The following is a 57,671-nucleotide window of genomic DNA, read 5'->3' on the forward strand; positions in this document are numbered from 1 at the left end:
GGATGCAAAAGTACTACGAGTTTTTGGAATAGCAAAGCCTATACACTACTTTTTTCGAAAAAAGTTTCAAATCGGGGATTTTTGGGGAGAAAACGATGAGGGTCACAGAGGGGCGGATGAGCTTCACAAAACCATAAAGTATTGATTATGTACACATTAACAAACCAGACAAGATTTCTGAAGCTTCTAGACTTTTTTATTGAAACTTTTCTAGGGAAATGCTACTATAATAATAGAAGCAAGCTTTGGCTTCCTTATTGCGTTTGAAGATACAATAAGGATGTCAGCTCATAGCCTTATTGCGTCAGCTCACAGGCTTATTGTGGTCTAAGGCAAAACCTTACCCCTAGACATATTATAGAATAGATAATCACTATATTCATTTTCATATTTAGAAAAGACAAGCCGTTAAAAGTGTTTGCCTCTTAAAAAATTTAATCCTATCTTTGCAAACTAAATAAGATAATATACCTTTATGGAAAATTTATATAAACTCAAGAAAGGTCTTGACCTAAAGCTTGAGGGAGTAGCTCCGAAGGCACTTCGTGAAATTTCTTCTGTAACTGAGTATGCTGTTGCTCCACAAGACTTTTATGGAATGACGCCACGCTTAGTGGTTAAAGAAGGAGATCACATTGTCGCTGGAGAACCGCTATTTACCGACAAGCAAACGGGGAAGATTCAAATTGTTTCGCCTGTAAGCGGAATTGTAAAAGAAATTGAGCGTGGTGATCGCCGAAAAATTCGACTCATTCGAATCACTCCTGATGTACATCAAGACGCAAAAGAATGGCCTATTTTAGGAATTGAAAAAATTACCAGAGAAGACATTTTAGAACGACTTCTTCAATCTGGGTTATTTGCTTTTTTCAAGCAACGCCCCTACGACGTCATTGCATCTCCTACAGATTTACCTAAAGGCATCTTTGTATCAACTTTTAATAAGATGCCTTTAGCAGCTGATTTTTCTTATGTTGTAAGCGGGCAAGAAGAAGAATTCAAATTGGGGATTAGTGTACTTAGTAAATTGGCAAAAGTCTATGTTAGTATTAGTCCAGGACAAGTCAATACAAGCTTTATCCCCCTCCATAGTGCAGAAGTAAATATTTTTCAAGGACCAAACCCCGCAGGCAATGTCGGAGTCCAGATTAATCATATTTCGCCCATCAACAAGGGAGAAGTTGCATGGACTATTGGAGCTGAGGAAGTAATCTTTATTGGTAGATTATTTAAGACGGGTAGGATTGATTTGACTCGAAACATAGCCATTGCAGGAAGCGAAGTGTGTAACCCCACCTACATTAAGACAAAGATAGGTGCTGCGATTAAAGATATCATAGGCAATAATTTAAAAAGTCAAGAACATACGCGCATAATCAATGGCAATCCTCTTGTTGGTACATGCACCAATTTAGGAGGTTTTTTGGGTGCCCATACTACAGAAATCTGTGCTATTCCTGAAGGAGATGACGTACATGAGGTTTTTGGATGGATTGCACCACGTCTAAATGATTTTTCGACAAGTAGAAGTTACTGTAGTTGGCTATTCCGTAAGAAAAGTTATGCTCCAGATTGTCGCATAAAAGGAGGTCAACGTCACATGATAATGAGTGCAGAATACGAACGCGTATTCCCCATGGATATCTATCCAAGCTATCTAATCAAGGCCATAATCACTGGCAATATAGATCGCCAGGAAGAACTGGGAATTTATGAAGTTGCACCAGAAGACTTTGCTGTAGCAGAATTTATAGACTCCTCAAAACTTGAGTTACAACGTATTGTACGCGAAGGTCTTGACCTTCTCAGAAAAGAAAATGCATAGAAATAATGTTACAAGATTTTTTTAATAAGGTAAGACCTCATTTCGAAGAAAATGGAAAACTTCACGCTTTTCATTCTGTATTCGAAGGTTTTGAGACATTTGTTCTCGTGCCAAATACCACATCAAAGACGGGGGTAAGTATTCACGACGCTATTGATTCAAAGAGGATCATGTCTTTCGTGGTTATTGCACTTCTACCTGCCTTGTTCTTTGGAATGTATAATATTGGTTACCAAAATGCCTTAGCAGCAGGAAAACTAGGCGAAGCCTCTGTTTCGTCCATGTTCCTTTATGGCTTTGCTATAATGCTCCCCAAAATTATTGTAAGTTATGCAGTAGGTTTGGGCATTGAGTTTGCTGTAGCTCAATGGAAAAAAGAAGAAATTAATGAAGGGTTCTTGGTTACAGGATTGCTAATTCCACTTATTCTTCCTGTTGGTACGCCATTATGGATGATGACTGTAGCCATTGCTTTTTCCGTTATTTTTGCAAAGGAAATTTTTGGAGGTACAGGCATGAATATCTTCAATCCTGCACTTATTGCTCGAGCCTTTCTATTCTTTGCATACCCTAGTAAAATGACAGGGGATCAAGTTTGGCTTTCCACCGAAAATTTTTGTGGATTAGGCTATGCTTTACCCGATGGTTCAACTATGGCTACACCACTAGGAGAGGCAGCTGCTAATTCCGTATCAAACACAAGCTTTATAGATATGGTAATTGGATTAATCCCAGGCTCTATTGGAGAGACTAGTGTTATTGCAATTGCCATAGGTGGCATAATTCTTCTGTGGACTCAAATAGCCTCGTGGAAAACTATGTTAAGTGTCTTTGCCGGCGGAGCCATTGTGGCCTTTTTGTTTAATGTAGCAGGAATAGAGAACAATACTGTAGCAAATATTCCTTGGTACGAACATCTCGCTTTGGGCGGATTCTGCTTCGGTGCAGTATTCATGGCAACAGATCCTGTAACTTCTGCACGTACCGAAACAGGCAAGTATTATTATGGCTTCCTAATTGGTGCATTAGCTATTACCATCCGTGTTCTGAATCCTGGCTATCCAGAAGGCATGATGCTTGCAATCCTATTCATGAATATGTTTGCTCCGCTTATCGATTATATTGTTGTTCAGCGTAATATCACAAAGCGCGCAAATCGCTTGAAGAAATAAAAGAAGATCGCTATGAAACTAAATACTAATAGTAACGCTTATACCATCACGTATGCAACGGTAGTTGTCGTGATTGTGGCATTTCTCCTTGCTTTTGCTTACGCAGGCTTGAAAGAACGCTCCGATTCAAACGAACGTATCGACAAAAAACAGCAGATTTTGGCAGCTTTGAACATCCGTAATGTTGATAAAGTTCAGACTGAGGATAGATACAAAGAAGTTGTTATGGCCGATGAAATTGTAAATGCCAGAGGACAGATCTTAAAGCAGGGGGCTCAAAAAGACCAAGATGGCTTCAAAGTAGATCGCAAGAGCATGTCTTCTGAATGCCTACCTGTTTATGTCTGCAGAGTCGGAAACGAGACAAAGTACGTCATTCCCATGGTAGGTAAAGGCCTATGGGGCTCTATTTGGGGATTCGTAGCACTAAATGCCGATGGACAAACAATTTATGGTGCATACTTCTCACACGAGAGCGAAACAGCAGGACTCGGATCTCTCATCAAGGAAGAACCCTTCCAAAAAGAATTCCAGGGAAAGAAAGCCTACCTCAACGGAACACCTGCACTCAAGGTAGTAAAGTCAGGCACAGTTAAAGATGCCAATACAGAATGTGATGGTATCACTGGGGCTACTCTTACCTCCAAAGGTGTAAATGACATGATTCATGAATATCTCAAAAACTATCAGGCATATCTTGCCTCTTTAAAATAAATAATTGGAGTATGAGTTTCTTATCAGAAAAAAATAAGCAAGCCTTTGTAACTCCTCTAAACTTGAACAATCCTATTTTAGTTCAGGTTTTAGGTATATGCTCTGCTTTGGCTGTAACAACACAGCTTGAACCAGCCATTGTAATGGGACTTTCCGTTACTATTATAACGGCATTTAGTAACTTTATTATTTCATTGATTCGTAAAACAATCCCAACACGCATTCGTATTATCATCCAGCTTGTCGTAGTTGCAGCGCTTGTAACAATTGTCAGCATGATACTCAAAGCTTTTGCTTACGATGTTAGCGTACAATTGAGCGTATATGTTGGTCTGATTATTACAAATTGTATTCTTATGGGGCGACTTGAAGCATTTGCTATGACTAATGGCCCCATTGCTAGCTTTCTTGACGGTATTGGTAGCGGATTAGGCTATGCATGGATTCTTGTTGTAGTGGGAGGTATACGCGAATTTTTCGGTAATGGTAGCCTTATGGGCTTTAAAATTATACCACAAAGTTTCTACGATGCAGGATATGTAAATAATGGAATGATGACAATGCCAGCCATGGCTCTGATTCTTTTAGGCTGTGTCATTTGGGTGCATCGACTAATCGTTAAAGATGTTGACAATAATTAAATAAGCAGTTATGGAACACACATTAAGTTTATTCGTTCGCTCGATTTTTGTCGACAATATGATTTTTGCTTCTTTTTTGGGTATGTGTTCATACCTTGCAGTGAGCAAAAATGTGAAAACCTCCTTCGGTTTAGGAGTTGCGGTAACGTTTGTCCTCTTAGTAACCGTCCCTATCGACTATTTACTTCAGACAAAAGTTCTCTCTGAAGATGGCATCTTTGGAATGGACCTCTCCTATCTCTCATTCATTCTTTTCATTGCAGTCATTGCAGGTATTACCCAACTTGTCGAAATGATTGTTGAAAGATTCTCTCCGAGCCTTTATGCTGCATTAGGAATTTTTCTTCCGCTGATTGCTGTAAACTGTGCAATCATGGGAGCTAGTCTTTTCATGCAACAGCGCATAAATATGGATTCAAATAGCTCACAATTTATTGGTAATGTTTGGGATGCTATAATTTATGCCTTCTCCTCTGGTATCGGATGGCTTTTAGCAATTGTTGCACTTGCAGCCATTCGTGAAAAGATGGCTTACACGGACGTTCCTAAGCCACTACAAGGCCTCGGTATAACCTTCATTACCGTAGGTTTGATGGCCATGGCTTTTATGTGCTTCTCTGGACTCAATATCTAAATAAGTAAGAAGACAAAATAATGGATATACAATTTATCATAAACAGTATTGGTGTTTTCTTAGGAATCATCATCGTATTGGTTGTCATATTGCTAGTTGCCAAGCGCTATTTGCTTCCCAGTGGCAATGTTACTATCACAGTAAACGACAAGGATAAAATCTCAGTTCCTCAAGGATCTAGCTTACTCTCCACTCTCGGTGATGCAGGTGTACACCTCTCTTCAGCATGTGGTGGTAAAGGTAGCTGTGGCCAGTGCAAATGTCAGGTTGTCAATGGAGGAGGAGAAACCATTGATGTAGAAAAAGCACATTTTTCTCGTAAGCAAATTAAAGAACATTATCGCCTAGCTTGCCAAGTAAAAGTAAAGGGAGATATGGGTGTAAAAGTCCCCGACTCGGTTCTTGGAGTTAAGGAATATGAGTGCACAGTAGTTAGCAATAAAAACGTTGCAAGTTTCATAAAAGAATTTATTGTAGCTCTCCCCGAAGGTGAACATATGGACTTTATTCCAGGTTCTTATGCTCAAATCAACATCCCCAAGTATAAAATGGACTACAATGTTGACATTGACAAAGAAAGCATTGGTGAACAATATATCGGTACTTGGGAACGATTTGGTATTTTCAATTTGAAGTGCGAAAACAAGCAAGAAACCGTTCGTGCTTACTCCATGGCCAACTATCCTGCAGAGGGTGACCGCTTTATGCTGACAGTGCGTATTGCAACTCCTCCCTTTAAACCTAAAGATCAAGGTGGCGGTATGATGGACGTTATGCCAGGTATTGCTTCTTCTTACATATTCTCCCTAAAACCAGGAGATAAAGTTATTATGAGTGGTCCTTATGGTGATTTCCATCCACGCTTCGAGACAAAGAACGAGATGATTTGGGTTGGCGGTGGCGCAGGTATGGCTCCACTTCGCGCACAGATTATGCACATGACTAAGACGCTCCACACCATGGACCGCAAGATGTCATTTTTCTATGGCGCTCGCTCGCTTAGCGAAGTGTTCTACTTACAGGACTTTCTCGAGTTGCAGAAAGAATTCCCCAACTTCAAGTTCTTCCTTGCACTCGATCGCCCCGACCCTGCTGCGGATGAAGCAGGTGTAGAATACACTGCAGGTTTTGTGCACCAAGTGATGTGGGAAAAATATCTCAAGAACCATGAAGCCCCTGAAGATATAGAATATTACATGTGTGGTCCTGGCCCCATGTCAAATGCCGTTATAAAACTACTCGACAGTCTAGGCGTTGAGCCAGAAAATATTATGTACGACAACTTTGGCGGGTAAGCTGAAAGTATACACAATAGATAAATCAATAGGCAGTGAATCTTTTTGACTTACTGCCTATTTTGTTTCTTGCCAAAAATAAAACAAATATGCTTCTTTGAAAGCTAATATAAGTATCTGCAAAACATTAACGTATTTATTCTTCCCCAGAATTTATATAAACAGAATACATAATCTACAAATCTACAGCTACACGAATCGATAAACTTCTAATTTTCCAATAAGCATAAATAACGCAATCCTGAACTATACTCTATACCAAATCAACTTAAAAAAGATTAAAGAAACGACCATAACAACCTCCTCTAAACTCAACATTAGGAGATGTCGAGCAATATATATTTTAGAAAACAGAACTCTCAACCTTTTTCAGTACAGAGCAGACTGTAGAAGAATGTCACACTCTCTACAGAAAATTGGAATTTCTCGCTGAGAAACTCAAAAAAATAATAAGGCACTTTTCAAAAACAATAAGAGTATCAGTTGACATCTTTATCGTGTCAACTGACAGAATAAGGAAAATAAAGATTCGTTACTATCTTCGTAAAGTTATGTAATAGTAATTTCATTCACGTCAATTCTACCCCAAAGTTGAAACCTGTATCCCCAAAAGATAATCTCCTCCTCTCTTACGTAGAATGTTTTGTAATACTCTGCAACATTATCGCCCGCAAAAAACTCATTGTCAAATAAAAGAAAAAGATACAGTCTATCACTAAGATTATTTTCTTACGTTTTGAATAAAAGAATCAGAGATGGGAAGGGCTATACAAATCAAAAAATAATAAGATTCTTTTCTTTTCCATTCGTTTATAATATTTTTGTACCTAAATAGTCTAACTAATCTCAATCACAAATGGAATATAATCAAACTACACAAGAAGGACAGTTTCCACCAGCACCGGAAACTAACACATTAAATACAGCTAAACAAGTCCCTCCTTTTCAGAACCAGCAACCCCCACTACCCTCCCCTCCTAAAAAAAAGAATACGGGTATCATTATTGCTGCAATTGTAGTCGTTATTCTCTTGATTGTTGGTTGTGGAGCCTACTATTACATATCTTCTACAGCCTCAACTGAACAAGAGCAGAGAGCCTATGAGGCTCTAGAGAAAAGCAATAGTAGTGCGGATTTCCAAGCCTTCCTAGATCGCTACCCAAATAGCAGGTATGCTGATGATGTTAGAGAGAGAATGAATGAATTTAAGCAGATGGAAAACAACTGGTTGCAGATTCAGAACTCTAGCAACACTGCCGATTTTATCTCGTTTAAAGATAAATTCTCCAATTCATTTTACAGCAATCTGTGCGATCAGAAAATAGACTCGCTTGATTGGGTGAGAGCGCAGTCGTTGGGCACAGCTGAAGCCTATAACGCCTATATGGAACAACACCCGCAAGGACGCTATTTCTCTGAAGCAAGCATTGCACAAGGTCAAAAGCAAGATCAAGAAATAACAGACGACGAATATGCTGGTATTACGCAAACAATTGAAATATTCTATGATGCTTTTGGAGACAATGATGAAAATCGCATTGCAGGATGCATCACACCAATAATGGATCAATTTCTTTCAAAGAAAAATGCCACAAAGGCCGATGTCATGAATCTAATCTCCAAGATGTTCAATGAGCATATTGAGGAATGTTCTTTTAATGTAAACAATAACTATAACATTGTGAAGAATGGAAATAGCTATAATGTTACATTCTCCGTTGATCAGCACATCACTCGCGACAATGAGGGTAAAACATTCGGATCATATCAAGTACAGGTAAAGATGGATCGAAACTTTATGATTCAATCCCTAACAATGAAAGAAATCTCACAACGATAATAAAAGACTTATGATAACAATTAATTCATACGAAGAATTTGCTGCTCTAAAAGGCAAAGAAATTGGAACGAGCGAATGGCTCGAAGTTAATCAAGAACGCATCAATCAATTTGCTGATGCCACTCTTGATCACCAGTGGATTCATGTTGATGCAGAACGCGCTAAAGAAGGTCCTTTTGGCCAAACTATCGTACATGGCTACCTAACATTGAGTTTACTTCCACATATGTGGGGTGAAATCATTACAGTAAACAACATCAAGATGATGGTTAACTACGGAATGGATAAAATGAAGTTTGGACAGGCTGTACTATCTGGTTCCAGCCTCCGCCTAGTTGCCTCTCTCCACGACATTCAAAACTTACGAGGAATCTGTAAAGCCGAAGTTAAATTCAAAATTGAAATCAAGGATCAGCGCAAGCCCGCATTAGAAGGTATTGCTACTTTCTTGTACTATTTCAACTAATTGATCAGCCACCAATCGACGGGCCATACTGATTTGATGTATCAGTTGTGCCCGTCGGTCATATCTCTATACAGCTCTACAATGACTGACCACTACCTCACTATTGCAACGCTCGGAGAAGGACTTTACACAGAGAAGCGTAGCCGCTTCCTTGCCTTTGCCATACACGTAGAAAATGAAGAAGAGGTAAAAGAAATAGTCAAAAAGTACCAGAAGGACTATTATGATGCACGCCACGTTTGTTATGCCTATGTCTTAGGACATGGCGGAGAACGAACACGGGGTGTGGATGCTGGAGAACCATCGGGCACAGCAGGCCGCCCTATCTTGGGGCAAATCAAATCGAAGAATTTAACAAATACTCTTGTCATTGTTGTTCGGTATTATGGAGGTACTCCTTTAGGAGCAGCAAACCTTGGGCGAGCTTACCAAGCAGCAGCCTTAGAGGCACTTAATCAAGCTGTCACTGAAGAAAAGATTGTGACCAAAAACATAAATATAAGTGTTCCTTATACAGAAGTAGACGCTATTATGAAGATCTTACGAGAAGAAAGTACAGAAATATCCTCGCGAGAATATGATGCCACAGCGCAACACATGACTGTCACAATCCCATTAAACGGAGTAGAGCTTCTCTGTGAACGTTTGAGAAAATTCTACACTGTTAAGATTCAGATTGAGGATAATGATGGAGAATAACATTACCCTTCGCCCCTTTGCTCCTGAGAAAGATTTAGAAATAGCCTTGCAGCTCTATGAGCAAGCTTTCCCTATTGAGGAGCGCAGACCTGCAGAACAATGGGTCACAACATTAACGTCTGGCCAAACACACCCGTGGACTATTCTATACGGCAACAGCTTTGCTGGTTTCTTCATATTATGGCCCATGGAAGGCTTCATCTATGGTGAGCATTTTGCTATAAATTCTAGCCTACGTGGACATGGAGTGGGAAGTAGGGCTTTAGTCCTCATACTTGAAAGTATAAAAAAGCCACTTATTATTGAAGTGGAACCACCCCAAAGTGGCACTATTGCTCAACGGCGTATTGCCTTCTATCAACGCCATGGGCTGCATTTCTGCCCAAAAGTCTACCTCCAGCCGCCCTATAGAGATTCAGATGAACCTTTTCCACTTTGCTTAATGAGCTCTGACGAAAAGTTTATCAACGAACAGTTTAATAATATCAGCAAACAAATACATCGTGTTGTTTATGGGAAAACCAACACGGCTTACTGAAAGAAACACCCATTATGTATTACATTAAGAAAAGAATTGAAGTGGCTTTTGCCCACCATCTCATGCTCAACTATGCGAGCAAGTGTACAAACCTTCACGGCCATAATGCGATCATTACAATTTATTGCAAAACAAAAGAGCTCAATGAGAACGGAATGGTGGTAGACTTTAAACACGTTAAAGAAATCGTAAGCGGACAGCTCGATCATCGCTACGCCAACGATGTCGTCAACTTTAATCCAACAGCAGAGAACCTGGCGCGCTGGATTTGCGAACAGATTCCCCATTGCTATAAAGTATCATTCCAAGAATCTGAAGGAAATATCGCAACTTACGAGAAGGATGATGTACAAGATTAACGAGATTTTCTACTCTCTTCAAGGCGAGGGTTTTTGGACAGGGACTCCGTCCATTTTTATCCGCTTCTCGGGCTGTAATCTCCAATGTGCTTTCTGCGATACGCTCCACGAAGAAGGAAAAATGATGAGCGAAGAAGAAATTCTCAGCATCACAAAGAGCTTTCCTGCCAAACACGTAGTACTCACAGGAGGGGAACCTTCGTTATTCGTCAAAGAGACTTTATTAGAAAAGTTACACGCCCAAGGAAAGTTCATTGCCATTGAAACAAATGGCACACACAAATTACCGAAAGGTATTGATTGGATTACACTCTCCCCCAAAAAGGATTTTCAGCATAAGGCAACTCCTGTATTGAAACATTGTGATGAACTGAAAATAGTTTATACAAACACAGAGTTTAACCCATACTTAGATATAGAAACTAAACATCGCTACCTACAACCCTGCGACACAGGGAATCTTGCAGAGAATAAAAAAATTTTACAAGCAACGATTGATTTCATTAAAGCCAATCCCTCTTGGCAATTATCATTGCAAATTCATAAAATTATAGGAGTTCAATAAAAAGTACACAAAAGACTTTGTCGTAAAATAATAATACATTATTTTTGCAGACGCAATTCAGAAATGAATCTTGCAAAAAGGTCGCCGATATAGCTCAGTTGGTAGAGCGACTCATTCGTAATGAGTAGGTCGCCGGTTCGAGTCCGGCTCTCGGCTCACAAATAAGGACAAGTCTAAGACTTGTCCTTATTTGTCTTATACTTATTATCGACAAATAGGTTTTATTCTATATTACTTGTATAAATGAAAAATACGCTCCATAAGCTGCCATTTCTCTGCACTTCCTGCATCTGGATCTGCCTTTTGATATTTAGCTGTTAAAGCCTCCCATTCTTTCTGTTTTGGCATTTGCCCCATCTTCTGCATAGCAGTGTCCCAATCCAAGTCGGCCGGCATTTCAACTATCATAAAAAGACGGGTGCCAAGAAGGAATATCTCCATTTCTAAAATACCTGCAGCATGGATTGCATCAAGTGTTTCCGGCCAAATACTTGCTTCTGAATGCAACTGTCTATAAGTCGCAATCAATTCAGGCTCCTCACGCAAGTCCAAAGTCTGACAATACCGCTTTGTCTTTCTTGAAAAATGGGTAACAGGATACCCTTCTTGTAAATTTTGCATATTATCTTATTCTTTTATCTTATAAAATTTAGGAGAACAAAAGTAACAAAATAAGAGAAGAAACTATATTTTCTCTCCTCTTTTACGCTGAAAATACTGCCTCAAACGCTTAAAACCTTCAACACCTATGATAAAACCTCCAACATATTGGAATGTTTTAGCTAAACCAAAGAGGGCCAACCACAGAACACTTTTGGTAGCAGTAGAAAGAGGAAGAAGCATCTGGGCAAATGAGGCTATATAAAAAGGAACACATAGGAAAAGAACTATAATTCCCGTGCGAAAAGAGAGTTGCCGTAACTTAGTTATAATGACCATAATTTGTTAATAGCTCTCATAAAAAGAGTAAAGATAAAAATATTCTAAATTTGTTCAATATCAAGCATTAAAGGGGCGGATATTTTCCGCCCCTTTAATGCTTGATATTGAACAAAACAAATCACTCCCACTCAATCGTTGAAGGCGGCTTTGATGAAATATCATAACATACGCGATTGATTCCTTTCACCTTGTTGATGATATCATTGCTCACTTGTGCCATAAATTCATAAGGAAGGTGAGCCCAATCTGCAGTCATTGCGTCCTGACTTGTAACAGCGCGCAGTGCCACAGCCTTTTCGTACGTGCGTTCATCACCCATTACTCCAACACTCTTAATGGGAAGTAGAACTACGCCAGCTTGCCAGATCTGATCGTACAAACTAACTTGTTTCCCATCGATCTCGGTACTCCATTCGCGCAGTCCACGAATGAATATGTCGTCTGCTTCTTGTAGTACCTGCACTTTTTCACGTGTAATATCACCCAGAATGCGCACTGCCAAACCTGGACCAGGGAAAGGATGTCGAGTGATGAGATGTTCTGGCATTCCAAGCTGGCGGCCAACGCGACGTACTTCATCTTTGAAAAGCCATTGCAGTGGTTCGCATAAACGGAGATGCATCTTTTCAGGCAAACCACCCACATTGTGATGACTTTTGATAACTTTACCTGTTATGTTCAAACTCTCAATGCGGTCAGGATAAATAGTACCTTGCGCCAACCAACGAGCATCTGTAATCTTATGTGCTTCTGCATCAAAGACATCTATAAACCCTTTACCTATTATCTTCCGCTTCTGTTCTGGCTCCGTGACACCTTCCAACTCTTTAAAGAACTTTTCAGAGGCATCCACACCTATCACGTTCAACCCTAGACACTCATAGTCGTTGAGAACATCACGGAATTCATTTTTCCTTAGCATTCCATGATCAACAAAAATACATGTCAAGTTATTCCCGATTGCACGGTGAAGCAATACAGCACAAACACTACTATCAACGCCACCAGACAAACCAAGAATCACACGATCATTACCTAACTGAGTTTTTAGTTCTGCCACTGTAGTTTCAACAAAAGAAGCAGGACTCCAATCTTGTTTACTCCCACAAATATCCACTGCAAAGTTTTTTAGCAATTGAGTACCTTGAAGCGAATGAAATACTTCTGGATGAAATTGAACTGCATAAATCTGTTCCGTCTCCGACTGATATGCTGCAAATTCTACTGAATCCGTTGACGCAATACAACGGAAGCCCTTAGGAAGAGCCGTAATTGTATCGCCATGACTCATCCAAACTTGAGAATCTTTATCGAATCCCTTGAACAATGGTGATGTCGTATCCACTGTCTTTAGATTTGCGCGACCATATTCACGACTACCAGCAGGCTCAACCTTTCCTCCATTGACATGAGCCATATATTGAGCTCCATAACATATGCCCAAAATCGGATAACGTCCTCGAATGTCATCTAAATCAAGCTTAAAGGCCTCAGGATCATAAACACTATAAGGTGAACCACTAAGGATTACACCAATGATGTTAGGATCATTTTTGGGGAACTTGTTGTAAGGGAGGATTTCGCAGAAAGTATCCAGTTCACGAAGCCGACGTCCAATAAGTTGCGTCGTTTGCGAACCGAAATCAAGAATAACGATTTTCTGTTGCATCTTAGAAAGAATTTATATTCTATGTGCAAAGTTAAGCAAAACTTATAAAGTTACCTTGCTGATATTATACAAATTAAGAATGTTCTTTCTATATCTAGCAGTTATAAACTCTCTCTAAGCCTAAAATTTCTAAGTTTATAAGGATTTCATAGCGTGATTTACGAGGAAAAAATAAGACGCCAAGCCACAATAAACTTGCGACTTGACGCTTAAATTTTAATTTATAACAATTAATCTTTTATTTCCTTTCCTTCAATAAGTCACGAATCTCTGTCAGCAACTTTTCTTCTGGTGTTGGTTCTGCTGGAACTACAGGTGCAGGCGCTTCTTTTTTCTTGAAGCTATTAATAAGTTTTACCAACAAGAATACGCAGAAGGCTATAATAATAAAATCCAACGTTTCCTGCACAAAATTCCCCCAATTTATAGATACTGGTTCTGCACCTTCATTAAGAGGATTAACAGGAAGTTTGAGAGATAAATCTTTAAAATCAATTCCACCAATCAACCATCCTATAGGAGGCATTATTATATCATCAACAATAGAAGAAACAATCTTGCCAAATGCACCACCGATGATAACACCGACAGCCATATCTATAGCATTTCCCTTCACCGCAAAGTCCTTGAACTCCTGAATCATTTTTCCCATAATTCTATTTAGTTTAATTATCTATTAGTCAGCAAACTTTTAATTATTTTTTCAAGTAGCTGATGCAAAAATAAAAGTTTATTTGTAAATTTGCAGCGCAATCAAAGAAAAAGATCTCACTGGGATCTAAAATCTGATTCGAAGAAGAGAACATCTCTATAATTATTTAAATATCTAACAAACGTTATGATTAAAATTGGTATTAACGGTTTCGGTCGCATCGGCCGTTTCGTATTCCGTTCCACTCTTGAAGAGGCTAACAAAAACGATGTTGAAGTTGTAGCTATCAATGACCTTTTGGCAGTTGATTACCTCGCTTACCTTTTGAAGTACGACACAATGCACGGTCGTTTCGATGGAACTGTAGAAATTAAGGACGAGCACACTCTGACCGTTAACGGTAAGGATATCCGTATCTTTGCAGAGCGCGATGCAGAAAACATCAAATGGGGTGAAGTAGGTGCTGAATATGTTGTAGAATCTACGGGTTTCTATCTCACAATGGATCGTGCTGAAAAGCACCTCAAGGCTGGCGCTAAGTACGTTGTTCTTTCAGCTCCTTCTAAGGCAGGAGAGGATGGTCGTCAGGCTCCGATGTTCGTTTGCGGTGTAAATACTGACAAGTATGCTGGTCAAACAATCGTTTCTAACGCATCTTGCACCACTAACTGCTTGGCACCTATCGCTAAAGTTCTAAACGACAAGTTCGGTATCGAAAACGGTTTGATGACAACCGTTCACTCTGCAACTGCTACTCAGCTTACTGTCGATGGTCCTTCAAAGGGCGGAAAAGACTGGCGCGGTGGCCGTGCTGCTTCTGGCAACATCATTCCGTCCTCTACAGGTGCTGCTAAGGCTGTAGGTAAGGTTATTCCTGAACTGAACGGCAAACTGACAGGTATTTCTATGCGTGTTCCTACTTTGGATGTTTCTGTTGTCGACCTGACTGTTAACCTCAAGAACTCTGCTTCTAAGGAAGACATCTGTGCAGCAATGAAAGAAGCTTCTGAAGGAGAATTGAAAGGTATACTGGGTTACACAGAAGATGCTGTTGTTTCTTCTGACTTCCTTGGCGACGCTCGCACATCAATCTTCGACGCAAACGCTGGTGTTTACCTCACTGACAAGTTCGTTAAGGTCGTTTCTTGGTACGACAACGAGATTGGCTACAGCCACAAGGTCGTTGAGCTTATCAAGATTATGAACGCACACAATAACAAGTAATTTTTTGAATTACACTATATGCAGGCCGTTCAGCAAAAGCTGAACGGCTTTTTTATTATAAACCCTTCACATTTGTCTTCTTTTTGTATCTTCATAATAAGATGATTGCAGAAAAAAAATATTAACTTCGCGAGATATGGACACATACGACATTATTACAGTATTAGGCCCGACGGCTTGCGGAAAAACGAGTTTTGCAGTCAACTTAGCTGCAATACTCAACGCTGAAATCATCAGCGCTGATAGCAGACAAGTATATCGGAGAATGGACCTTGGAACAGGAAAAGACTTGGAAGATTATACCTTTCGAGGAAAGGCTGTCCCCTATCACCTTATAGATATTGTTGAACCAGGTTATAAATACAATGTCTATGAATATCAGCATGATTTTTTACAGGCATATAACGATATTCGCCTTCGAGGGAAACGTGTAGTAGTATGCGGTGGTACTGGCTTATATTTAGAAAGCATACTTCGTAGCTATCGCCTCAGTCCTGTCCCACAAAATCTCTCACTACGAAAAGAACTTGAAGGGAAAAGTTTACCTGAGCTAACAACAATCCTTAAGAACTATAAGAGGCTACACAACACCACAGATGTAGATACAACTCAAAGAGCAATTCGAGCGATAGAGATTGAAGAACACTATAAACAATTTCCACTCGAAAACAGACCTTTCCCAAAACTCAAAAGTTTTACTTTGGGACTCGAAATAGATCGCGAAACCAGGAGAGAAAGAATAACAGCACGATTAAAAAACAGGCTAGAAAAAGGTATGCTTGATGAAATTCGCCATCTTCTTGCTGAAGGGCTCACGACAGAAGACTTGATGTACTATGGTCTAGAGTATAAATATCTAACACAACACATTATTGGACAATTATCTTATGAAGAAATGTTCAATAAGTTAGAAATCGCCATTCATCAATTTGCCAAACGACAGATGACATGGTTCAGAGGGATGGAGCGAAGAGGAACGCCCATCAATTGGATTACTCCTCCAACGCTCCCAATAGGTAAAGAGGATCTTGAAAAAATATTAGAGCTTTATACACAAAGACATTAGCAATAAATACTCTCAGAAAAGGGGAATTTGTATTTGACCCGAAAAAAGGTTCATATTTTGCTACGTTTTTATGGAAAAAGAGATTTTTAACTATCATAAACTATCTTTATACTCAAACAGCAGCGCACACGTAAAATTGATATTGTCAATTGCGTATTAACAGATGTTTTTAGAAAAAGAACATTCAGATTTAGTTGATTATATCAATATTAGGCTTGCTGCATTCATCATTAATATCAAGAGATGAACTCGGAGCATCTTAGATAGAAATACCTTATATAGTCTACTCCCCGCTCTACTCTAAATTTTCAAACGCAAGATTTTCAATATCGCTTTTCATCTATCAGGCTAAACATTTGAAAAGAAAGCTATGACCGTCTACACGGGATCAATCAGCGAATATGGGAAAACTCCCAGTACTGTTTTCTCACAAGAAACTACTCAATATGGCATAAGTGACAAAATTTTCAGAAATAAGAAATGCTACAGTTAACATACTTATACCACAAAAAAACTGAAGATAGAATTCTAATGAGGAAATAGAGTTTCTACTTCCTTAAAAGTTACGAAAAATTTAACCTATTTCTGAGACAAGTTTCAATTTCTGTTCATCAAGAATCGTGATCTTCCGTCCATCTACCACTATTAGTCCTTCTACAGCAAACTCGGATAATGTACGAATTGCATTAGATGTTGTCATATTAGAAAGATTTGCCAAATCTTCACGCGGAATCTTAATTGCTATCGCATGAGAATCTTCAGCAACGCCATAAGTATCGCGCAAGAAAAGCAAAGATTCCGCCAAGCGCCCTCGTATGTGTTTTTGAGTAAGACTAACGGTGCGAAGATCCGAACTACCTAAAGCTTGTGCTAGATTCGTGATAAAAAACCTACATAACGCATTATTTTTTTGTAGAGCAAAATCAACTATCTTCATAGGAATCAGGCAAACGACTGAATCTTCAAACGCTGCAGCTGAAGTCAGATAACATTCGCCTGCCATCGAAGCACGATAGCCAAAATACTGAACAGGACGCATTAAACGGAGCAATTGACTTCGACCTCCTACACCATCACGATAAATTTTAACCTTCCCTGAAATCAAACACATTAAGTATTCAGGTCGATTGCCAACTTCATAGATAGGTTCGTGTTTTCGATAAGTCACAACTTGCATACTCTCTGCAAAACTTTGCCTTTCATCCTCAGAAAGAAACAGCCATAAATCAGCCATTAAAGCTGTAATCTCTGATATTTCCCATTTATAACTTGACGCTATTCTCATAAGATTAAATAAAAAGTCAAAACAACAAAGTTCGAGTATGTTTCATAACATTTCTTGCTACAAATATAAGAACGTCATTTTATTCGTACAAGGCTTTAACATCTTTTTCATAAACTTTTATACATCTTTACCCTTGCTTTATTATTGCACTTCGACTGTTCGCATCATTTGGCATTCATACTTGACATTTATTCCTCAAATAGCTATAACTATAGAAATGTCGTACGAATTTGTTTAAGAATAGAATCCCCCTATTAACCCTACTGATGCAATAAGCGCATCAGCCGATAGGCTTATTCTGCCAGCTGACAGCCTTATTATATTTTCAAACGCAATAAGGATATCTTCGGCTGTGTCACAAATCTTTCACGGTATAGGATAAACGCTGTTCACTAATATAAAGTTTCAACTAGTGAAATCCTAAAAAAGAATAAATAAATTATTACTTTTCATTCAAAACTGGTTGTAATGAAAATACACCTGAAATCATCTCTGTATCTGTAAAAAACGCAACAGCAAGAATCCTCCTCAAGATCTTATGAGAAACACAAATTCATTAGCTTTTAGAGATGAAAAATATTAACTATGCATAGTTTTATCAAGTCAAAATAAAAAAAATATATGAAAAACATCCTTATATCATTTTTTTGTATAATTTTGCTTTTAGGTCAATAATTAAGCTGTCTGCATAGCATGATGGCACCAAATGAATCATCCAAAGTAATATCAAACCTTAATCATAACTTATTCTACTATGTCCTATTTGCAATTTGATAAAACGCAGATGACAAACCTTCAGGACTCCCTCTTCAAGGAGTTTTTGATAACAAGTCGCTCCGGTGCGTATTGTTCCACAACACTTGTGGGCTGCAATATTCGTAAGTATCATGGCCTTCTTGTAGTCCCTGTTCCTGAATTAGATGACGAAAATCATGTAATTCTCTCGTCACTAGATGAAACTATCATTCAACATGGTGCTGAATTTAACTTAGGCTTACATAAATATCAAGGAGAAAACTACAGTCCCAAAGGACACAAGTACATCACAAAATTTGAATGGGTCAAAGTTCCTACATGGACATACAGAATTGGCGGAGTTGTCCTAAAGAAGGAAATTAGTTATGGAGTCCACGACTCACGACTATATATTCGCTACACACTACTTGAAGCTCACAGTCCTACCACACTACGACTCCGTCCATTCTTAGCTTTCCGCAATGTTCACGAATGGACACATGCGAATGGCACTGCCGACAAGAGTTATCAGCTCATTGAAAATGGCATAAAGATGCGCCTATACAAAGGCTATCCAGAGCTTAATATGCAGCTCACAACCGAAGCGGCTAAATTTCATTATGAGCCCAACTGGTATATGGGACTTGAATATCCAAAGGAACGAGAGCGTGGCTACAACTCATTAGAAGATCTCCTCGTTCCAGGATATTTCGAAATGCCTATTAAAAAGGGAGAAAGCATTGTTTTCTCTGCATCGGTCAAAGAGCCTGAGGAAACTGCCAAACTATCCGCCATGATGGACAAGGAAATAGCCCCACGCCTTCCACTTGATAGTTTCTACCATTGCCTAGTTCACGCTGCCCATCAGTTTAAATTCCAAAAAGACGGTGAATCTTATCTCCTTGCTGGCTATCATTGGTTTAAGTCGCGTGCTCGTGATACGTTCATCGGACTTACAGGATTAACACTTTCAATTGGAGAGACTGAGGAATTCGAATCATACATGGTTACAGCTCAAAAAGCCATATATGACTATATAAACAAGCGCCCTATTAGTGTTCAAATTTATGAAATGGAGAAACCAGATGTCTTACTTTGGGCCATTCGTACAGTACAAAACTACGCACTTTACACATCCAACAAACAATGCTATGCAAAATATGGTACTTTGCTCAAAGATATGCTGGAATTTATCTGGAGCGGTAAGCACCCAAACCTCTTCCTTCATGAAAATGGTTTACTTTATTCAAATGGAAAAGACGAACCTATTACATGGATGAACTCCGTAGCCAATGGCAAACCGATTGTAGCACGTTCTGGATACATTGTAGAGTTCAATGCTCTTTGGTATAATGCTTTAAAATTCATTGAAGAACTCCTCTTAGAAGCAGGAATTGAAGAAGAGAAAGATTTTGCAACCCGAATCCATCGCATGGCAGAGAAAGTGGCCATCTCTTTCAAAAATACATTCCTCAATGAATATGGCTATCTTCTTGATTATGTTGATGGCAACATGATGGATTGGAGTGTCCGTCCCAATCAGTTGATTGCTATTGCTTTGGAATACTCTCCACTTAACATAAAAGAACGAAAGACTGTTTTAGATGTTTGCACAAAGGAACTTGTAACACCTAAAGGCATCCGCTCACTCTCTCCTAAGAGTGGAGGTTACAATCCTATGTATATAGGCAAGCAAACACAGCGCGATTACGCATACCATCAAGGTACTGCATGGCCATGGCTAACAGGGTTCTATCTCAAAGCCTACCTCAAAGTCTACAAAATGAGCGGAGTTAACTATATCGAACGACAACTCATTGGGTTTGAAGAAGAACTCTTCTATCACTGCATCGGAACTATTCCTGAACTATTTGATGGAAATCCTCGTTTTAGTGGCCGTGGTGCCATCTCTTTTGCAATGAATGTCAGTGGTATTTTAACAGCACTGCATCTTGTAGAAAAGTTTCGAATCTTGGAAGAAGAAGATTACTAAGAAGATATAAATAAAAAGTCTAGCTTTATCAACTATAACGCAATGAATGTATTAATGTTCGGTTGGGAATTTCCCCCACATATCCTCGGAGGTTTAGGCACAGCAAGCTATGGCATCACCAAAGGACTTTCCCTACAGCCAGACACACATATAACTTTCTGTATTCCTCGTCCTTGGGGCGATGAAGACAAGAGTTTTATGGATATCATAGGAATGAGTGAAACCCCCATTGTCTGGAAAGATGTCGACTATGATTATGTCAAGCAACGCCTTGGAGACAAGATGGATCCACAGCTTTACTATGCGCTTCGTGACCACATTTATGCCGATTTCAGTTACCGGATGACTGACGATTTGGGTTGTATCGAATTCTCAGGAAAATATCCGAGTAATCTATACGATGAAATCAACAACTACTCTATAGTTGCAGGAGTCATCGCCCGCCAACAAAAGTACGATATTATACATGCACACGATTGGCTGACTTATCCAGCAGGTATTCATGCCAAAAACATAAGTGGCAAACCCCTTGTCGTCCATGTGCATGCTACAGATTTTGATCGTAGTCGCGGAAATGTAAATCCTACGGTTTACAACATTGAAAAAGATGGGATGGACCATGCCGATTGCATAATGTGCGTCAGTGAGCTTACTCGCCAGATTGTTATAGACCACTACCATCAAGATCCAGCCAAGTGCATTGCTATGCACAATGCTGTATACCCGTTGGAACAAGATATCCTCGACATAGTTAACCAGCGTAAGCCTTTCAAAGAAAAGAAAACAAAAGTGGTCACATTCCTTGGACGTCTCACTATGCAAAAAGGACCAGAATACTTCGTTGAAGCTGCTGCGCTTGTACTAAACCGCACACGCAACATACGCTTCTGCATGGCTGGTTCAGGCGACATGATGGAAGAAATGATTAATTTAGTGGCATCCCATGGTATAGCAGATCGCTTTTTCTTCCCTGGATTTATGAAAGGTAAGCAGGTGTATGAAGTTTTTAGAGACAGTGATGTATATGTCATGCCTTCTGTTTCTGAACCCTTCGGAATCTCACCACTCGAAGCAATGCAATGTGGCGTTCCTTCCATCATTAGCAAACAGAGCGGCTGTGCTGAAATCCTAAAAACATGTATCAAGACAGATTATTGGGATATTCACGCCATGGCCGATGCCATATATTCAATTTGCACCAATAATTCCCTCCATGAGTATCTGGCAGAAGAGGGAAAGATTGAGGTTGATGAAATCACCTGGGAAAAGGTGGGTCAACGCATCTATAATTGTTACCAGAATCTCCTTAACAAATAATCTAGCAGCATACAAAAATGAAAACCATTTGCTTATATTTCGAAATCCACCAGAATATCCATCTGAAGCGCTATCGCTTCTTCGACATCGGTACAGACCATTACTATTATGACGATTATGAGAATGAACGTTCCATTACTGAAACAGCAGAAAAGTCATATATTCCAGCTCTACAAACGCTCATTGAAATGGCCAACAAGAATAAGGGTTTCTTCAAATGTGCCATTTCTTTGTCAGGCTGTGCTATAGAACAGTTAGAAAACCATGCACCACAAGTGCTTGAGTTACTACAAGAACTCAACGAAACTGGTTGCGTTGAATTCCTCGCAGAACCTTATTCGCACGGATTCTCTTCATTAAAAAACAAAGAAAGCTTCATAACTGAGGTTCGTCATCTTTGCCGTAAAATAAAAACACTCTTTGGACAAGAACCAAAAGTGTTCCGCAACTCTTGTTTGGTCTACGATGACGAGATAGGTGAAACAGTTGCAGAAATGGGCTTTAACGCTATGCTGGCGGAAGGAGCCAAACATGTACTTGGCTGGAAGAGTCCTCATTTTGTTTACAATTGCTGCCGCAATCCTAAATTAAAGCTTCTTCTCCGCGACTATAGTTTGTCCGAAGACATTAGTTCTCGTTTCAACGACTCTAGTTGGAGTCAATATCCACTCTTTGCGGATAAGTATGCGAATTGGATTGCACAACTTCCAGAAGAAGAACAGATTGTAAATATTTTTATGGAACTCTGTGCACTAGGTATCTTCCAACCACTCAACAGCAATATCCTTGAATTCTTCAAAGCTCTTCCTGAACAATTCCGTCAGCGTGGTATTACATTCTCCACACCGTCTGAAATTGTAAGTAAAGTAAAATCTTCTGGAGATCTCATTGTGGAATATCCAACTAGCTGGGTAGACGAAGAACGCGATATGTCTCCATGGTTAGGCAATATTATGCAACAAGAAGCTTTCGATAAGCTCTATAGCATCGCTGACCGTGTTCGCATTAGCCGGAATCGCCGTTTACAACAAGATTTCGATTATCTGCAAGCATCCAACAATCTACGCTTCATGTCAACTAAAGCAAATAGCTACGGAGGCTATAGAGGCATTTACGACTCGCCTTATGATGCATTTACCAACTATATGAATATTCTTGGCGACTTTATTGCGCGCGTCGACAGTCTTTATCCTGACATTGAGAATGAAGAATTGGATCCACTACTCACGACCATCAAGAATCAAGAAGAGGAACTTGAGCGAAAAGACCGTGAGCTAGAAAAATTCCGTTTAATGTTAGCTAAATTTGAAGCTGGTGGCAACGCAGAAACGCCTATTACTGAAACAAAAGTTGTGAAAGATAAAAAACAGAACGCAACAACAAAAAAAGCAAAGGCAAAAAAAGCAGATTCAAAAAAGTCAACTGCAAAGAGCAAGGCTACGACGCAAAAGACTTCTAAGGTAAAAGCCACAGAAAAGAAATAGGAAATTCCTTTGCACACTCATTGAGAAGAGGACAGTCTATGAGGCTGCCCTCTTCTTCGTTTCGAACATGTAAAAAGATAAGTTTTTATGGCAAATTAAAATTATTATCCTAACTTTGCAACAATTTCACGACTTATAGTATAAAATAAAGCTATTAATTCATAATGAATCGTTTCTTTCTCCTTATTACAATGGTGTTGGCATTATTTTCTTCATGCCGCACGCAGGAAAAAATTGTCTATTTTCAAGATTTGCAAAATGGTGAAAGCTTCTCCACCCAAACTGTTGAAGCAATGAAACTGCAACCGGGCGATAAGGTTAGTATAATCGTAAGCAGTGCTGCAACTCCAGAACAGGCTCTACGCTACAATCTCGTTGTTGCACAACAACAAGTGGGATCCGCAACAGCTCGTCAAAACAATCAAGTATCGCTCTATACTATCGATGAACACGGAGAAGTTGATATTCCGTGTATGGGGCGCATAAAAATTGGTGGACTCACACGTTCTGATGCTGCAGCTAAAATTCAAAATCTTTTCCGCAACGGCATTCTCAACGATGCAGTGGTAACCCTCAGTGCCTACGATCAATTCATAACAGTTCTTGGTGATGTAAAGAATCCTGGGCGCATTCAGATTGGTCGAGACAATATTACTCTGTTAGAGGCACTTGGAGGAGCAGGCGACCTCAATATCACTGCTCGACGCGATCGCATTCTTGTGCTACGGCAAGAAGGCAACGAAACAAAATCCTACTACGTTGATATTCGTTCTAAAGACCTTATGAACTCTCCTGTCTATAATCTTCGCCAAAACGATGTTGTAGTGGTTCAGCCAAATAAGTTCAAAGCAAACCAATCCACAAACAACGCAAATAGTTTGACACAGGTTGGAACTTGGATTTCAATAGCTTCATTTGCAACAACACTTGTAACTCTCTTCCTTATTAAGAAATAAGGCTATAAAATAACTACAAAACGCCTCACAGTTTTATCTGCTGAGGCGTTTTATTATTCTTACTACGGTTTCACATAGAAACCAAAGAGATAGAAAGCTGGGCAATCTACAATGGCATCCAAGAGTTTTCGCCTCAAGATTAACTAAAATATCCTTATTCTATTTTCAAATACAATAAGGATATCTGCCGACGCACTTATTGGGCCAGCCGACACTTTTATTGTATTTTTAAGCACGATAAGGATAAATACTACGTGAAGAAGAATAGGATAAGATAATTCTATTTAATCCATCCCCTTCTTATCATATCTAAACCCACGATATATTCCATTAGTACCTCTTTGTGATATTCTTTTATATCAAGGCCACAACAATAAAGTTGACAAATAGATATCTCTTTGTTAAAACATCAATATTTTCACAACTTATAAAATAGTTGATTAGCAATTTTTTAAACTCCAACTTCTATAGATCAAGTCCAACATAACGCTTTCAGCCAAATTCCTATACAAATAAACTTTGTTATCGCTCTTATTTTACCATACAGAAGTACAAAAAAATAGGATTCCTTTTTTCTTCATCATTTTTATTTTAACTTTGCGGAAATAGATAATTCTCAAAACTATGAAAGGAATTGTTCTTGCAGGCGGTAGTGGTACTCGCCTCTATCCTATCACTAAAGGTATTAGCAAACAACTTCTACCCATTTTCGACAAGCCGATGGTATACTATCCTATCTCTGTGTTAATGCTTGCAGGAATACGCGACATATTGCTTATATCCACACCACAGGATCTTCCAGGATTCAAGCGGCTCTTAGGAGATGGTTCCTCTTACGGCATAAATATCAGTTATGCTGAACAGCCGAATCCCGATGGATTAGCACAAGCTTTCATCATTGGCGAAGAATTTATTGGGAACGATAGTGTGTGCCTTGTTTTAGGTGATAACATCTTCCATGGCAACGATTTTCGTCAGCTCCTTGTTGGAGCTGTTCACAATGCAGAAAAAGAAAATAAAGCTACAGTTTTTGGCTACCATGTTAATGACCCACAGCGCTACGGCGTTGTAGAATTTAATGAAATGGGTAAAGCTGTAAGCATTGAAGAGAAACCAGATAAACCTAAATCAAATTACGCAGTAGTAGGACTCTATTTCTATCCCAATAAGGTTGTCAGTGTGGCAAAAACCATTAAACCTTCAAAGCGTGGGGAATTAGAGATTACCACTGTCAACGAACGCTTTCTTAAAGACAATGAACTGATGGTTCAGACACTCGGCAGAGGATTTGCATGGTTAGATACTGGAACTCACGACTCACTCAGCGAGGCAAGTACCTACATAGAGGTCATTGAAAAACGCACAGGATTAAAAGTTGGATGTATAGAAGGAATTGCCTATGAGATGGGATGGATTACAGCAGAACAGTTGCTAGAAATTGCTAATCCCATGAAGAATAACGAGTATGGCCAATACTTGTTAAAACTCATTGAAAATTAAAAAAGAATGCTTATCAAGTTATCTCAGATTCTAGTAATCCTGCTATTTTTATGCAGTCCTATTCTTGCACAGACGAAAGGTATCCCCGACTTTTCGTCTGCAACATTTGTCCGAGTCACCTCGCTAGACGAATTACAAGATGGGACTTTTATCCTCATAGGAGGTACCGACTCAAAAGACGAAAGCCTTTACATCATGACAAATAAGGGAAACAAAAGCAAACTGCAAGCTCGTTTCATTCCCAATGGTACCCCCACTATTCTTTCTCCTAAAAACGCTTCTGAAGTTTGGACCCTCAATGCGAAAGCTCAAGGCTTCCTAATCCTTACATCTGACAAAGAAAATGCTCTTTCTGCAAAAGCTAGAGATCTTTATCTCTGTGATGCCAATAATGGAAAATCATGGGAAATTAAGGCGTATGAGGGGAATCGATTTCGTATTTATAACAACACTGATAAAGAACGCTTCATAGGGCTTTCTGTCTATGATACCAACTCTTCTTATTTCGGTAATTTCACGAAAACAGGAGCAGATAAACCAGGCGTCTTACTCTATAAATATGCTGGCCCTGCAGAAGATAAAAAAGGCGAAGCTACACTACCTACTAATGGTCAACACGTTGCTATAACCTCAACACAAAACCATCTTTTACATCAGGCTCCATCAGTCGATATCTCAGATATTCTGCTCAGCGATGGTAGCTTGGCCCCTAGTAATTATTCAGTGTGGACAGCAAAAGTAGATAATGGGCATTTCATGCTTATGAATACTGCGGAAGCACACCTACAATATAATCTCACCAATGGAAGAGAAGAAAGCCTGTGGCAAATCCAAAATGGAAGAATAGCAACACTTGAAGCTTGTCCTCGCTTTCTTTTGGAGAAAGATGGGAAATTCTTTCTAAGCAGTAGAAGTCAAGATGGTAACACCTGCTTTTTCAGAAATGTGCAAAATACTCCCACGAGTGAGATCAAAGACGGTAGTCGTATACTACAAGGAGGTTGGAGTTCAAGTCTTTTGGCCAACATAGAATGGGAAGAAGGGCACAATTTAGACCTATCGCATATTACCTTACCACGTTATCCACAATCCTTCAATAAAAAAAGTAAGACGTCAAATCAAATCATTTATATAGCGGATGATCAAATTGGTAACTTTCCATCAAGCTGGACTTTAACAGCTACATATAAACAACTGGTCAGAGGAGGAACACTCACAGATAAGTCGGAAGTAAGCGTAAAAAAAAGTATTAATACTGATGCAGGACAACTAACTTACTCACGCCAATTTATCGATAAGAATTGGGAGACACTATGTATTCCTTTCACCGCAAATGTACCAGAAGGATTTCAAGCAGAAGAGTTACAAGGCTATGCCGATAACCAATTAAAATTTACTCCCACAAACACCATAACAGCTAACGTACCTGTCATCATTCGGAGTACTGGAGCAAAAACAACACTTATCCTAACAAATACAGGTGGAGATTTTATCACAGGCACGGATTCTAATGCAGTTTTCTTAAGCAACTACCAACCACAACAGGTAAACCAGACAGACGAGTCCTATTTCCTAGGCAATGAAGGACAGAGTTTTGTGAAAGCAGCAAGGGGTAGCAAACTATCTCCTTTTCGAGCCTATATCCACATTAAGGCTGCTCCTTCAAAAATAAGGATAACCCCCTATACAGAACAAAAATATTAAGACTAGAAATAATAAAACAAGAGATTAGTATGATTATAGCAGTTGATTTTGATGGTACAATCGTTGAACACCGTTATCCAGCTATTGGAAAAGAAATTCCTTTCGCCACTGCCACACTTCGCCAGCTTATGCAAGATGGGCATAAGCTCATCCTGTGGACCGTTCGTGAGGGAGAGCTCCAGCAAGAAGCGATCGATTGGTGTGCAGAACATGGTGTTCGCTTTTACGCTGTTAATGGATATCTAGATGAGGATAATACAGAAGATCATGATGCAGAGCGAAAATCGAACAAACATTATAGTAGAAAACTCAAAGTAGATTGTTTCATAGACGATCGTAATGTAGGTGGATTACCCGATTGGGGAGCCATTTATCAAATGATTTCTCGTCACATCAGTTACGAGCAGTACATTGAAGAACAACTCGGTCATGTTTCAAGAAAAGAACCACGCAAGAAAAAGCACTGGTGGAATTTCTAAATACTAAAAAGAATCGCATTTCACTGATACGTCCAATATTAAAGTATGAAGATTTTTTCTCAACAACAGTTGCCTGACATCGATGCAGCCACCATTCAAGAACAGGATATAAAATCAATTGATCTTATGGAACGTGCTGCTCAATATGTAAGCTTATACCTTTCGAGCCTTAACTATTCTCACTACGTTATCTTTGCAGGACCAGGCAATAATGGTGGGGATGCCTTAGCTGTGGCTCGTTTGTTAGCAGCAAAAGAAGGTAATACCGTCACAGCTTATCTCTTCAACATTGGCAAAGGACTAAGTAGCAACTGTGAAGCTAATCGCAACCGATTGGCTGAATGCCCTAATGTAAACTTTACAGAAATTACTGAAAAATTTGAGCCTCCGCAGCTTTCTGAAAATACCGTTATCATTGATGGGCTTTTTGGAACGGGGCTCAATAAGCCGCTCAATGGAGGTTTTGGAGCATTGGTACAATTCTTCAATGCTTCTTCAGCTCACATTGTCAGCATTGATATGCCCTCTGGACTTATGTGCGAGAACAACGCACAGAATGTACGCAACCATATCGTAAGAGCAAATACAACTATAACTTTTGGTGCTCCCAAGATAGCTCAACTGATGGCTGACAACCATGAATTTGTGGGTAAGCTAATAGCAGCAGATATAGGTCTTTCAGATGGAAAAAGTAAGGGATTAGACTCCAACTACGAATTCACGGACAAAGAAGACATTAAGAATATTATACGAAAGCGCGATCCTTTCGGACACAAAGGAACATTCGGCCATTCTCTTCTTATTGCAGGTACATATGGGATGGCTGGTGCCGCAATTCTTGCAACGCGTGCTTGCCTTCGTAGCGGTGTAGGAAAAGTCACTGTTAGAACCCCCCTTCGCAATAACGACATCTTACAATTGACTGTCCCAGAAGCAGTATTAAATCTCGATAGTCATGAGAAACATTTTTCTTCTCCTATCAACACAGATGACTATACAGCTTTAGCTATAGGTCCAGGCCTCGGAACGAACCACGACACAGCTGTAGCATTTATCGAACAGGTGAGACGCACTCGCATTCCTTTAGTTATTGATGCAGATGGCCTTAATATCTTGGCCGATCATAAAGGATGGATACAACAAATACCGTCTGATGCAATTCTTACACCGCATTTTCGAGAAATGCAACGCATAGGCTCTCATTGCAATGACTCTTTTTCTGCACTGACTGAGGCACAGGAAATGGCGATAAAACACAGCTTCTTTATTATCCTTAAGGGGCATTTCACTGCGATTTGTACGCCTGAAGGCAAAACTTTCTTTAATTCCACAGGCAATAGCGGGATGGCAACAGCAGGCAGTGGCGATATTCTTACAGGCATCATATGCGCTCTATTAGCACAAAAATACACACAAGCAGAAGCTTGCAGATTGGGAGTATATATACACGGATTGGCAGGCGACATTGCAGCTAGCAAACTGGGGGAAACTTCACTCATTGCGTCCGATATTATTGAGGCTATACCTGAAGCCTTCTTACAACTTTCAACCAGAGACACAGAGAACTTGCCTTCACCAGATTTTTTAATTTTAAAATGAAAAAGATTTTCGCTTTTTTTCTCGGCTGTTTCTGCACTCTTTTATTAAAGGCACAGACAGAAGTAACCCCCTATCAACCAGGAATAACTGAAAATGGCATTACTTACTTTCTACCTAAAACAGCTTTTCACATTGTCGTAACAATGACGCGCACTTCATACAAGCCTGGGCGCTTAGCTGCATATGCAGAAGTATATCTACGTCAGAACAATGTGGTGAGAGAGGCTTATGATGAATGGACAATTCAGAATATACGCATCGAACCCTATGGTACGCCCGATAAGAGCCAAGCCTATACAATCAAACTAAAGCCGCGTAGCTCTGCTCCTCTTGTAAGTCTCACGCGCGATGGGATTTTACTAGGAATAAACACTTCTGTACGATTACCTGGAGAACTTACGCAACCTTCTATTACGAAACTCATTGCGGACTCTACTGAGAACTTCGGAACACAAGAAATGCTTGCTGCTGGGAATATCGACAAACTTGCACAACTTGCAGCCGAAGAAATTTTCAATATTCGTGATAGTCGTTTAGCATTGGCTAAAGGAGAGGCTGATTTTATGCCGCAAGATGGTGAGCAATTAAAACTAATGATGGCAAGCCTAGACAAACAAGAAGCTGGACTTTTAAAACTTTTCCTAGGAACTCACACTTCTGAAACTCGCGTCAGTACAGTAAATTGCATACTAAATACTCCTATCGAAAATAGCGTGCTCTGCCGTTTTTCGTCCCAAAAAGGACTCCTCAATCAAGACGAAGCTGATGGCCAGCCCATCTACATTAGCATGACGCCTCGTGAAAATATTCCTCAAGCAGTTGAAACTATACAGAAAAAGCAAGAAGAAGATGTACGCTACGTTGTTCCTGCTGTAGTTCAGGTGAAGATTTTTGATGATAAACAAATATATACTATTTTAGAAACGCCTGTTGCTCAACTCGGACGTATTGAACATCTTGGAGGCGATTTGTTTAATAAAAAAATGAATACGCACATCACCTTTTCTCCTGAAACAGGTGGGATTCTTCGCATTGAGGCAGAAGGACAGAATCAATAAAATGTAACATTCATATACTGACTCAGTCCTGTCAGCTTATAATATTCTCTCTTTAATTCAAAATGAAAAAGACTCTCGTTCTTTCCCTTTTGCTTCTTTTGTGCTTCCCCGTGATGGCGCGCAAAGTGGTATATCATATGAAACACTTTGGTATTCACCCAAACAATACTGATAATACAGCAGCCTTAACAAGGTTCCTCCAAAACCATCCGCCAAAATTGGGAGATAAAAAGGAAATAGTTCTCCGGTTTGACAAAGGCACCTATAACTTTCGCTTAGAAGAAGCTCCAGAGATAGAATGCTTTATTTCTAATCATGACCAACAGCCTTTACGCAAAACTGTTTTCCACCTAAATCACTATGAAAATCTTACGATTGATGGAGGTGGAGCGCAGTTTCTCTTTCAAGGAGCCTTACTCCCAATTGTTTTGAACTATTGTGAGAATGTCACATTAAAAAACTTTTCGATTGATTTTGTTGACCCACAAATAGAACAAGTAGAAATCATTAAAAGTGACACCACAGGTATTCGCTTTAAACTCTCACCTTTTTCCCGCAATACGAAAGATTATCAGTGGCTCTTTACAGAACAAGGGTATTTTGAAACACAGGGAGAAAACTGGCGTTCTCATTTTGCATGGGGTATAGGCTTTGACAAAGAGACACATCACATTCTTTATAACACTGGCGATTTAGGCATAAATCTTCTTAACTGTCGCCAAGAAGGAGAATACTTTTATGCCCCTAATTGGAAAGACTTGCGACTCAAAACTGGGAATATTGTAGCCATGCGCAACTATCATCGCCCCTGCCCGGCTATTTTTCTTAACGAGAGTAAGAATACGAAACTTCAAAATGTTACTGTTAATTATGCGTGGGGAATGGGACTTATCGCACAACGTTGTACAAATATAATCCTCCAAGCTTTTAATGTATATCCGTCCAAAGGGCGCTACTTCTCCACACAAGCAGATGCCACCCATTTCTCTCAATGCCGTGGAAAAATCATATCACGCAAAGGAATATATGAAGGCATGATGGACGATGCTATCAATGTACATGGAGTATATCTTCGTATTCTTCAACGCAAGGATGATTATACCGCAATTTGCGCTTTTATGCACAGTCAAGCCTATGGCTTTAATTGGGGAAACACGGGCGATAGTATTCGCTTCATCAACTCCACCACACTCGACTCTGTACAAACAAATGTTATCACGGCAATCCGCCCACAAGATGCCGTAACACTGCAAGGAATGAAGAGCTTTCTCATCAGTTTTCGTGACCCAATACCTGCAGAAGCAGATTGTATAGAAAACCTCAAATGGACTCCTTCAATCGTTTTTTCGGGTAATACGATACGCAACAATCGTGCCCGCGGCGCACTCTTCAGTAGTCCAAGATACACTCTGTGTGAAAAAAATCTTTTCGATCATACGTCAGGTTCAGCAATTCTTCTCAGTGGCGATGCCAATGGGTGGTACGAAAGTGGCCCAGTGAACAATATAGTCATTCGAAGAAATCGTTTCATCAACGCGCTTACAAGCAGATACCAATTTACTAATGCGGTTATTTCCATCTATCCTGAAATTCCTGAACTCAAGAATCAGCGTAACTACTATCATAATCGCATTTCTATAGAAAAAAATATTTTTGATACCTTCGATACTCCGTTGGTGTATGCTAAAAGTGTTCACCATCTAATTTTTAGAAACAACAAAGTGAAGAAGAATTCCGAATTTCCTCCATTCCTAAGCAATACTCAACCTATAATTACAGAAAGAGTAGAGAAAACAACGAAGAATTAGAATATTCTCCACAGAGCAAGAGGTTATAGCTATGCGTTTTAAAACGCCAAAATTATTTAACGCTGTAAAAAAGAGTAAGGCAACTTCCTTGAACACGGCTCAACACAAGATACAAAATACAAAGATGAAATATAAAATAATCGTTCTTGATTTAGATGGGACACTAACCAACGATAAAAAAGAAATAACACCACGCACAAAAGAAGCACTGATCAAAGCTCAAACAGAAGGAGTCAAAGTTGTTCTAGCATCAGGCCGCCCCACTTACGGCATCACAGCAATCGCTGAAGAATTGGAACTACCACGCTTTGAAGGTTATATTCTAGCCTTTAACGGCGGGCGTATTATTGATTGTAGGAACAATAAGGTAGTCTTTGAACAAACGCTCGATCAGAATCTTGTCCCAAAGCTCTACTATAGCAGCCGTGAAGCGGGATTGGAAATTCTAACTTATAAGGGTGAGGGTATTATTGCAACAAAAAAGACAGATCAATACGTTCAAATTGAAGCTTCTATCAACAAGATGAAAGTAGAGGAAGCAAGTGATTTCCTCCAACAAATTGAATATCCTATTAATAAATGTCTCATTGTGGGCGCTCCCACTCCTCTTCATCAATTAGAACTACAATTGGCTGAACAACTAAAAGGAAAGATAGATATATATCGTTCTGCGGACTACTTCCTCGAATGTGTACCCGTAGGTATCGACAAAGCAACTTCGCTCAACCGGCTTATCACAGAACTACACATACAATCTGAAGAAATCATTGCGTGTGGCGATAACTATAACGATCTAAGTATGATAAATTTTGCAGGTCTAGGCGTTGCAATGGCCAATGCTCCAAGCGAGATTCAGAAACAAGCTAACTACGTCACTTACTCCAACGAAGAAGATGGTGTTGCCCACGTAGTAGAAAAATTCATTTTAGATTGAAAATAAGAGTTCCTTCTGCAAATAATAAGGTAAGCCTAAGAAAGAAACATTCGCAATTATTACTCCTAAAAATACAATAAGCGCGTCAACTGACATCCTTATTCTGTCAGCTGAGATCCTTATTGTATTTTCAAACGCAATAAGGATATTTACGCAAGTCAATATAGTATAAATTGGCGTAATGGACATTTGGTAGGTTGAAACCTCTCGGGTTTTAGCCTACCAAATGTCCATTACGCCACTATTAATAAGTATCAAAACTCTTCATCTATCCAATATCTTACCTCATTGAACCTTATATCAATTAGTTAAATCTGATATTTCTTTTAAAATCTGGTCACATTTAACTAATGAAAATTTAATCTCACTTGAATAAGGGATTTTGATCCAATCTCCACCATCATCATCGAGTGCAGAGTAAGCTATCGGCCGAATACAAATATTACCAGAAATAAGGCAGAAGCCATAAAACTCTTTCATTTCGAATCTAGAACGAAGAGATTTAGGAAAGCTCAGTACCTTTTTATTTATGACTTTTTGTACCATAGGTGTAGTTATAAGGTTAACCTGATATACATTGCCTTTCCTAACAATAAAAGTAAAAGGCTTCTCACTGTAGCCCCTATGAAACCCTTCGTCTATAACGGAATACAGAAAACTTACGAAATTGTCCTTCCTATATGAAAATAGTTCTATGTCCTCGATAAAAGAGTGATCTGAATAACTCTTGTACATTTTATCACACATAAGTGATATGTGATTTAATTTATTAAATAGAATTCCTCCATCTTTTCTTATATGTAAGAAAGTATTCTCTCCTGAGACAATTGTATCTATTTTTACAAAAGAGTTTCTTAAATTACTCTTTCTACTATCATTTAAATACAGTTTAATTTGTTCTGGTAAAGTTATTTTATTATTGTCAATTGAGGCTGTGTCAACTGTAGCAATATAAACTTGACTCATATTGCTTTTTGTGTTTAGACTTTTACCTTTGCAATACAAGAATGTTCCTATAGATAAAATCATTAGAATGAGAAAATACGTTTTTATTAATTTCATACTCTTCTTTATTATTTAGTTTAAATTATCTTGAGGGCATTTTAATTTCAGATTCTTTGTATCCCTTAAATGGATCCGCTGAAAAGATCTTATAATTTTCAGCCATTTTGGTATCATATTTGTCACCTTTATAACCAGGACCATTATAGAGACGTGCAAATGTAGCCCATCCTCACACGTATAGAGCCATGGCAGATGTGTCTTAATAGAACGTCTTGCCGTTCTCAGTCTTCTGTGTGTATAAGTTGTCTTACCCGAGATTAGGAGAGTTCGTTCATTTAGGAACTCTTTCCATTTATCAAAAGCGGTTATAAACTCGTCTTTTCTCATAGAGAACATCCTTCTCATTAATGCCAATAGTTCAACGCCTGCAGGCAAATGTGGATTGTTAGTAAGGAGTCTTCTAACTATTTGAAATTGGTGAAATTGACACATTTGTACGAAGCAGAAACTTATAGCTTGTAAAAGTCCTACATGCCCATCATACACCACTGCTTTTATCACAGTTCCACGCTCCGCAATATACCGAAGTCCATCAAGATAATCTCTGTTAGTTTCGTTTTTGACAAACTTGCGATAAAGTATTTTGCCTGATGAAGCATCCTGAAACAGCATCACACCAAATGTTCTGGAAAAGTATGTTGTATCCAATATTATTACTGCAGATTTGGGGTAAGTAGAAGTAAAGCTATCTACTACTAAGCTCAACCTACGTCGTATGGTTCGCTCTGAACATTTATAAAGAGTGGATAGAGCAGAAATCGTTCGATTTGCTGTCAGATAGTAATATTATTTATACGCAGACCACCTTGAAATTGTCTACCACAATCCTTGCAGGAATACATCTGAACAGAACGTCGATGCCCATTCTTTTTAACATTTGAGCTATTACAGAAGATACAGTTTTTTATTCATAGGTTTTCAAATGCTGCAAAGGTAGTAAATAAAAGCGTTCCGAGAGGTTTCAGCCTACCAAATGTCCATTACGCCTATAAATTACTGTCCTAAAAAATGTGGAGGTTTCTTTAATCTTATCTTTGTAATTGCAAAAGAAGAAAGCCTCAACTTCTACGAAAGAAGTCGAGGCTTTAAGTGATAATAATAAGTCAACTAAAATTAGTCGAGCTGAGCAAGTTTATTTTCAGAACCCAGAACTTCTTTAATCTTGTGTTCGTAGAGTTCAATCATGAGGTCGCGTGCAGGACCACAATACTTACGTGGGTCGAATTCACCTGGTTTCTCAGCAAACACCTTGCGTACTGCTGCAGTGAAAGCAAGACGAGAGTCAGAGTCAATATTGATCTTGCAAACAGCGCTCTTAGCTGCCTTACGAAGTTGCTCCTCGGGGATACCAACTGCATCAGGAAGTTTGCCACCATTAGAGTTAATCATATCAACATACTCCTGAGGAACAGAAGAAGAACCATGAAGCACGATGGGGAAACCAGGAAGTTCCTTCATAATGTCATCGAGGATGTCGAAAGCCAAAGGAGGAGGAACGAGAAGACCTGTCTTCGGATCGCGAGTACACTGTTCAGGCTTGAACTTGTAAGCACCATGAGAAGTACCGATAGAAATTGCGAGAGAGTCAACTCCCGTACGCTTTGTGAAGTCGATAACTTCTTCGGGACGAGTGTAGTGGCTTTCTTCAGCAGCAACTTCATCTTCTACACCTGCCAAAACGCCAAGTTCACCTTCTACTGTTACATCGAACTGGTGTGCATACTCAACAACCTTCTTTGTCAGAGCGATATTCTCCTCATAAGGCAGAGAAGAACCATCGATCATAACGCTAGAGAAGCCCATATCTACACAACTCTTGCAAAGTTCGAAGCTATCACCATGGTCGAGGTGAAGAGCGATTTCAGGATGGTTGCAACCAAGTTCCTTTGCATATTCAACAGCTCCCTGTGCCATATAGCGCAGAAGAGTCTGGTTGGCGTAGTTACGAGCACCTTTGGAAACCTGAAGGATTACCGGGCTCTTGAGTTTGCTGGATGCAGTGATGATAGCCTGCAACTGCTCCATATTATTGAAGTTAAATGCAGGAATAGCGTAACCGCCATTGATGGCTCTCTTAAACATCTCACGGGTGTTAACGAGGCCTAAATCTTTGTAGCTAACTGCCATAATAGTAAGTTATTTAATTAAAATGAATTACAATCTTCTTTTCTAAACGTTGCAAATTTACTTTTTCTTTTTTGCATAAGGAAATTAGAGGCAATTTATTTAGAACCTACGAAAAAGAAATCATGCATAGCTGCTTTGTTTATTAAGTATAAATAGTCGATTTTGTATATCAGAGTTACCAAAACGCTTATGGTATTTCAACGAAACTTTGTCCTGTCCATTCATATCGAATCGGATGCAAACAGGTTGCAGCATCTTTTGCGTCATCGAGCGGAAGAGCTTCAAGTGAAACAGCATAAGTAAGCACACTCATTTTAGCATCCCAATGTAAATATACACTTGGAGTTTGCAGAATTCTTTTCAGTTCATCAAGACGTACTATTGAAAGTTCCTTATTATCCACCCAAAAGTTGTCAAGACGAACTAGGGGAAAAGGCGGATATATCTGGTGCCACTGCGTGTCGAAAAAATAAATACGACTAGACTTGGCACCTGCTGTTATCGTGTGAGTAACAGCATAAAAGGGATCTTGCTCCCAACCATTACCCTCTGCATCAGGAACAAGATTATACAAACGTTTTAGTTCCCAAGAACTTACCTCTGTGAGTTGTACTCCAACATAATCGCTATCCTTTTCCACCATTAGTGTGCGCCCTCCAAAAGAATTTTCAGTCTCAGCCTTCATCTTATAATTATATAAATCCAAAAGATTGAGCCGCTCGGCTTCTTCGAGCAAAGGCAAATACTTTTTTGGGACAGAAACGAAAATACTATCAATGGACTGCGCTTGCAGTTCACCGGCAAAAATCAGGAAGAAGAATATAATAAGTTGTCTCATTTCGGGGCGAAGATACAAATTTTCTTTAGCAAGATTTGCCAATACAAGAGAAAGTTGTAATTTTGCGCTCGATTCGACCATTACACAAGTGTTACCAACATTTGAAAATAATAAAATAGCTATAGCAAAATGAAAAAAGGTATTCATCCCGAGAACTATCGTCCAGTTGTCTTCAAGGACATGAGTAACGGCGATATGTTTCTCTCTCGCTCTACTGCAAAGACGAACGACACTATTGAGTTCGAAGGCGAGACTTATCCCGTAGTTAAGTTGGAAATCTCCAGTAGCTCACATCCTTTCTATACTGGTAAGAGCAAGCTCGTCGACACTGCAGGACGTGTTGATAAGTTCATGAGCCGCTACGGCCGTGCATCTAAGAAGTAATTCGCGGTTACTACTTAGCACAAACAAATAACAAGGAGCGTGTCGCATTTCGATACGCTCTTTCTTTTTCTCTATTTGCTTCACAAAAACATGATTTTAGAATCTATTCGTATCGGGCTCATCGGAGTGGGACAGCGTGGGATGAAAACTCTTGAACGCTATGCCTTCATACGCCATGCTCAAGTTTGCGCAGTGGCAGATATCCACGAGGAGCGACTCACTATGGCCAACAATCTGCTCAAAGAGCAAGGACGAGAAGCTGCAAAAGAATACTTCGGAAAACACGCCTGGAAGAAGATGTGTGAAGCAAAAGACATCAATCTCATTTATATTTGTACGGATTGGAGCTCACATACGCAGATGGCGGTATATGCTATGCAACAAGGCAAGGATGTGGCAGTAGAAGTTCCTGCGGCCACTACTGTAGAAGAATGTTGGCAACTCGTGGATACTGCTGAGCATACAGGGCGGCATTGTTTCATGACAGAAAACTGCTGTTACGACCGCTTTGCTTTAGCCACCCTCGAGATGAAACGGAGAGGTCTGTTTGGAGAACTAACCCACTGTGAAGGAGCTTATATCCACTCTCTAAACATTGCAGAACACGACTGGATGAAGCAAACCTATGCAAAACATGGTGGCAACCCTTACCCTACCCACGGCCTAGGTCCTATCGGTTGGCTATTGAATCTGCATCGTGGAGATCGCCTAGATTATCTTGTTTCCATGACCTCACAGCCTGGACAAATAAATACCACACTCCTAAAGACAGTAAAAGGGAAAAGTATAATCTTACAACTCGATGTATGCACATATCGCCCCTACAATCGCTTACAAACAATCTGTGGTACAAAAGGTTTTTCTCAAAAGTATCCTGTTCCCACACTTCAATTTGAGGAAACCAAAGTGCTCGTAGGTGACAAAGCTTTAGAGGAAGCAAAAAATTATGAAATAAGTGATGCTTCCTTGCGTTGGCTTCAAGGACAGAAATTAGGTGTCCCAAACGAAATGAATTATGCGATGGACAGCCGCCTCATCCACTGTTTACGACATAGACTTCCACTAGACATTGACGTGTATGATGCTGCCGAATGGTCATGTATTGCAGAACTTTCACAAATCTCAGCACAAGAAGGTAGTCGTCCCATAGAAATCCCGGATTTCACACGCGGCCGCTGGAAAGAATTTTCTCCACACAAATTCTTTTAATAAAAAGATTGAAATAGAAGATACTTAACTATCTTACAACTATCAGTGCGTTCCTATATATAGGAATATCATCCCTAAGAGAACAAGCAGTAAGTCGAAACATTTGGCCCTCAAATTCTTTTCATGAAAAACAAAAGCACCAAAAAGAAAGCTCACCAATACACTACTACGGCGAACCATTGAAACGACAGAAATCATAGCACCAGGCAAACTAAGAGCATAAAAGTAGGCCAGATCAGCAGCAGTAAGAAAAAGAGAGATACAAACAATTGACCAACGCCAATGAAAAGGTGTTGTACGCTTTCGTAGAGGCAACCAAAGGAAAACCATTACTCCCCCCATAAGAAGCATCTGATAAAAATTATACCACCCCTGCACAAAGAGTTTGTCAAGATGTATAGTGACCATTAAATATTTGTCATATAGTCCACTGACAGCCCCTAAAATCGCCGCCAAAGCAAGAAGAAGAATCCAACGATTATGGCTAAAATTGATTCCTTCTTTCTTTCCACTCCTACTAAGAAGGAAACAGGATAAAATTGCAAGTAGAACACCACCCCATTGCCACAAGTTAAGATTTTCTCCAAATACCAATAAAGCGCCAATTAATGTCATAATGGGCCGCGTCGCATTTATGGGCCCCACGATGGTAAGAGGCAAATACCCACAAATCCAACTACTAAGCACAATAAAGGCCTTTAGGATTACATAAAAATGGGCACTACTTCCTAGTTGCGGAACGAAGTAAGATTCTGTAGGAACGATCCACCCCACAGCTGAGCCTATGATAAAGGGAAAGAATAGACAGTTGCACACTACTGTATTTATCACTAATACAGGAATAACAGCATTGTCACGTAAAGAGAGTTTCTTGAAAACATCATAAAAGCCTAATAATGCAGCAGAAAGAAACGCAAATAGAATCCAAAACATTACAATCAGAGATAGGGATATTGAATATCAACAAGAAAGAGTGCATTTCCAGGTACGGAATCAGCAGCTGCACAACGATCTTTACGAGCTATGACTTCCTCAAATTGGGACAGTGTCATACGCCCACGCCCCACTTCAATAAGTGTTCCCACAATGGCACGAACCATATTACGCAAGAAACGATCGGCAGTAATTTCAAACCGCCAAAGATCTTCATCCACTTGTTTCCATTCTGCTATTTGAACTCGACAATTATTTGTTTTGGTATCCGTATGTACTTTACTGAAACTAGTAAAATCAATAACATTGAGAAGCAGAGATGCTGCTTTATTCATTAAATCAAAATCAATCGGACCATTAAATCGAGTGGCAAAATCTCTATAAAAAGGATTTTTATCTTGATAAATAAAATAATGATAAGTACGTGCTGTTGCATCAAAACGAGCATGAGCATCATCAGCAACAAGAACAATACGCTGGATCGCAATATCTTCTGGTAGAAAACGATTGAGTTTGTAAGACAACTGTACACCATCTATCTCACAAGTATAATCAAAATGTGCCCACATCATTTTAGCAGACACACCAGCATCAGTACGCCCTGCTCCTGTCGTTATAATTTCTTGTCGCAATATGGTAGACAAAGCATGATTAATTTCTGCCTGCACGGAATGGGCATTAGGCTGTACTTGCCAACCATGATAATTACGCCCATCATATGAAAACTGAATAAAATATCTCATTTGAGAATCACTGGAGAACACGTATTAATTTACATACAATAGTTCTCTACCGATAGGTTTAAAAAAGAAAGCCGCACCAGAAGGTACGGCTATTGTATTGGGAAAATTTGTTTTGGGGTGAGATTAAGCTTCTGCAGGAGCTTCTGTAGCCTCAACAGTTTCAGCTGCAGGTGCAGTTTCTTCAACTACAGACACAGCTTCAGAGCCTTCAGCAACTACTGTAAAATGAACTTCTACTTCTACATCTTTGTGGAGCTTAACAACAGCCGTGTGAGGACCTACCGTTTTTGCATCCTTCATGACGATGATTTTACGGTCGATCTCAAGACCTTGCTTACCAAGTTCCTCTGCTATGGTAGTAGCATTTACAGAACCATAAGTTGAACCATTAGCACTAACCTTCATTTCAATAGAAATAGGTTTAATACTATTCAATTGTGCAGCCTGAGCCTCAGCGTCAGCCTTAATCTTTGCAATCTTCTTAGCGCGTTGCTTGAGTTCTTCCTCAAGTACCTTCAAAGCAGATTTGCTTGCGATGATAGCCTTACCTGTAGGAATAAGATAATTGCGACCATAACCATCTTTGACAGTTACAACCTCGTCCTTGTAACCAAGGCCGATAATATTTTCTTTAAGAATTACTTGCATAGTCTTGTTCCTCCTTAAATTATTTCATCAAATCTGTTACGAAGGGGAGCAGAGCCAAATGGCGTGCTCTCTTAACTGCCTGAGCAACACGACGCTGATACTTCAGAGAAGTTCCAGTAATGCGGCGAGGCAGAATCTTACCTTGTTCGTTCAAGAACTTCTTGAGGAACTCAGGATCCTTGTAGTCAATGTACTTAATACCGCTCTTTTTGAAACGGCAATACTTCTTTTTCTTAACGTCGATTGACGGGGCGTTCAAATAACGGATTTCACTTTGTGCTTGTGCCATTCTTTAGTCCTCCTTTAATTTACTTGTTACGACGCTTTTCTGCGTACTGAGCTGCATACTTGTCAAGTTTCACCGTGAGATAACGGAGCACACGCTCGTCACGACGATAAGCAACTTCCAGTCTCTCTATCACCTCAGGTTCTGCTTTGAACTCGAGGAGAGTATAGAAACCAGTGGATTTCTTTTGAATGGGATAAGCCATTTTCTTCATACCCCAGTTCTCTTCGTTCAGGAGTTCTGCCCCCTTTTCGGTGAGCAAAGCCTTGAACTTTTCTACCGTCTCCGTCATCTGTTGTTCAGACAACACGGGAGTCAAGATGAAGACGGTCTCGTACTGATTTGTCATACGTTTAATAATTTAATTAATTGATTTATGCTAAAAAGCGCTGCAAAATTACAATATTCTTTCGACATTACAAAATATTCTTTCGTTATTCATCCAGTTCTCCAGATTTCAAATATCATTCAAGTTAAAACAAAGAATCTCACACATGAACAGACCAATGAAAGTCTGCCTGTATGAGATTCTCATTATATATAAAAACTCTAAAAGAGTCAGATTTAGAGTAGAAGATTATTCCCACCCAAGAGCAGAAGCACCCAAAACTGCGGCTTCAGATCCATTCAAGGAACTAACAAGCAGATGGGCCTTACCGCGATATGTCATCAAGCTATTCTCCTCATAAGCTTTAGCTATTGGATCCATGAGCCAGTGACCTGCTTTTATTAATCCGCCAAAGAATATAAAGGCCTCAGGAGCATTAAACAAAGCAAAGTTTGCACAAGCTTGACCTAAAATACGGCCAGTAAAATCAAAGATATCTTTTGCTACTTTCTCGCCAGCTTCTGCTGCTTTAAATACATCGAAACTCGTAATATCCTCAGGCTTTAAATCCCTCAACATACTTGGTTCGTCAGTGCTTTCTAGCATCAAACGTGCAGTACGTGCTACACCTGTAGCAGAACAATAAGTTTCCAAACAGCCTTTACGGCCACAACCACAGACACGAGCTTCTATGGAACGATCAACAATTGCATGACCTAATTCACCCGCAAATCCATCAGAACCATAAACGACATTTCCATCGACGACAATGCCAGAACCGACTCCTGTGCCAAGGGTTATCATAATGAAGTTCTTCATACCACGAGCTATACCATATGTCATTTCGCCCAGTGCTGCTGCGTTTGCGTCGTTTGTTACGCGTACAGGAACACCTAATGCCTCCTCAAAAAGAGAAGCAATAGGTACAGTACCTCTCCAGGCCAAATTAGGAGCATTTTCAATATTTCCTGTATAAAAATTCGCATTGGGGGCACCAATTCCCATACCTTTTACAAACTCAATACCGCCAATCAAATCTAATGCGGGTTGCAAAGCTTCAACTGCAGCTTTAACGTAATCATTTACATCGGGATAAGCCTTTGAACTAATTACCGTTTGAGCTTTTATTGTACCTCGTTGATCAACAACGCCAAAAACAGAATTTGTTCCGCCCATATCAAGACCGATCACGTATGGTTTCTCAAAATCCTCTGCCATAATTATCGTAGTATTTTTATTCGTTTAAATAAGTTGGTTATGTAATATTTACTTTGCAAAAGTACAATTTTAAAATAACTCGCAAAATTTTTCTTCTTTTTTTTATCCTTTAATAAAAAAATCATATGCTTTACACTTCCTACTCACGTTTCTAATCACACACCAAATACGAATCAGACTTTAAGATACAATCATTTAATTTTGCGGTCTGATTATATTGAAGTAACTTTGCACCTGCAATGGATATTTTTGCAGATTTCATAGGTATTTTTCAATTAATGGTGAAGGGGCTTCTTATTGGCATCTTTGCCTCTGCTCCTATGGGTCCTGTAGGTATCCTTTGTATTCAGCGAACTATGCGCAAAGGAAAGCATTATGGAATGGCGACAGGGGCTGGTGCAGCCATTAGTGATATCTTCTATGCACTTATGACGGGGTTTGGCATGTCGTTTATGATGGATTTCATTGACGATCAGCGCAATCTTTTCTGGCTAAAGCTCGTTGGTTCAATAATGCTTTTACTCTTTGGTATCTGGACACTCCAATCTGACCCAAAGAAAATTGTTCGTCCACCACAAAATAGTAAAGGGAAAGGGACGCTTTTTCATAATTTCCTTACGGCCTTTTTTCTTACTATCTCAAATCCTCTCATTATCTTTTTATTCATAGCACTCTACAATATGCTAACATTTGTCATCCCAGATCAACCTCTGATGATGTGTGTAGGCTACATAAGTATCATGGTAGGAGCTATGATGTGGTGGTATGGACTCACTTATGTTCTCACAAAAGCCAAGAAGAGTTTTGGAGTACGTGGTATAATTAGGCTCAACCAAACAATTGGATGGGTTGTTGTTATTGTAGCTGTCAGCTACGCTTGTATGACAATTTTCCACCTGTCACTCTATTAAATTTTCTATTATGATTATTGCCAACAAGCTCCGTTCTTCAAACCGCGCGGAATATCTTCTCTATATGTGGCAAGTGGAAGATATCCTTCGTGCCTACCAATGTAACATTGATCGTATCAAGAGTGAATACTTGAATCGCTTTACTCTCACGCCTGAACAAGAAAAAGAAGTGGAAGAATGGTACAGAAATCTTTGCGAGATGATGATCAGTGAGGGGAAAAGAGAAAAAGGACATCTCCAAATCAATTGCAACACACTAGAGGGACTTATAGAAATCAATGCTCAACTATTGAAGTCTGAAAAGTTTCCTTACTATAAGAGTATGTATTATCGCGTTCTGCCTTATGTGATAGAAATTAGGGCTAAAGGAGAGAAGAAAGAAAAAAACGAAATAGAAACTTGTTTCGACATTCTTTATTGTACGATGTTACTACGACTTCAGCACAAAGAGATTTCCGCCGAGACTCAAAAAGCAGTAACGGATATTTCGACACTGCTGGGACAACTATCCGACTATTTTCTAAAAAATCAAAAAGAAGCAATAGATTTCTAATATGAACATATTAGTTACAGGGAGCAATGGGCAGTTAGGTTCTGAAATTCGGCTTCAAGCACCACTTCACAAAGACTGGCATTTCTTTTTTACCGATGTTGAGGAACTCGATATTACAAAGCCTAAAGAGATTCAGGCCTTTATTCAGATAAAGAAAATCAACATTATTATTAACTGTGCAGCTTTTACAGCGGTTGACAAAGCAGAAAGTCAAGAAGAACTTTGTGATCTACTAAACCATAAGGCTCCAGGTTATCTAGCAGAAGCTATTCAGAAAGTAGGAGGTTCGCTCATTCATATCTCTACAGATTATGTTTTTGATGGAACGAACCATATCCCTTACAAAGAAGATTTCCCAACTTGTCCTAATAGCGTTTATGGATGCACAAAACTAAAAGGAGAAAAAGCTGTCATAACAGCTTGTCCTAGTGCTATCATCATTCGTACGGCATGGCTTTACTCCATTTTCGGCAATAACTTTGTGAAAACAATGATACGCCTAGGCAAGGAAGAAGAAGAATTAGGAGTCATTTTCGATCAAATCGGTACTCCAACTTATGCTGCAGATTTAGCAAAAGTTATTTTAGATATCATAGAAAAGAGTCCTATCCCTGGCATCTATCACTTTTCGAACGAAGGAGTTTGTTCCTGGTACGACTTTACAAAAACTATACATCGGTTGGCTGGCATAAAAGATTGCCACATTAAGCCTCTCCACACAGAAGAATATCCTACACCTGCAAAACGTCCACATTATTCCGTTTTAGATAAAACTAAAATTAAAGACACCTTTGATATAGAAATTCCTTGGTGGGAAGATTCTCTCAAGATATGTATCGATAAACTGAAAAAATAACAGAACACACAACGCACCATATTATAATAATGAATCAGGAAATTGAACGCAGGCGAACATTCGCCATTATTTCCCATCCAGATGCGGGTAAAACGACACTAACTGAAAAGCTTCTACTTTTCGGTGGCCAAATTCAAGTAGCTGGCGCTGTCAAGAACAATAAGATTAAAAAGTCTGCTACATCGGATTGGATGGAAATAGAGAAACAACGTGGTATCTCTGTAACCACTTCTGTGATGGAGTTCGATTATGAGGGCTACAAAGTTAACATCCTCGACACTCCAGGTCATCAAGACTTTGCCGAGGACACGTTCCGCACACTGACAGCTGTCGATAGTGCAATCATTGTCGTTGACAGTGCAAAAGGTGTAGAAAATCAGACACGTAAACTGATGACGGTTTGCCGTATGCGCAAGACGCCAGTAATCATTTATATAAACAAGATGGACCGTGAAGGTCGTGACCCTTTTGATCTTCTTGATGAACTTGAACAAGAGCTGCAAATAAAAGTTCGCCCACTTTCTTGGCCAATCAATCAAGGACAGCGATTCAAGGGCGTCTATAATATCTATGAACAGAAACTCAATCTTTTCACTCCCGACAAACAGCACATCACAGAAAAGGTAGAAGTTGATATTCACTCTGATGAACTTGAAAAGCACGTTGGACAAGCTGATGCAGAAAAGTTACGTGAAGATCTCGAAATGGTAGATGGTGTTTATGATGAATTCAATCGCACAAACTACCTTAATGCTGAGGTTGCACCTGTTTTTTTTGGTTCTGCTCTCAACAATTTTGGCGTGAAAGAATTGCTCGATTGCTTTGTAGAGATTGCTCCTAGCCCTCGCCCTACTCAGGCTGAAGAGCGACAAGTAATGCCAGATGAACCTAAGTTCACAGGTTTTATCTTCAAGATTACAGCAAATATCGACCCTAACCATCGCTCTTGTATTGCTTTTTGCAAAATTTGTAGTGGCAAGTTCACACGAAATATGCCCTATCTCCATGTGCGACAAGGCAAAATGGTACGTTTCTCCTCCCCTACTCAATTCATGGCGCAGCGCAAAAGCACCATTGATGAGGCATGGCCAGGTGACATCATTGGTTTGCCCGACAATGGGATTTTCAAAATTGGCGACACACTGACAGAAGGAGAAAATCTTCATTTCCGTGGCCTCCCCAGCTTCTCTCCAGAAATGTTCAAATACATAGAAAATGCTGACCCGATGAAAACAAAGCAACTTAACAAAGGTATCGAGCAATTGATGGACGAAGGTGTTGCACAGCTATTTGTAAACCAGTTTAATGGACGAAAAATCATCGGCACAGTAGGACAACTTCAATTCGAGGTTATTCAGTATAGATTGGAAAACGAATATAATGCAAAATGCAGATGGGAACCGATTTCACTCTACAAAGCGTGCTGGATAGAAAGCGATGATGAAGCAGAACTTGAAAAGTTCAAACAACGCAAATATCAATATATGGCAAAAGATCGTGAGGGACGCGATGTATTCCTCGCTGATTCTGGCTATATGCTCACTATGGCACAACAAGATTTCGAACACATTAAGTTTCACTTTACAAGTGAGTTCTAAAACTTATTATACTCACAAACAAAACACGGACGCTTCTTTTGACTGCGCCCGTGTTTCATATTTATAATAGCGGGATTATTCATATTCAGTATAGCTATGGCAATCTACATATCAATCAAATATTTATTCAAAGGAAAAACATAAAATGCCCTCTGAAAAATAAGAAGTTCGTTTCATCCCATCCCCCAAACGAAAGATATAAGAGGAAAGAAAATTCTTATCCATTTAGAAAGAAATACTTCTATTTCGTTATATGTGATCTCGCATACGTTCAATGCAGTAGAAGCTACTTGATTACGGGCAATAAATAATTATCCCACTTTGTCATATTGCTTTTTTAATGTAATTTCGCGCAACCACTTTTGACTTCTATGAGTAACAAGAAATTTCAGAAAACGACATCAGAAGAGAGAGCTCTTCTTGAGCGTCCCAGACCGCTTCCTCGCGAATGGCAGGAAGATATTCGGCAAGCCGTTGAAGTAATGAACCGTGGCGGTATTATTCTCTATCCCACTGATACCATTTGGGGATTGGGTTGCGATGCCACTAATGAGGAAGCTGTCAAAAAGATCTATGAAATCAAACACAGAGTTGATTCTAAAGCACTCATTACTCTTGTCGACTCCGAAGCAAAAGTACAGTTCTACGTTCGTGAGGTGCCCAATGTGGCTTGGGACGTTATAGAATTCAGCACAAAACCCACAACGATTATTTACGATGGAGCGCGCAATCTTGCAGCTAATTTGTTAGCCGAAGACGGTAGCGTAGGCATTCGCATTACAAAAGAGCCTTTTAGTAAGCAGCTATGTTTTCGCATGAAGCGAGCAATTGTTTCCACCTCTGCTAATATCAGCGGAGAACCCTCTCCCCATAAATTTCGTGACATTTCTGATGAAATTTTAGACGCAGTTGATTACGTATGCACCAGCCGCCGTAGCGAGAAAAGTAATCCGCCAGCCTCAAGTATTATCAAATTAGGAGCAGGCGGTCTGGTGAAAGTCATTCGCAGATAACCTCATTTGAGTTGCCATTTATGGAAATTATCCTCAAAAGCTTTAACATCTGGAGAGAGAAGCACCTCAGTGCACGCCAATTTCTGCTCTTGCTAGCATTCCTTGCTGGCATAGGCGCAGCTCTGGCTGCACAGTTCCTCAAGTGGCTTATCAGTGAAATAGAATTTCTACTCACCTATCAATTCGACACTACTCGAGCGCAGTGGCTCTATCTTGTCTATCCGATTATTGGCATCCTGCTAACGGCACTCTTTATTAAGTATGTCGTCAAAGACAACATTGGGCACGGTATCACGAAGATTCTTTATGCCATCAGTCGGCAGCGCGGACACATTAGGCAGCACAACTGTTGGTCGAGTGTCATTGCTTCAAGTATAACAATTGGCTTTGGTGGCTCTGTTGGAGCTGAGTCACCTGTCGTGCTGACGGGCGCAGCAATAGGCTCCACCTTGGGAAATACATTCAAATTGGACCATCGTACGTTAATGATACTGGTGGGGTGTGGTGCATCGGCTGCCATTGCTGGAATCTTTAAGGCTCCGATTGCGGGTGTAGTTTTCACATTGGAAGTTTTGATGTTGGATATGACGATGTCTTCCATCGTTCCGCTTCTTATCTCTGCCTTAACTGCAACTTGCGTCACCTATTTTCTAACAGGTACGGAAGCAATGTTCAATTTCCACCTCAATGCTCCCTTTGTGGTAGAGCGTATTCCTACCTCTATATTGCTCGGCATCGTTTGCGGCTTACTATCACTCTACTTCACTAGAGCTATGAGTTCCTTTGAACAAGTGTTTGGACGCATCAATAATCTATACTATAAGGTAGCACTTGGAGGTATAACCCTAGCTATCCTCATTTATTTCTTTCCTTTGCTTTATGGTGAAGGCTATGAAACAATTAGTCATATCATCAATGCCAAGAGTCTAACAGACTTGGATAGACTGATGAACAACTCTCTCTTTTATGGACATCCAGAGCTATTATTACTTTATCTATCACTCACTATCATCGTAAAAGTGTTTGCTACCACGGCTACAAATGGTGGCGGTGGTTGTGGTGGTACTTTTGCCCCTAGTCTCTTCTTGGGGTGCTTAATGGGCTTTGTATTCTCCTGCGGTTGGAACGAGTTTCATCCATTTGACATATATCTACCATTCCAAAACTATGCACTTTTAGGTATGGCAGGTTTGATGAGTGGAGTGTTCCATGCACCATTGTTAGGCGTATTCCTCATTGCAGAGCTGACAGGGGGATATGATATGTTTGTTCCACTACTTATTGTAAGTGCTGTATCCTTCATCACTATCAATATTTTTGAGAGGCATAGTATATACGCCATTCGTCTTGCTCGTCGAGGCGATTTGCTCACGCATCATATAGACCAAAGTATCTTAACATTGATGTCTCTAGAATCTGTTATAGAGAAAGAACGCCCCACGTTCTCTCCCGACACCCGATTGGGGCAAATAGTACAAACCATCTCAACCACAGGAGGAGAAGATTTTGCTGTAACAGACCGAAAAGGTACACTATTGGGAATCATCAACTTGCGCAAAATCCGTAAATTTATTTTCCGTAGCGAGCTCTATCGGCTCTACACTGCAGAACAGCTCATGCAACAACCTGCTGCCGTTCTAAATGTGGACGATACGATGCAAACCGTCATGGACAAATTTCAAGGTAATGAGGCAGAAGTTCTTCCCGTTCTTCGAGCTAATCACACGTTTGCTGGTTTCGTATCAAAAACTCATGTTTATAGCTCTTACCGACAACTCATCAAAGATTTCTCACAAGAATAATAATGACAAAAGAAGATTTAAGAATCGTATATATGGGTACTCCCGATTTTGCTGTGGAGAGTCTACGTCGCCTTGTGGAAGGTGGCTATAATGTTGTGGGAGTGATCACTATGCCCGACAAGCCTATGGGGCGTCATCAGGATCAACTCTCGCAATCGGCGGTTAAGAAATATGCCGTGGAGCACGGATTAAGGTTGCTCCAACCTGTGAAACTGAAAGATCCCAACTTTATTGAAGAGCTTCGTTCACTAAAAGCCGACTTGCAAATTGTAGTAGCATTCAGAATGCTACCTGAAATAGTATGGGCTATGCCACGCTTAGGAACGTTCAACCTCCATGCGTCACTCCTTCCACAATATCGCGGAGCAGCCCCTATAAACTGGGCTGTTATCAACGGCGACACTGAAACAGGCATCACTACCTTCTTCCTTCAGCAGGAAATTGATACGGGGAATATCATCCAGCAAGTGAAAGTTCCCATTCTCGACACAGATAATGTAGAGGATGTACACGACAAACTCATGGTACTGGGTGGCAATCTCGTATTAGAAACAGTCGACAATATCATAGCCGATAATGTGCGTCCCATTCCTCAAGAGCAGTTCGCCTCTGAAAAGCCTTTACGCCCAGCTCCAAAAATTTTCAAAGAAACCTGTAAAATTGATTGGACGTGCGGTGTTAAACGGAGCTATGATTTCATTCGCGGCCTCTCCCCCTACCCTGCAGCTTGGACTACTCTTGTAGCTAATGGAAAAGAGCAGATGCTGAAAATATTCAAGACCGAAAAAGAATTTTGCTCTCCCACAGATCCTATTGGTACAGTTGTTTTGGACGGAAAGAAATATATGAAAGTTGCCCTCGAAGATGGCTACTTAAACCTGTTAGAAATCCAACTTGCTGGTAAGAAACGCATGCATGCTGAAGATTTTCTCCGTGGTTTCCATGCAGAAGACGTTTTTGTAAAATAGAATCTTAGTTTGACAAAGCAAAGGAATATTCTACAAAGAATAGATGAAGGCTACAATCACTCCACAGATTGTAGCTTTTATTATCTACGAAGCAAGTATATTAACGTTGTTGGTTGATATTTATAGCCCTCGAAAGCATTTCCTATCGTTCGAGGGCTATTATTAAGAAAAACACAACAGTGTGTTACTGTGTGATATTTTACAATCCTTTTGCTGTTAAGAGAGCATCCATTTGTTGCTGGAGTTCCTGAGCTTTTTGGGCAGCTACTTCGGCATAGTCCTCTTCTGAACTTGCATAGATGATACCGCGAGAGGAATTGACAAGGAGGCCACACTCGGAAGTCATACCGTATTGGCATACTTCTTCAAGACTTCCACCTTGAGCTCCTACACCTGGAACAAGCAGGAAATTATTTGGCGCAACACGCCGAATGTCTTCAAAGAGACGACCTTGGGTAGCACCAACAACATACATCATACGGTCAGCATCTGCCCATTGCTGGCTGACGCGGAGCACTTTTTCAAACAAACGTTCGCCATGACAATCCTCCGTTAATTGGAAATCGTGACTACCTTTATTGCTCGTCAGCGCTAAAAGTATGACCCATTTGTCGGGATATTGCAAAAATGGTGTAACACTGTCTTCTCCCATATAAGGAGCGACAGTCAGGGCATCAACATTCATCTCTTCAAACATCCCACGAGCATACATCGCACTCGTGTTACCAATGTCCCCACGCTTAGCATCGGCAATGACAAGATGGTTGGGATATTCTGCCTTGATATACTTGATCGTATCTTCTAAAGCCTTCCAACCTTCCAAGCCAAAGCATTCATAAAAAGCTAAGTTTGGCTTGTATGCCACGCAGTATGGAGCAGTAGCATCAATTATAGTTTTGTTGAAAGTAAAAATAGGGTTGTCACCTTTCAAGACACACGCGGGCATTTTTTTAAGGTCTGTATCCAGACCTACGCAAAGGAAACTACGTCGCTCGCGTATTTGGTGAATGAGTTGTTGCTTATTCATTTTTATCTTTATGTTTATAGAAGAGTAAATAGCCATGCACAGAAAGGCTCTTATCTTTAGTGTCTAATTTCTTCGATTCAGAATAGAAAGAGATATTAGTAACCAAAAGATTTACATTCTTATGCCGAGTTGGAACGATAAGAGGTTTGATAGGAGTTTGTAACTTGGACCATTTCTTAATATCTGAAAGATGGAAGGGCACAAAGTATTCATGCTCTTTTCCAGCTTCTTCTATAGTTTGAGAAACGACCATTATATCAGTGGTGCGAACGGAATCAGCAACATCACTACTATACACATCAAATGCAGCTATACGTTCTACTCCCGCAGGAATAGTGAAAACATCGCCCTCCACCTGAAAATCATAATTAACGCTTGATGTATCGGCAACTTCTTTATCCCACAAATTAACATCCTTCGTGATAAACTCTTTTACTGCCGAAGAACCAATATTATAATGAAGATAGCTCAGTTTTTCCACCAACATACTATGCTGCTCATAAGGAAGCGTTTTCACATAAGTATCTAAGGCTTCATCATCCATCGGTAATTTTGGTTTCTTCACGCTATTCTCGATGATTTCTCTCACCTGACTCGCCAGTACACGCTGTGTAACATTCACAAAATTCCAAGGTCCAACAGAGGAAAGCACAAAAAGAATGCTGAAAGATAGCAAAATAGCCTTGATTTTCAGCGAGCGTGTAAAGATGAGATACACACAGATGCCATAACACCAAAGATTGAAAAGCAGGAGATAAAGGCGCATGTAAGTAATACCGTAATCGTTTAGACGCTTCGCTATTCCCACTGTCATTAAAACAAGCAAAGGCAAGATAAGAAGTGGCATCCATCGACAACACAACTTATCAAACTTATTTGGAGTTTCTTGCATCCGCGCTGGATAAAGCAATGTGATAAGTAAGATCACACCTATCACCAAAATGCTAACAGGAACGGAAACCCAGCCAACGGGCAAAGTCCACATCGCAAGAATACGAGCAGCATAAACATAAAGCACAATTGCGTAGATCAGCAAGAGCGGAGCCAACAGAAAGCGTGCAAAAATATTTAGAATCTGAACGGAGTGCAGCGTATAATTGTGCTTTTTCTCTCCATAGGGCTGTTGCAAGAGAAAAAGGAACACAGGCAATAGCAAAGCAGCAATAAAGGAGGTATCAACATATACTTTCCAAGAGATATCTATATTGAATAGTACATCTAGCATCCAATAGAGCAAGGACATTCCTCCCTGAAGTATGCCACCAATAATTATAGATACAATAGCTGTAGCAAGCGTGTAAAACGAAAAGTTCCAATATGGCAAATCATTCTTTGAACGGAAGAAAGAACATACTAAAACGCTCAAACCAAAAGATGTAACTAGTGAGAGATTACTCACAAAATGTTCTACGCTGAAATCAGACACATTATAGAGGTAGATAGCATTAACTACCCAAAGTGCTTGAAGAACTCCAAAGACTGTCCAACGTAACCACTTCCGCCGTACTTCTTCACCCCACAATTGTAAAGAGAGCGACAATACAGCTCCACTACTCAAAAAATAGACAGCAACCTGCCACCAACGTTGTGCTTCCAAATTTTCAATATGGACTCCACATAAGAGTAATACAGCCAACACACAAACCTCGAGTAATGGCAACCAGAAGCGACGCCACAAACGCTGAAGAGATTCGGCCGACAGCATATCCAAGTATTTGTTGATAAACTTAAACATAACTGCTTTTTTAATGGTTAATAATAAATTTACATTTCTGTTTCTTTCAAACGCTCTGCATTCTCCGCCACGATGAGATGATCAATGCAATCTTGAATATCTCCATCCATGAAAGCAGAAAGATTATATATGGTGTAGTTGATACGATGATCCGTGATGCGCCCTTGAGGATAATTATAGGTACGAATCTTGGCTGAACGGTCACCCGTAGAAACAAGCGACTTACGACGATTGGCAATGTCGTCAACATACTTCTGATGCTCGTGGTCGTAGATATAAGTACGCAAACGAGCTAACGCACGCTCTTTATTCTTAGGCTGATCACGCGTTTCGGTACACTCAATCAAAATCTCCTCCACTTCACCCGTATTGGGATTCTTCCAATTGTAGCGCAAGCGCACACCAGATTCCACCTTGTTCACGTTCTGACCACCAGCTCCTGAACTACGGAACGTGTCCCATTTGATTTCACCTTCGTGAATTTCTACATCGAAAGGCTCTGCTTCGGGCAACACGGCCACCGTAGCCGCAGAGGTATGAACACGTCCCTGTGTTTCTGTGGCTGGTACACGCTGAACACGATGTACACCACTTTCATATTTCAGCACTCCGTAGACATCTGCGCCCGTTACTGAAATAACAATTTCCTTGAAACCACCAACAGCTCCTTCTGAGGCAGAACTAACTTCAAAGGTCCATCCCTTTGTCTCGCAAAACTTAGAATACATACGAAAAAGGTCACCAGCAAAGAGCGCAGCCTCATCACCGCCAGTACCAGCACGGATTTCGAGAATGGCATTCTTACCATCTTCTGGATCTTTTGGCACAAGCATCAGCTTTATTTGTTCTTCCAGCTCGGGGATCTGTGCTTCGCACGTAGCCACCTCCTCTCGAGCCATTTCTTTCATCTCTGGATCGCTCTCATTGAGTAAGATATCCTTACTTTCTTCCAGATTCGCCAACAAATGCGCATACTTCTCACGTGCATCCATCAGATCTTCCAAATCTTTATATTCCTTCGTCAAGCGAACATAACGTTGCTGGTCGGCTATGACATTAGGGTCTGTAATGAGTGTTGAGACTTCGTCGAAGCGGCCACGCAGGCCATCGAGCTTCTCAAGTATAGAATTATTTGACATAAGCTGTTATTAGAAAATCTCGGAAGTCTAACGAAGCAGACTATCCGAGATGTTCGAAAATCAATAATTAAACGTGCCGAATTCGCTCTGAATGGTCAAACTGCGTTTGCCATCTTCGATACGGCCAACTATTTGAGCGTCGATATTGAAACTTTTGGAGATTTCAATAACCTTATCAGCATCTTCAGGGGCAAGATAAACTTCAAGGCGATGTCCCATATTGAACACTTTATACATTTCCTGCCAATCCGTTTGACTTTGCTGCTGAATAGCACGGAAGAGAGGAGGAACAGGGAACATATTGTCTTTGATAACACGACAATTTTCGCCAACGAAATGCAACACCTTTGTTTGCGCACCTCCCGTACAATGCACCATACCATGAATGCGCGGACGGAGTTCATCAAGCAAACGCTTCACTACAGGGGCATACGTTCGCGTAGGACTCAGCACGAGTTTTCCAGCATTAACGGGTGCACCATCCACTTCATCCTCCAAACGGAAATTCCCACTATAGACAAGTTCTTCAGGTACAGCATGGTCGTAGCTCTCAGGATATTTCTCAGCCAGATACTTAGCAAAAACATCATGACGGGCACTAGTCAAACCGTTAGAGCCCATCCCGCCATTATATTCTTTCTCGTAAGTGGCTTGCCCGCAACTGCTCAAACCTACAATAACGTCGCCTGGACGAATATTGGCATTGTCGATAACATCGCTACGCTTCATTCGACACGTTACCGTACTGTCCACAATAATCGTACGAACCAAGTCGCCCACATCAGCCGTTTCACCTCCGGTAGCATAAATACCTACACCCATATCACGCATTTGTTGGAGAAGTTCGTCAGTACCATTTATAATAGCACTTATTACCTCGCCAGGAATGAGCATCTTGTTGCGACCAATCGTACTGGAAACAAGTATATTGTCTACCGCGCCCACACAGAGCAAGTCATCCGTGTTCATAATGAGAGCATCTTGCGCAATACCTTTCCATACGCTCACATCGCCAGTTTCTTTCCAATACAGATAAGCCAAAGACGATTTGGTACCAGCACCATCAGCGTGCATGATGTTACAGTAGTCTGGATCGCCTCCTAAAATATCTGGAATAATTTTACAAAAGGCTTGAGGGAAAAGTCCCTTGTCGATATTCTTAATAGCATTATGTACGTCTTCTTTCATAGCCGAGACGCCACGAGCCATATAACGATTGTTCATATAATAAATGAAAACTTAGGAAAATTAGAACTCTACTTTCGGTGCATTTTGTGCAGCAGCATCTGCTTCAAACTTATTCTTTGTTTGGAATCCACAAATATTAGCAATGAGGTTAGAAGGGAATGTACGAACCTTCACATTGTAGGATTGAACGGACTCATTATAACGTTTCCGGCTCTCATTGATACGATTCTCTGTTCCCTCCAATTGTGCTTGTAATTCCATAAAATTTTCGTTAGCCTTGAGTTCTGGATAGTTCTCGCTAACGGCAATGAGTTTGCCGAGCGCACTTCCCAGTTCGCCTTGCGCAGCCTGATACTCCTTGAGCTTCTCAGGTGTCAAGTTCTCTGGATTAACTGTGATTTGAGTTGCCTTTGCACGTGCTTCAACCACTTCTTTGAAAGTTTGCTCCTCATGCTTGGCATAACCTTTCACGGTGTTTACAAGATTAGGAATTAAGTCAGCTCGACGTTGGTACTGTGTCTGCACATTGGCCCAAGCCGTAGAAACATTTTCATCTTCTTGAACCAATCCGTTACGCACTATGACTCCCCAAAGCAGACAAAGGCCTATAACAGCCAAGAAAGAGAGCAAGACAATTATGCTCAAAACGCTTATACTTTTCATTTTTGTAATATTTATTTATCGAGTTAATAATTCTTTTAAAACATAGGAAGATATAGCTCCTCTGCAGAAGGATAAAGCTTTGAAGCCATCCTATCAAAAAGATCCACCAGCACCTCCTCCGCCAAAGGAACCACCGCCAAAGGAACCGCCAGAAAAACCTCCACCGCCTCCGCTACCACTGCCAAGACCGCCACCAAAGAAAGGAGGAAAAACAGAAATAGGATGATGATTCCCACTCCCATTATTGGGATCTTCGTGTGTATATTCAGTGTGTCCACAAACGGAGCAACGCCACAATGTGCGTATGCGCCATTTCCCATTGACTTTCACATAAGTTTGTTGAACTTTACGCATCTGTCTTTTGCCGCAGTTCGGACATTTTCGTTTAGGCTGGGCTGCCGCGATGAAAGCAAACAGAAGTACTCCTATAAAGATGGCAACAAACGCTCCCATAAGAGGATTTTCCTCTTCTGACTTTTCAGCTTCAAGGCTCTCATCGCCATTCATATAGCCAACTAAAGCGTCAACACTCTTCAGCATAGCATTGTCCCAATCCCCTTTTTTCAAGAGAGGTTTCATTATTCGATTCTCCACACGCGAGCAGATAGCATCGGGTAGAGTTCCTTCCAATCCCTCACCAGTGAGGATATAGAATTTCCTATCCTTTGTTGCCAAAACAATAACAAGCCCTGTGTTTTGCTTTTTACTACCAATGCCATATTTACTCGCCAAGTCCATACCAAACTGATATGCATCGGCATTTTCAACACGCTCTACAGCAACAACGATAGCTTGTACACCACGCGTTTGCTCAAGAGCCACTAATTTTTGATTGATAGAATCTTCTATAGCAAGCGAAAGCACTCCATCAGGATTACACACATGATGAGAAGCGTTCTGCAAATAAGGCATCGGGAGGTTTTCGGGCGTCCATACTTCAGCCCGACAGAAAAAAGGTATCAACAAAAGAAGCAAGAGAAGCTTACTTTTTATTGTTGCATAAAAGCGCAAGAAATAAGATGTCTCTTGCGTTGTCGGTAGCTTTTGATAATCCATAAAATGGAATCTATTCTTTTTACGAGTGCTAAGATACGGGAAAATGCAAATACTACCAAATTTTTCCGACCAGCAAAGAGATATAATAGGCGAAAAGAGATATTCAATAATACAAGAATCATAGAAAAATATTACTTTCTCTACTATTTTACTTACCTTTGCGCCCCACTCACCAGTTTCACTTTTGAAAACTCGAATAACTAATTTATAATTTCTTACAAACATCATCA

Annotated in this window: 53 protein-coding genes, 1 tRNA gene and 3 pseudogenes; 35 read left to right on the forward strand and 22 right to left on the reverse strand. The window is 40.1% G+C overall.

The window, feature by feature from the left end; genetic code table 11:
* Positions 1–475 precede the first annotated feature (475 nt).
* The 13 genes from ACO4R2_RS00005 (at position 476) to ACO4R2_RS00065 (ending at position 10,904) form a co-directional block, all read left to right on the forward strand.
* The gene (locus ACO4R2_RS00005) at positions 476–1,825 is read left to right on the forward strand and encodes a Na(+)-translocating NADH-quinone reductase subunit A (protein ID WP_484768710.1); all 1,350 of its coding nucleotides are present in this window, start codon (positions 476–478) and stop codon (positions 1,823–1,825) included.
* A gap of 5 nt (positions 1,826–1,830) precedes the next feature.
* Complete coding sequence (locus tag ACO4R2_RS00010; protein WP_484768711.1) at positions 1,831–2,997, forward strand: NADH:ubiquinone reductase (Na(+)-transporting) subunit B; 1,167 nt, start codon at positions 1,831–1,833, stop codon at positions 2,995–2,997.
* Positions 2,998–3,009: 12 nt separating this feature from the next.
* Entirely contained in the window at positions 3,010–3,711 is a 702-nt protein-coding gene (gene nqrC / locus ACO4R2_RS00015; RefSeq protein WP_347720163.1) for an NADH:ubiquinone reductase (Na(+)-transporting) subunit C, read from the forward strand.
* Positions 3,712–3,722: 11 nt separating this feature from the next.
* Positions 3,723–4,352 carry an NADH:ubiquinone reductase (Na(+)-transporting) subunit D gene (locus ACO4R2_RS00020; protein ID WP_311490887.1) on the forward strand — a complete coding sequence of 210 codons (630 nt, stop codon included), beginning with the start codon at positions 3,723–3,725 and terminating at the stop codon, positions 4,350–4,352.
* A gap of 10 nt (positions 4,353–4,362) precedes the next feature.
* Positions 4,363–4,986: an NADH:ubiquinone reductase (Na(+)-transporting) subunit E gene (gene nqrE, locus ACO4R2_RS00025; protein ID WP_311490886.1), complete on the forward strand. Its 624-nt coding sequence runs from the start codon at positions 4,363–4,365 to the stop codon at positions 4,984–4,986.
* A gap of 20 nt (positions 4,987–5,006) precedes the next feature.
* Entirely contained in the window at positions 5,007–6,281 is a 1,275-nt protein-coding gene (nqrF, locus tag ACO4R2_RS00030; protein WP_484768712.1) for an NADH:ubiquinone reductase (Na(+)-transporting) subunit F, read from the forward strand.
* 856 nt (positions 6,282–7,137) lie between these two features.
* Positions 7,138–8,121 (forward strand): hypothetical protein, encoded by a 984-nt coding sequence (locus tag ACO4R2_RS00035; RefSeq protein WP_484768713.1) that lies wholly within the window; start codon positions 7,138–7,140, stop codon positions 8,119–8,121.
* Positions 8,122–8,131: 10 nt separating this feature from the next.
* Positions 8,132–8,587, forward strand: coding sequence for a MaoC family dehydratase (locus ACO4R2_RS00040; protein WP_311490883.1), 456 nt, complete (start codon positions 8,132–8,134; stop codon positions 8,585–8,587).
* Positions 8,588–8,668: 81 nt separating this feature from the next.
* Positions 8,669–9,286, forward strand: coding sequence for an IMPACT family protein (locus tag ACO4R2_RS00045; RefSeq protein ID WP_311490882.1), 618 nt, complete (start codon positions 8,669–8,671; stop codon positions 9,284–9,286).
* Positions 9,273–9,824 (forward strand): GNAT family N-acetyltransferase, encoded by a 552-nt coding sequence (locus ACO4R2_RS00050; protein WP_484768714.1) that lies wholly within the window; start codon positions 9,273–9,275, stop codon positions 9,822–9,824. Before ACO4R2_RS00045 ends, ACO4R2_RS00050 begins: the two co-directional genes overlap by 14 nt.
* Before the next feature lie 14 nt (positions 9,825–9,838).
* A complete protein-coding gene (locus ACO4R2_RS00055) occupies positions 9,839–10,183 on the forward strand; it encodes a 6-pyruvoyl trahydropterin synthase family protein (RefSeq protein WP_311490880.1) in 345 nt (114 codons plus the stop codon).
* Positions 10,170–10,748, forward strand: coding sequence for a 7-carboxy-7-deazaguanine synthase QueE (locus ACO4R2_RS00060; RefSeq protein WP_484768740.1), 579 nt, complete (start codon positions 10,170–10,172; stop codon positions 10,746–10,748). Before ACO4R2_RS00055 ends, ACO4R2_RS00060 begins: the two co-directional genes overlap by 14 nt.
* 83 nt (positions 10,749–10,831) lie before the next feature.
* Positions 10,832–10,904, forward strand: a tRNA-Thr gene (locus tag ACO4R2_RS00065).
* Positions 10,905–10,979: 75 nt separating this feature from the next.
* Here ACO4R2_RS00065 and ACO4R2_RS00070 read toward each other — a convergent pair.
* From ACO4R2_RS00070 to mscL, 3 genes are all read right to left on the reverse strand, one after another.
* Positions 10,980–11,369, reverse strand: coding sequence for an L-rhamnose mutarotase (locus tag ACO4R2_RS00070; RefSeq protein WP_311490879.1), 390 nt, complete (start codon positions 11,367–11,369; stop codon positions 10,980–10,982).
* A 439-nt stretch (positions 11,370–11,808) separates the two neighbouring features.
* On the reverse strand, positions 11,809–13,359 hold the full coding sequence (gene guaA, locus ACO4R2_RS00075) for a glutamine-hydrolyzing GMP synthase (RefSeq protein ID WP_484768715.1): 1,551 nt from the start codon (positions 13,357–13,359) through the stop codon (positions 11,809–11,811).
* A gap of 238 nt (positions 13,360–13,597) precedes the next feature.
* The gene (mscL, locus tag ACO4R2_RS00080) at positions 13,598–14,011 is read right to left on the reverse strand and encodes a large-conductance mechanosensitive channel protein MscL (protein ID WP_311490877.1); all 414 of its coding nucleotides are present in this window, start codon (positions 14,009–14,011) and stop codon (positions 13,598–13,600) included.
* A 186-nt stretch (positions 14,012–14,197) separates the two neighbouring features.
* Between mscL and gap the strand changes: the two genes are divergently transcribed.
* Positions 14,198–15,235: a type I glyceraldehyde-3-phosphate dehydrogenase gene (gene gap / locus ACO4R2_RS00085; RefSeq protein ID WP_311490876.1), complete on the forward strand. Its 1,038-nt coding sequence runs from the start codon at positions 14,198–14,200 to the stop codon at positions 15,233–15,235.
* A 136-nt stretch (positions 15,236–15,371) separates the two neighbouring features.
* The gene (gene miaA / locus ACO4R2_RS00090) at positions 15,372–16,301 is read left to right on the forward strand and encodes a tRNA (adenosine(37)-N6)-dimethylallyltransferase MiaA (protein WP_484768716.1); all 930 of its coding nucleotides are present in this window, start codon (positions 15,372–15,374) and stop codon (positions 16,299–16,301) included.
* Positions 16,302–16,875: 574 nt separating this feature from the next.
* On the opposite strand, the gene ACO4R2_RS00095 is transcribed toward miaA, so the two are convergent.
* The gene (locus ACO4R2_RS00095; RefSeq protein WP_311490874.1) at positions 16,876–17,586 is read right to left on the reverse strand and encodes a Crp/Fnr family transcriptional regulator; all 711 of its coding nucleotides are present in this window, start codon (positions 17,584–17,586) and stop codon (positions 16,876–16,878) included.
* Positions 17,587–18,340: 754 nt separating this feature from the next.
* On the opposite strand from ACO4R2_RS00095, the gene ACO4R2_RS00100 reads away from it, so the two are divergent.
* The 11 genes from ACO4R2_RS00100 to ACO4R2_RS00150 all read left to right on the forward strand — a co-directional run bounded on the left by ACO4R2_RS00100 (position 18,341) and on the right by ACO4R2_RS00150 (position 33,153).
* Positions 18,341–20,314, forward strand: a complete 1,974-nt coding sequence (locus ACO4R2_RS00100; RefSeq protein ID WP_347719156.1) for a glycogen debranching enzyme N-terminal domain-containing protein — start codon at positions 18,341–18,343, stop codon at positions 20,312–20,314.
* A gap of 42 nt (positions 20,315–20,356) precedes the next feature.
* Positions 20,357–21,631, forward strand: a complete 1,275-nt coding sequence (locus tag ACO4R2_RS00105; RefSeq protein WP_311490872.1) for a glycosyltransferase — start codon at positions 20,357–20,359, stop codon at positions 21,629–21,631.
* A gap of 17 nt (positions 21,632–21,648) precedes the next feature.
* A complete protein-coding gene (locus ACO4R2_RS00110; protein ID WP_347719158.1) occupies positions 21,649–23,115 on the forward strand; it encodes a glycoside hydrolase family 57 protein in 1,467 nt (488 codons plus the stop codon).
* A 164-nt stretch (positions 23,116–23,279) separates the two neighbouring features.
* Positions 23,280–24,071, forward strand: coding sequence for a polysaccharide biosynthesis/export family protein (locus ACO4R2_RS00115; protein ID WP_311490870.1), 792 nt, complete (start codon positions 23,280–23,282; stop codon positions 24,069–24,071).
* 624 nt (positions 24,072–24,695) lie between these two features.
* Complete coding sequence (gene rfbA, locus ACO4R2_RS00120; RefSeq protein WP_311490869.1) at positions 24,696–25,571, forward strand: glucose-1-phosphate thymidylyltransferase RfbA; 876 nt, start codon at positions 24,696–24,698, stop codon at positions 25,569–25,571.
* Between the two features lie 6 nt (positions 25,572–25,577).
* Positions 25,578–27,275: a hypothetical protein gene (locus ACO4R2_RS00125; protein ID WP_484768717.1), complete on the forward strand. Its 1,698-nt coding sequence runs from the start codon at positions 25,578–25,580 to the stop codon at positions 27,273–27,275.
* Positions 27,276–27,304: 29 nt separating this feature from the next.
* The gene (locus tag ACO4R2_RS00130; RefSeq protein WP_311490867.1) at positions 27,305–27,754 is read left to right on the forward strand and encodes a BT0820 family HAD-type phosphatase; all 450 of its coding nucleotides are present in this window, start codon (positions 27,305–27,307) and stop codon (positions 27,752–27,754) included.
* Positions 27,755–27,799: 45 nt separating this feature from the next.
* The gene (locus ACO4R2_RS00135; RefSeq protein WP_484768718.1) at positions 27,800–29,353 is read left to right on the forward strand and encodes an NAD(P)H-hydrate dehydratase; all 1,554 of its coding nucleotides are present in this window, start codon (positions 27,800–27,802) and stop codon (positions 29,351–29,353) included.
* A complete protein-coding gene (locus tag ACO4R2_RS00140) occupies positions 29,350–30,411 on the forward strand; it encodes a DUF4831 family protein (protein ID WP_484768719.1) in 1,062 nt (353 codons plus the stop codon). The genes ACO4R2_RS00135 and ACO4R2_RS00140 overlap by 4 nt, the downstream gene beginning before the upstream one ends.
* Before the next feature lie 62 nt (positions 30,412–30,473).
* Positions 30,474–32,219 (forward strand): alpha-1,3-galactosidase-related protein, encoded by a 1,746-nt coding sequence (locus tag ACO4R2_RS00145; RefSeq protein ID WP_484768720.1) that lies wholly within the window; start codon positions 30,474–30,476, stop codon positions 32,217–32,219.
* 124 nt (positions 32,220–32,343) lie between these two features.
* The gene (locus tag ACO4R2_RS00150) at positions 32,344–33,153 is read left to right on the forward strand and encodes a Cof-type HAD-IIB family hydrolase (RefSeq protein ID WP_484768721.1); all 810 of its coding nucleotides are present in this window, start codon (positions 32,344–32,346) and stop codon (positions 33,151–33,153) included.
* 300 nt (positions 33,154–33,453) lie between these two features.
* Here the strand turns inward: ACO4R2_RS00150 and ACO4R2_RS00155 are convergent, their stop codons facing one another.
* The 6 genes and pseudogenes from ACO4R2_RS00155 to ACO4R2_RS00180 all read right to left on the reverse strand — a co-directional run bounded on the left by ACO4R2_RS00155 (position 33,454) and on the right by ACO4R2_RS00180 (position 37,330).
* On the reverse strand, positions 33,454–34,119 hold the full coding sequence (locus ACO4R2_RS00155; protein ID WP_231294721.1) for a hypothetical protein: 666 nt from the start codon (positions 34,117–34,119) through the stop codon (positions 33,454–33,456).
* Between the two features lie 121 nt (positions 34,120–34,240).
* Positions 34,241–34,345: pseudogene (locus ACO4R2_RS00160) on the reverse strand (hypothetical protein); the annotation flags it as partial.
* Positions 34,346–34,383: 38 nt separating this feature from the next.
* Positions 34,384–35,060: pseudogene (locus ACO4R2_RS00165) on the reverse strand (IS256 family transposase, variant Zn-binding type); the annotation flags it as partial.
* Positions 35,061–35,066: 6 nt separating this feature from the next.
* Positions 35,067–35,126 (reverse strand): annotated as a pseudogene (locus tag ACO4R2_RS00170) (hypothetical protein); the annotation flags it as partial.
* A gap of 205 nt (positions 35,127–35,331) precedes the next feature.
* Positions 35,332–36,345 (reverse strand): class II fructose-bisphosphate aldolase, encoded by a 1,014-nt coding sequence (locus ACO4R2_RS00175; RefSeq protein ID WP_311491248.1) that lies wholly within the window; start codon positions 36,343–36,345, stop codon positions 35,332–35,334.
* Between the two features lie 187 nt (positions 36,346–36,532).
* Complete coding sequence (locus ACO4R2_RS00180) at positions 36,533–37,330, reverse strand: DUF3256 family protein (protein WP_311491249.1); 798 nt, start codon at positions 37,328–37,330, stop codon at positions 36,533–36,535.
* Between ACO4R2_RS00180 and ACO4R2_RS00185 the strand changes: the two genes are divergently transcribed.
* The gene (locus tag ACO4R2_RS00185) at positions 37,313–37,567 is read left to right on the forward strand and encodes a type B 50S ribosomal protein L31 (protein WP_009346781.1); all 255 of its coding nucleotides are present in this window, start codon (positions 37,313–37,315) and stop codon (positions 37,565–37,567) included. The two genes, ACO4R2_RS00180 and ACO4R2_RS00185, sit on opposite strands and share 18 nt — an antisense overlap.
* A 90-nt stretch (positions 37,568–37,657) precedes the next feature.
* Complete coding sequence (locus ACO4R2_RS00190) at positions 37,658–38,776, forward strand: Gfo/Idh/MocA family protein (RefSeq protein ID WP_484768722.1); 1,119 nt, start codon at positions 37,658–37,660, stop codon at positions 38,774–38,776.
* A gap of 42 nt (positions 38,777–38,818) precedes the next feature.
* Here ACO4R2_RS00190 and ACO4R2_RS00195 read toward each other — a convergent pair whose 3' ends face one another.
* From ACO4R2_RS00195 to ACO4R2_RS00220, 6 genes are all read right to left on the reverse strand, one after another.
* Positions 38,819–39,709, reverse strand: a complete 891-nt coding sequence (locus ACO4R2_RS00195) for an EamA family transporter (protein ID WP_484768723.1) — start codon at positions 39,707–39,709, stop codon at positions 38,819–38,821.
* A 5-nt stretch (positions 39,710–39,714) separates the two neighbouring features.
* A complete protein-coding gene (truA, locus tag ACO4R2_RS00200; protein ID WP_484768724.1) occupies positions 39,715–40,452 on the reverse strand; it encodes a tRNA pseudouridine(38-40) synthase TruA in 738 nt (245 codons plus the stop codon).
* A 123-nt stretch (positions 40,453–40,575) separates the two neighbouring features.
* Entirely contained in the window at positions 40,576–41,100 is a 525-nt protein-coding gene (gene rplI, locus ACO4R2_RS00205) for a 50S ribosomal protein L9 (RefSeq protein WP_315092269.1), read from the reverse strand.
* A gap of 19 nt (positions 41,101–41,119) precedes the next feature.
* On the reverse strand, positions 41,120–41,389 hold the full coding sequence (gene rpsR, locus ACO4R2_RS00210; RefSeq protein ID WP_009346786.1) for a 30S ribosomal protein S18: 270 nt from the start codon (positions 41,387–41,389) through the stop codon (positions 41,120–41,122).
* Between the two features lie 19 nt (positions 41,390–41,408).
* Positions 41,409–41,735 (reverse strand): 30S ribosomal protein S6, encoded by a 327-nt coding sequence (gene rpsF / locus ACO4R2_RS00215; protein WP_311491254.1) that lies wholly within the window; start codon positions 41,733–41,735, stop codon positions 41,409–41,411.
* 228 nt (positions 41,736–41,963) lie between these two features.
* Positions 41,964–42,932 (reverse strand): ROK family protein, encoded by a 969-nt coding sequence (locus tag ACO4R2_RS00220; protein WP_311491255.1) that lies wholly within the window; start codon positions 42,930–42,932, stop codon positions 41,964–41,966.
* 239 nt (positions 42,933–43,171) lie between these two features.
* Here ACO4R2_RS00220 and ACO4R2_RS00225 point away from each other — a divergent pair, with 239 nt between their 5' ends.
* The 7 genes from ACO4R2_RS00225 (at position 43,172) to fmt (ending at position 50,633) form a co-directional block, all read left to right on the forward strand.
* Positions 43,172–43,843: a LysE family translocator gene (locus tag ACO4R2_RS00225; protein ID WP_311491256.1), complete on the forward strand. Its 672-nt coding sequence runs from the start codon at positions 43,172–43,174 to the stop codon at positions 43,841–43,843.
* Between the two features lie 10 nt (positions 43,844–43,853).
* Positions 43,854–44,396, forward strand: a complete 543-nt coding sequence (locus ACO4R2_RS00230; protein WP_311491257.1) for a DUF4924 family protein — start codon at positions 43,854–43,856, stop codon at positions 44,394–44,396.
* A 1-nt stretch (position 44,397) separates the two neighbouring features.
* The gene (gene rfbD, locus ACO4R2_RS00235; protein ID WP_484768725.1) at positions 44,398–45,252 is read left to right on the forward strand and encodes a dTDP-4-dehydrorhamnose reductase; all 855 of its coding nucleotides are present in this window, start codon (positions 44,398–44,400) and stop codon (positions 45,250–45,252) included.
* Positions 45,253–45,281: 29 nt separating this feature from the next.
* A complete protein-coding gene (locus ACO4R2_RS00240; RefSeq protein ID WP_484768726.1) occupies positions 45,282–46,850 on the forward strand; it encodes a peptide chain release factor 3 in 1,569 nt (522 codons plus the stop codon).
* Between the two features lie 371 nt (positions 46,851–47,221).
* Positions 47,222–47,863 carry an L-threonylcarbamoyladenylate synthase gene (locus tag ACO4R2_RS00245; protein ID WP_484768727.1) on the forward strand — a complete coding sequence of 214 codons (642 nt, stop codon included), beginning with the start codon at positions 47,222–47,224 and terminating at the stop codon, positions 47,861–47,863.
* A gap of 20 nt (positions 47,864–47,883) precedes the next feature.
* Positions 47,884–49,665 carry a chloride channel protein gene (locus ACO4R2_RS00250; RefSeq protein ID WP_347719171.1) on the forward strand — a complete coding sequence of 594 codons (1,782 nt, stop codon included), beginning with the start codon at positions 47,884–47,886 and terminating at the stop codon, positions 49,663–49,665.
* A gap of 2 nt (positions 49,666–49,667) precedes the next feature.
* Positions 49,668–50,633, forward strand: a complete 966-nt coding sequence (gene fmt, locus ACO4R2_RS00255) for a methionyl-tRNA formyltransferase (protein ID WP_484768728.1) — start codon at positions 49,668–49,670, stop codon at positions 50,631–50,633.
* 199 nt (positions 50,634–50,832) lie between these two features.
* Here fmt and pyrF read toward each other — a convergent pair whose 3' ends face one another.
* The 6 genes from pyrF to ACO4R2_RS00285 form a co-directional block, all read right to left on the reverse strand.
* On the reverse strand, positions 50,833–51,660 hold the full coding sequence (pyrF, locus tag ACO4R2_RS00260) for an orotidine-5'-phosphate decarboxylase (protein ID WP_484768729.1): 828 nt from the start codon (positions 51,658–51,660) through the stop codon (positions 50,833–50,835).
* Entirely contained in the window at positions 51,653–53,395 is a 1,743-nt protein-coding gene (locus ACO4R2_RS00265; RefSeq protein ID WP_347719174.1) for a DUF4153 domain-containing protein, read from the reverse strand. The genes pyrF and ACO4R2_RS00265 overlap by 8 nt, the downstream gene beginning before the upstream one ends.
* A gap of 29 nt (positions 53,396–53,424) precedes the next feature.
* Positions 53,425–54,534, reverse strand: a complete 1,110-nt coding sequence (prfA, locus tag ACO4R2_RS00270) for a peptide chain release factor 1 (protein WP_347719175.1) — start codon at positions 54,532–54,534, stop codon at positions 53,425–53,427.
* A 60-nt stretch (positions 54,535–54,594) separates the two neighbouring features.
* Positions 54,595–55,758, reverse strand: a complete 1,164-nt coding sequence (locus ACO4R2_RS00275) for an AIR synthase-related protein (protein ID WP_484768730.1) — start codon at positions 55,756–55,758, stop codon at positions 54,595–54,597.
* A gap of 24 nt (positions 55,759–55,782) precedes the next feature.
* A complete protein-coding gene (locus ACO4R2_RS00280; protein WP_484768731.1) occupies positions 55,783–56,385 on the reverse strand; it encodes a LemA family protein in 603 nt (200 codons plus the stop codon).
* Positions 56,386–56,478: 93 nt separating this feature from the next.
* The gene (locus tag ACO4R2_RS00285; protein WP_484768732.1) at positions 56,479–57,441 is read right to left on the reverse strand and encodes a TPM domain-containing protein; all 963 of its coding nucleotides are present in this window, start codon (positions 57,439–57,441) and stop codon (positions 56,479–56,481) included.
* Between the last annotated feature and the right edge of the window lie 230 nt (positions 57,442–57,671).

This window comes from Alloprevotella sp., from assembly GCF_057240785.1.

Excerpts from the sequence above, each read along its gene's own strand:
- ACO4R2_RS00125 (WP_484768717.1), top strand. The coding sequence starts at position 25,578 with ATGCTTATCAAGTTATCTCAGATTCTAGTAATCCTGCTATTTTTATGC.
- ACO4R2_RS00275 (WP_484768730.1), bottom strand. The coding sequence starts at position 55,758 with ATGAACAATCGTTATATGGCTCGTGGCGTCTCGGCTATGAAAGAAGAC.
- rpsF (WP_311491254.1), bottom strand. The coding sequence starts at position 41,735 with ATGACAAATCAGTACGAGACCGTCTTCATCTTGACTCCCGTGTTGTCT.
- rplI (WP_315092269.1), bottom strand. The coding sequence starts at position 41,100 with ATGCAAGTAATTCTTAAAGAAAATATTATCGGCCTTGGTTACAAGGAC.
- ACO4R2_RS00225 (WP_311491256.1), top strand. The coding sequence starts at position 43,172 with ATGGATATTTTTGCAGATTTCATAGGTATTTTTCAATTAATGGTGAAG.
- ACO4R2_RS00265 (WP_347719174.1), bottom strand. The coding sequence starts at position 53,395 with ATGTTTAAGTTTATCAACAAATACTTGGATATGCTGTCGGCCGAATCT.
- ACO4R2_RS00010 (WP_484768711.1), top strand. The coding sequence starts at position 1,831 with ATGTTACAAGATTTTTTTAATAAGGTAAGACCTCATTTCGAAGAAAAT.
- ACO4R2_RS00185 (WP_009346781.1), top strand. The coding sequence starts at position 37,313 with ATGAAAAAAGGTATTCATCCCGAGAACTATCGTCCAGTTGTCTTCAAG.
- ACO4R2_RS00005 (WP_484768710.1), top strand. The coding sequence starts at position 476 with ATGGAAAATTTATATAAACTCAAGAAAGGTCTTGACCTAAAGCTTGAG.
- truA (WP_484768724.1), bottom strand. The coding sequence starts at position 40,452 with ATGAGATATTTTATTCAGTTTTCATATGATGGGCGTAATTATCATGGT.
- ACO4R2_RS00245 (WP_484768727.1), top strand. The coding sequence starts at position 47,222 with ATGAGTAACAAGAAATTTCAGAAAACGACATCAGAAGAGAGAGCTCTT.
- nqrC (WP_347720163.1), top strand. The coding sequence starts at position 3,010 with ATGAAACTAAATACTAATAGTAACGCTTATACCATCACGTATGCAACG.
- ACO4R2_RS00020 (WP_311490887.1), top strand. The coding sequence starts at position 3,723 with ATGAGTTTCTTATCAGAAAAAAATAAGCAAGCCTTTGTAACTCCTCTA.
- ACO4R2_RS00150 (WP_484768721.1), top strand. The coding sequence starts at position 32,344 with ATGAAATATAAAATAATCGTTCTTGATTTAGATGGGACACTAACCAAC.
- ACO4R2_RS00045 (WP_311490882.1), top strand. The coding sequence starts at position 8,669 with ATGACTGACCACTACCTCACTATTGCAACGCTCGGAGAAGGACTTTAC.
- mscL (WP_311490877.1), bottom strand. The coding sequence starts at position 14,011 with ATGGGAAAAATGATTCAGGAGTTCAAGGACTTTGCGGTGAAGGGAAAT.
- ACO4R2_RS00050 (WP_484768714.1), top strand. The coding sequence starts at position 9,273 with ATGATGGAGAATAACATTACCCTTCGCCCCTTTGCTCCTGAGAAAGAT.
- ACO4R2_RS00180 (WP_311491249.1), bottom strand. The coding sequence starts at position 37,330 with ATGAATACCTTTTTTCATTTTGCTATAGCTATTTTATTATTTTCAAAT.
- ACO4R2_RS00250 (WP_347719171.1), top strand. The coding sequence starts at position 47,884 with ATGGAAATTATCCTCAAAAGCTTTAACATCTGGAGAGAGAAGCACCTC.
- ACO4R2_RS00285 (WP_484768732.1), bottom strand. The coding sequence starts at position 57,441 with ATGGATTATCAAAAGCTACCGACAACGCAAGAGACATCTTATTTCTTG.
- rfbA (WP_311490869.1), top strand. The coding sequence starts at position 24,696 with ATGAAAGGAATTGTTCTTGCAGGCGGTAGTGGTACTCGCCTCTATCCT.
- ACO4R2_RS00100 (WP_347719156.1), top strand. The coding sequence starts at position 18,341 with ATGTCCTATTTGCAATTTGATAAAACGCAGATGACAAACCTTCAGGAC.
- ACO4R2_RS00035 (WP_484768713.1), top strand. The coding sequence starts at position 7,138 with ATGGAATATAATCAAACTACACAAGAAGGACAGTTTCCACCAGCACCG.
- ACO4R2_RS00070 (WP_311490879.1), bottom strand. The coding sequence starts at position 11,369 with ATGCAAAATTTACAAGAAGGGTATCCTGTTACCCATTTTTCAAGAAAG.
- rpsR (WP_009346786.1), bottom strand. The coding sequence starts at position 41,389 with ATGGCACAAGCACAAAGTGAAATCCGTTATTTGAACGCCCCGTCAATC.
- ACO4R2_RS00230 (WP_311491257.1), top strand. The coding sequence starts at position 43,854 with ATGATTATTGCCAACAAGCTCCGTTCTTCAAACCGCGCGGAATATCTT.
- gap (WP_311490876.1), top strand. The coding sequence starts at position 14,198 with ATGATTAAAATTGGTATTAACGGTTTCGGTCGCATCGGCCGTTTCGTA.
- miaA (WP_484768716.1), top strand. The coding sequence starts at position 15,372 with ATGGACACATACGACATTATTACAGTATTAGGCCCGACGGCTTGCGGA.
- ACO4R2_RS00280 (WP_484768731.1), bottom strand. The coding sequence starts at position 56,385 with ATGAAAAGTATAAGCGTTTTGAGCATAATTGTCTTGCTCTCTTTCTTG.
- ACO4R2_RS00140 (WP_484768719.1), top strand. The coding sequence starts at position 29,350 with ATGAAAAAGATTTTCGCTTTTTTTCTCGGCTGTTTCTGCACTCTTTTA.
- ACO4R2_RS00175 (WP_311491248.1), bottom strand. The coding sequence starts at position 36,345 with ATGGCAGTTAGCTACAAAGATTTAGGCCTCGTTAACACCCGTGAGATG.
- ACO4R2_RS00145 (WP_484768720.1), top strand. The coding sequence starts at position 30,474 with ATGAAAAAGACTCTCGTTCTTTCCCTTTTGCTTCTTTTGTGCTTCCCC.
- ACO4R2_RS00135 (WP_484768718.1), top strand. The coding sequence starts at position 27,800 with ATGAAGATTTTTTCTCAACAACAGTTGCCTGACATCGATGCAGCCACC.
- ACO4R2_RS00040 (WP_311490883.1), top strand. The coding sequence starts at position 8,132 with ATGATAACAATTAATTCATACGAAGAATTTGCTGCTCTAAAAGGCAAA.
- ACO4R2_RS00060 (WP_484768740.1), top strand. The coding sequence starts at position 10,170 with ATGTACAAGATTAACGAGATTTTCTACTCTCTTCAAGGCGAGGGTTTT.
- ACO4R2_RS00195 (WP_484768723.1), bottom strand. The coding sequence starts at position 39,709 with ATGTTTTGGATTCTATTTGCGTTTCTTTCTGCTGCATTATTAGGCTTT.
- ACO4R2_RS00130 (WP_311490867.1), top strand. The coding sequence starts at position 27,305 with ATGATTATAGCAGTTGATTTTGATGGTACAATCGTTGAACACCGTTAT.
- ACO4R2_RS00190 (WP_484768722.1), top strand. The coding sequence starts at position 37,658 with ATGATTTTAGAATCTATTCGTATCGGGCTCATCGGAGTGGGACAGCGT.
- nqrF (WP_484768712.1), top strand. The coding sequence starts at position 5,007 with ATGGATATACAATTTATCATAAACAGTATTGGTGTTTTCTTAGGAATC.
- ACO4R2_RS00220 (WP_311491255.1), bottom strand. The coding sequence starts at position 42,932 with ATGGCAGAGGATTTTGAGAAACCATACGTGATCGGTCTTGATATGGGC.
- ACO4R2_RS00095 (WP_311490874.1), bottom strand. The coding sequence starts at position 17,586 with ATGAGAATAGCGTCAAGTTATAAATGGGAAATATCAGAGATTACAGCT.
- pyrF (WP_484768729.1), bottom strand. The coding sequence starts at position 51,660 with ATGAATAAGCAACAACTCATTCACCAAATACGCGAGCGACGTAGTTTC.
- ACO4R2_RS00105 (WP_311490872.1), top strand. The coding sequence starts at position 20,357 with ATGAATGTATTAATGTTCGGTTGGGAATTTCCCCCACATATCCTCGGA.
- ACO4R2_RS00110 (WP_347719158.1), top strand. The coding sequence starts at position 21,649 with ATGAAAACCATTTGCTTATATTTCGAAATCCACCAGAATATCCATCTG.
- ACO4R2_RS00115 (WP_311490870.1), top strand. The coding sequence starts at position 23,280 with ATGAATCGTTTCTTTCTCCTTATTACAATGGTGTTGGCATTATTTTCT.
- ACO4R2_RS00055 (WP_311490880.1), top strand. The coding sequence starts at position 9,839 with ATGTATTACATTAAGAAAAGAATTGAAGTGGCTTTTGCCCACCATCTC.
- fmt (WP_484768728.1), top strand. The coding sequence starts at position 49,668 with ATGACAAAAGAAGATTTAAGAATCGTATATATGGGTACTCCCGATTTT.
- ACO4R2_RS00240 (WP_484768726.1), top strand. The coding sequence starts at position 45,282 with ATGAATCAGGAAATTGAACGCAGGCGAACATTCGCCATTATTTCCCAT.
- prfA (WP_347719175.1), bottom strand. The coding sequence starts at position 54,534 with ATGTCAAATAATTCTATACTTGAGAAGCTCGATGGCCTGCGTGGCCGC.
- nqrE (WP_311490886.1), top strand. The coding sequence starts at position 4,363 with ATGGAACACACATTAAGTTTATTCGTTCGCTCGATTTTTGTCGACAAT.
- guaA (WP_484768715.1), bottom strand. The coding sequence starts at position 13,359 with ATGCAACAGAAAATCGTTATTCTTGATTTCGGTTCGCAAACGACGCAA.
- rfbD (WP_484768725.1), top strand. The coding sequence starts at position 44,398 with ATGAACATATTAGTTACAGGGAGCAATGGGCAGTTAGGTTCTGAAATT.
- ACO4R2_RS00155 (WP_231294721.1), bottom strand. The coding sequence starts at position 34,119 with ATGAGTCAAGTTTATATTGCTACAGTTGACACAGCCTCAATTGACAAT.